Source organism: Brevibacillus panacihumi (assembly GCF_003710985.1).
Lineage (GTDB): Bacteria > Bacillota > Bacilli > Brevibacillales > Brevibacillaceae > Brevibacillus > Brevibacillus panacihumi.
In genome coordinates this window covers 1-57671 of sequence record NZ_RHHT01000051.1, presented here as the reverse complement: position 1 = coordinate 57671, position 57671 = coordinate 1, and the positions used below count along the sequence as shown (strand labels likewise).

The 57671-nt window shown below is 51.5% G+C and carries 55 protein-coding genes (1 of these 55 running past the window's edge); 15 read left to right on the top strand and 40 right to left on the bottom strand.

Annotated features, from left to right (window positions below):
* The 17 genes from EDM58_RS20135 to EDM58_RS20055 all read right to left on the bottom strand — a co-directional run.
* Nucleotides 1-135 carry the 5' portion of a hypothetical protein gene (locus tag EDM58_RS20135; RefSeq protein WP_122914907.1) on the bottom strand. Its footprint begins 123 nt before the window's first position, so 135 of the gene's 258 nt are visible here — the first part of the coding sequence; the start codon lies at nucleotides 133-135; its stop codon lies off the left edge, out of view.
* A gap of 264 nt (nucleotides 136-399) precedes the next feature.
* A complete protein-coding gene (locus EDM58_RS20130; RefSeq protein ID WP_122914906.1) occupies nucleotides 400-897 on the bottom strand; it encodes a YwhD family protein in 498 nt (165 codons plus the stop codon).
* Nucleotides 898-933: 36 nt separating this feature from the next.
* Nucleotides 934-1323, bottom strand: a complete 390-nt coding sequence (locus EDM58_RS20125; protein ID WP_122914905.1) for a hypothetical protein — start codon at nucleotides 1321-1323, stop codon at nucleotides 934-936.
* A gap of 16 nt (nucleotides 1324-1339) precedes the next feature.
* Nucleotides 1340-4129 (bottom strand): lipase/acyltransferase domain-containing protein, encoded by a 2790-nt coding sequence (locus EDM58_RS20120; RefSeq protein WP_122914904.1) that lies wholly within the window; start codon nucleotides 4127-4129, stop codon nucleotides 1340-1342.
* A 68-nt stretch (nucleotides 4130-4197) separates the two neighbouring features.
* Nucleotides 4198-7806 (bottom strand): ABC transporter permease, encoded by a 3609-nt coding sequence (locus EDM58_RS20115; RefSeq protein ID WP_246000903.1) that lies wholly within the window; start codon nucleotides 7804-7806, stop codon nucleotides 4198-4200.
* Nucleotides 7807-8223: 417 nt separating this feature from the next.
* A complete protein-coding gene (locus EDM58_RS20110; protein ID WP_148039347.1) occupies nucleotides 8224-9099 on the bottom strand; it encodes an S-layer homology domain-containing protein in 876 nt (291 codons plus the stop codon).
* Between the two features lie 17 nt (nucleotides 9100-9116).
* The gene (locus EDM58_RS20105; protein ID WP_122914901.1) at nucleotides 9117-9512 is read right to left on the bottom strand and encodes a thioredoxin family protein; all 396 of its coding nucleotides are present in this window, start codon (nucleotides 9510-9512) and stop codon (nucleotides 9117-9119) included.
* A gap of 172 nt (nucleotides 9513-9684) precedes the next feature.
* Nucleotides 9685-10215, bottom strand: a complete 531-nt coding sequence (locus EDM58_RS20100) for a YwgA family protein (protein ID WP_122914900.1) — start codon at nucleotides 10213-10215, stop codon at nucleotides 9685-9687.
* Complete coding sequence (locus EDM58_RS20095; protein WP_122914899.1) at nucleotides 10178-11503, bottom strand: HD domain-containing protein; 1326 nt, start codon at nucleotides 11501-11503, stop codon at nucleotides 10178-10180. The genes EDM58_RS20100 and EDM58_RS20095 overlap by 38 nt, the downstream gene beginning before the upstream one ends.
* Nucleotides 11504-11729: 226 nt before the next feature.
* Nucleotides 11730-14846 (bottom strand): efflux RND transporter permease subunit, encoded by a 3117-nt coding sequence (locus tag EDM58_RS20090; protein ID WP_122914898.1) that lies wholly within the window; start codon nucleotides 14844-14846, stop codon nucleotides 11730-11732.
* Nucleotides 14843-16078: an efflux RND transporter periplasmic adaptor subunit gene (locus EDM58_RS20085; RefSeq protein ID WP_122914897.1), complete on the bottom strand. Its 1236-nt coding sequence runs from the start codon at nucleotides 16076-16078 to the stop codon at nucleotides 14843-14845. Before EDM58_RS20085 ends, EDM58_RS20090 begins: the two co-directional genes overlap by 4 nt.
* A gap of 38 nt (nucleotides 16079-16116) precedes the next feature.
* On the bottom strand, nucleotides 16117-16737 hold the full coding sequence (locus EDM58_RS20080) for a TetR/AcrR family transcriptional regulator (protein WP_246000901.1): 621 nt from the start codon (nucleotides 16735-16737) through the stop codon (nucleotides 16117-16119).
* 108 nt (nucleotides 16738-16845) lie between these two features.
* The gene (locus EDM58_RS20075; protein ID WP_023559327.1) at nucleotides 16846-17352 is read right to left on the bottom strand and encodes a DUF4188 domain-containing protein; all 507 of its coding nucleotides are present in this window, start codon (nucleotides 17350-17352) and stop codon (nucleotides 16846-16848) included.
* Nucleotides 17353-17361: 9 nt separating this feature from the next.
* Nucleotides 17362-17994: a TetR/AcrR family transcriptional regulator gene (locus EDM58_RS20070; RefSeq protein ID WP_122914896.1), complete on the bottom strand. Its 633-nt coding sequence runs from the start codon at nucleotides 17992-17994 to the stop codon at nucleotides 17362-17364.
* Between the two features lie 282 nt (nucleotides 17995-18276).
* The gene (locus EDM58_RS20060) at nucleotides 18277-19212 is read right to left on the bottom strand and encodes an RluA family pseudouridine synthase (protein WP_122914894.1); all 936 of its coding nucleotides are present in this window, start codon (nucleotides 19210-19212) and stop codon (nucleotides 18277-18279) included.
* Nucleotides 19213-19325: 113 nt separating this feature from the next.
* Entirely contained in the window at nucleotides 19326-19496 is a 171-nt protein-coding gene (locus EDM58_RS25835) for a hypothetical protein (RefSeq protein WP_183187569.1), read from the bottom strand.
* Between the two features lie 154 nt (nucleotides 19497-19650).
* Nucleotides 19651-20763, bottom strand: a complete 1113-nt coding sequence (locus EDM58_RS20055) for an aminopeptidase (RefSeq protein WP_122914893.1) — start codon at nucleotides 20761-20763, stop codon at nucleotides 19651-19653.
* 533 nt (nucleotides 20764-21296) lie between these two features.
* Between EDM58_RS20055 and EDM58_RS20050 the strand changes: the two genes are divergently transcribed.
* From EDM58_RS20050 to EDM58_RS20040, 3 genes are all read left to right on the top strand, one after another.
* Complete coding sequence (locus tag EDM58_RS20050; RefSeq protein WP_122914892.1) at nucleotides 21297-22535, top strand: MDR family MFS transporter; 1239 nt, start codon at nucleotides 21297-21299, stop codon at nucleotides 22533-22535.
* A gap of 72 nt (nucleotides 22536-22607) precedes the next feature.
* Complete coding sequence (locus EDM58_RS20045; protein WP_122914891.1) at nucleotides 22608-22805, top strand: hypothetical protein; 198 nt, start codon at nucleotides 22608-22610, stop codon at nucleotides 22803-22805.
* A 97-nt stretch (nucleotides 22806-22902) separates the two neighbouring features.
* Entirely contained in the window at nucleotides 22903-23286 is a 384-nt protein-coding gene (locus EDM58_RS20040; RefSeq protein ID WP_342769045.1) for a hypothetical protein, read from the top strand.
* 56 nt (nucleotides 23287-23342) lie between these two features.
* On the opposite strand, the gene EDM58_RS20035 is transcribed toward EDM58_RS20040, so the two are convergent.
* Both EDM58_RS20035 and EDM58_RS20030 read right to left on the bottom strand, forming a co-directional pair.
* Complete coding sequence (locus EDM58_RS20035; RefSeq protein ID WP_246000899.1) at nucleotides 23343-25997, bottom strand: DUF4855 domain-containing protein; 2655 nt, start codon at nucleotides 25995-25997, stop codon at nucleotides 23343-23345.
* 33 nt (nucleotides 25998-26030) lie between these two features.
* The gene (locus tag EDM58_RS20030; RefSeq protein WP_122914890.1) at nucleotides 26031-27188 is read right to left on the bottom strand and encodes a THUMP domain-containing class I SAM-dependent RNA methyltransferase; all 1158 of its coding nucleotides are present in this window, start codon (nucleotides 27186-27188) and stop codon (nucleotides 26031-26033) included.
* Nucleotides 27189-27350: 162 nt separating this feature from the next.
* Between EDM58_RS20030 and mutM the strand changes: the two genes are divergently transcribed.
* Complete coding sequence (gene mutM / locus EDM58_RS20025) at nucleotides 27351-28160, top strand: bifunctional DNA-formamidopyrimidine glycosylase/DNA-(apurinic or apyrimidinic site) lyase (protein ID WP_122914889.1); 810 nt, start codon at nucleotides 27351-27353, stop codon at nucleotides 28158-28160.
* 9 nt (nucleotides 28161-28169) lie between these two features.
* Here mutM and EDM58_RS20020 read toward each other — a convergent pair whose 3' ends face one another.
* Nucleotides 28170-29072, bottom strand: coding sequence for a GNAT family N-acetyltransferase (locus tag EDM58_RS20020; RefSeq protein ID WP_122914888.1), 903 nt, complete (start codon nucleotides 29070-29072; stop codon nucleotides 28170-28172).
* Between the two features lie 161 nt (nucleotides 29073-29233).
* Here EDM58_RS20020 and EDM58_RS20015 point away from each other — a divergent pair, with 161 nt between their 5' ends.
* Complete coding sequence (locus EDM58_RS20015) at nucleotides 29234-29875, top strand: thiamine diphosphokinase (protein WP_122914887.1); 642 nt, start codon at nucleotides 29234-29236, stop codon at nucleotides 29873-29875.
* Between the two features lie 9 nt (nucleotides 29876-29884).
* Here the strand turns inward: EDM58_RS20015 and EDM58_RS20010 are convergent, their stop codons facing one another.
* A complete protein-coding gene (locus tag EDM58_RS20010) occupies nucleotides 29885-30568 on the bottom strand; it encodes a uracil-DNA glycosylase (RefSeq protein ID WP_122914886.1) in 684 nt (227 codons plus the stop codon).
* A gap of 195 nt (nucleotides 30569-30763) precedes the next feature.
* On the opposite strand from EDM58_RS20010, the gene EDM58_RS20005 reads away from it, so the two are divergent.
* Nucleotides 30764-30979 (top strand): hypothetical protein, encoded by a 216-nt coding sequence (locus EDM58_RS20005; protein ID WP_246000898.1) that lies wholly within the window; start codon nucleotides 30764-30766, stop codon nucleotides 30977-30979.
* Between the two features lie 23 nt (nucleotides 30980-31002).
* On the opposite strand, the gene EDM58_RS20000 is transcribed toward EDM58_RS20005, so the two are convergent.
* A complete protein-coding gene (locus EDM58_RS20000; RefSeq protein ID WP_122914885.1) occupies nucleotides 31003-31941 on the bottom strand; it encodes a LysR family transcriptional regulator in 939 nt (312 codons plus the stop codon).
* 114 nt (nucleotides 31942-32055) lie between these two features.
* On the opposite strand from EDM58_RS20000, the gene aroC reads away from it, so the two are divergent.
* The gene (aroC, locus tag EDM58_RS19995) at nucleotides 32056-33111 is read left to right on the top strand and encodes a chorismate synthase (RefSeq protein ID WP_122914884.1); all 1056 of its coding nucleotides are present in this window, start codon (nucleotides 32056-32058) and stop codon (nucleotides 33109-33111) included.
* Nucleotides 33112-33167: 56 nt separating this feature from the next.
* Here the strand turns inward: aroC and EDM58_RS19990 are convergent, their stop codons facing one another.
* Nucleotides 33168-34889 (bottom strand): GMC family oxidoreductase, encoded by a 1722-nt coding sequence (locus EDM58_RS19990; protein WP_122914883.1) that lies wholly within the window; start codon nucleotides 34887-34889, stop codon nucleotides 33168-33170.
* A 12-nt stretch (nucleotides 34890-34901) separates the two neighbouring features.
* Nucleotides 34902-35648 carry a gluconate 2-dehydrogenase subunit 3 family protein gene (locus EDM58_RS19985; protein ID WP_122914882.1) on the bottom strand — a complete coding sequence of 249 codons (747 nt, stop codon included), beginning with the start codon at nucleotides 35646-35648 and terminating at the stop codon, nucleotides 34902-34904.
* 153 nt (nucleotides 35649-35801) lie between these two features.
* On the opposite strand from EDM58_RS19985, the gene EDM58_RS19980 reads away from it, so the two are divergent.
* Nucleotides 35802-36506: a hypothetical protein gene (locus EDM58_RS19980; RefSeq protein WP_122914881.1), complete on the top strand. Its 705-nt coding sequence runs from the start codon at nucleotides 35802-35804 to the stop codon at nucleotides 36504-36506.
* A gap of 74 nt (nucleotides 36507-36580) precedes the next feature.
* Here the strand turns inward: EDM58_RS19980 and EDM58_RS19975 are convergent, their stop codons facing one another.
* Nucleotides 36581-37513, bottom strand: a complete 933-nt coding sequence (locus EDM58_RS19975; protein ID WP_122914880.1) for a LysR family transcriptional regulator — start codon at nucleotides 37511-37513, stop codon at nucleotides 36581-36583.
* Between the two features lie 191 nt (nucleotides 37514-37704).
* Between EDM58_RS19975 and EDM58_RS19970 the strand changes: the two genes are divergently transcribed.
* Nucleotides 37705-38169, top strand: a complete 465-nt coding sequence (locus EDM58_RS19970) for a DinB family protein (protein ID WP_122914879.1) — start codon at nucleotides 37705-37707, stop codon at nucleotides 38167-38169.
* A 63-nt stretch (nucleotides 38170-38232) separates the two neighbouring features.
* Nucleotides 38233-38610 carry a nuclear transport factor 2 family protein gene (locus EDM58_RS19965; RefSeq protein WP_183187570.1) on the top strand — a complete coding sequence of 126 codons (378 nt, stop codon included), beginning with the start codon at nucleotides 38233-38235 and terminating at the stop codon, nucleotides 38608-38610.
* Nucleotides 38611-38766: 156 nt separating this feature from the next.
* On the opposite strand, the gene EDM58_RS19960 is transcribed toward EDM58_RS19965, so the two are convergent.
* Together EDM58_RS19960 and EDM58_RS19955 are read right to left on the bottom strand one after the other, a co-directional pair.
* Complete coding sequence (locus EDM58_RS19960) at nucleotides 38767-40428, bottom strand: glutamine--tRNA ligase/YqeY domain fusion protein (RefSeq protein WP_122914877.1); 1662 nt, start codon at nucleotides 40426-40428, stop codon at nucleotides 38767-38769.
* 105 nt (nucleotides 40429-40533) lie between these two features.
* Nucleotides 40534-41133 (bottom strand): SET domain-containing protein, encoded by a 600-nt coding sequence (locus EDM58_RS19955; protein ID WP_122914876.1) that lies wholly within the window; start codon nucleotides 41131-41133, stop codon nucleotides 40534-40536.
* 219 nt (nucleotides 41134-41352) lie between these two features.
* Here EDM58_RS19955 and EDM58_RS19950 point away from each other — a divergent pair, with 219 nt between their 5' ends.
* Nucleotides 41353-42303: an MBL fold metallo-hydrolase gene (locus EDM58_RS19950; protein ID WP_183187568.1), complete on the top strand. Its 951-nt coding sequence runs from the start codon at nucleotides 41353-41355 to the stop codon at nucleotides 42301-42303.
* Between the two features lie 62 nt (nucleotides 42304-42365).
* On the opposite strand, the gene EDM58_RS19945 is transcribed toward EDM58_RS19950, so the two are convergent.
* From EDM58_RS19945 to EDM58_RS19915, 7 genes are all read right to left on the bottom strand, one after another.
* Entirely contained in the window at nucleotides 42366-43085 is a 720-nt protein-coding gene (locus EDM58_RS19945; protein WP_122914874.1) for a glycerophosphodiester phosphodiesterase, read from the bottom strand.
* Nucleotides 43086-43109: 24 nt separating this feature from the next.
* A complete protein-coding gene (locus EDM58_RS19940; protein WP_122914873.1) occupies nucleotides 43110-44450 on the bottom strand; it encodes an ABC transporter substrate-binding protein in 1341 nt (446 codons plus the stop codon).
* A 64-nt stretch (nucleotides 44451-44514) separates the two neighbouring features.
* The gene (locus tag EDM58_RS19935) at nucleotides 44515-45342 is read right to left on the bottom strand and encodes a carbohydrate ABC transporter permease (RefSeq protein WP_122914872.1); all 828 of its coding nucleotides are present in this window, start codon (nucleotides 45340-45342) and stop codon (nucleotides 44515-44517) included.
* Between the two features lie 24 nt (nucleotides 45343-45366).
* Nucleotides 45367-46278, bottom strand: coding sequence for a carbohydrate ABC transporter permease (locus tag EDM58_RS19930; RefSeq protein WP_246000904.1), 912 nt, complete (start codon nucleotides 46276-46278; stop codon nucleotides 45367-45369).
* Nucleotides 46279-46307: 29 nt separating this feature from the next.
* Entirely contained in the window at nucleotides 46308-47372 is a 1065-nt protein-coding gene (locus tag EDM58_RS19925; protein ID WP_122914870.1) for an ABC transporter ATP-binding protein, read from the bottom strand.
* 3 nt (nucleotides 47373-47375) lie between these two features.
* On the bottom strand, nucleotides 47376-48038 hold the full coding sequence (locus EDM58_RS19920) for an HAD family hydrolase (RefSeq protein WP_122914869.1): 663 nt from the start codon (nucleotides 48036-48038) through the stop codon (nucleotides 47376-47378).
* Complete coding sequence (locus tag EDM58_RS19915) at nucleotides 48035-48616, bottom strand: glycerol-3-phosphate responsive antiterminator (protein ID WP_122914868.1); 582 nt, start codon at nucleotides 48614-48616, stop codon at nucleotides 48035-48037. The genes EDM58_RS19920 and EDM58_RS19915 overlap by 4 nt, the downstream gene beginning before the upstream one ends.
* A 279-nt stretch (nucleotides 48617-48895) precedes the next feature.
* Here EDM58_RS19915 and EDM58_RS19910 point away from each other — a divergent pair, with 279 nt between their 5' ends.
* The 4 genes from EDM58_RS19910 to EDM58_RS19895 all read left to right on the top strand — a co-directional run bounded on the left by EDM58_RS19910 (nucleotide 48896) and on the right by EDM58_RS19895 (nucleotide 51484).
* Nucleotides 48896-49267 (top strand): YojF family protein, encoded by a 372-nt coding sequence (locus EDM58_RS19910; protein WP_122914867.1) that lies wholly within the window; start codon nucleotides 48896-48898, stop codon nucleotides 49265-49267.
* Nucleotides 49264-49926, top strand: coding sequence for a bacillithiol biosynthesis deacetylase BshB2 (bshB2, locus tag EDM58_RS19905; protein ID WP_122914866.1), 663 nt, complete (start codon nucleotides 49264-49266; stop codon nucleotides 49924-49926). Before EDM58_RS19910 ends, bshB2 begins: the two co-directional genes overlap by 4 nt.
* Complete coding sequence (locus EDM58_RS19900; RefSeq protein ID WP_122914865.1) at nucleotides 49923-50870, top strand: helix-turn-helix transcriptional regulator; 948 nt, start codon at nucleotides 49923-49925, stop codon at nucleotides 50868-50870. The genes bshB2 and EDM58_RS19900 overlap by 4 nt, the downstream gene beginning before the upstream one ends.
* 62 nt (nucleotides 50871-50932) lie before the next feature.
* The gene (locus EDM58_RS19895; RefSeq protein WP_246000897.1) at nucleotides 50933-51484 is read left to right on the top strand and encodes a DinB family protein; all 552 of its coding nucleotides are present in this window, start codon (nucleotides 50933-50935) and stop codon (nucleotides 51482-51484) included.
* Here EDM58_RS19895 and EDM58_RS19890 read toward each other — a convergent pair.
* The 6 genes from EDM58_RS19890 to EDM58_RS19865 all read right to left on the bottom strand — a co-directional run bounded on the left by EDM58_RS19890 (nucleotide 51469) and on the right by EDM58_RS19865 (nucleotide 57496).
* Nucleotides 51469-52194, bottom strand: a complete 726-nt coding sequence (locus tag EDM58_RS19890) for a nucleoside phosphorylase (RefSeq protein WP_122914864.1) — start codon at nucleotides 52192-52194, stop codon at nucleotides 51469-51471. The genes EDM58_RS19895 and EDM58_RS19890 overlap by 16 nt on opposite strands.
* A 1-nt stretch (nucleotide 52195) precedes the next feature.
* Nucleotides 52196-52858: a sulfite oxidase-like oxidoreductase gene (locus EDM58_RS19885; RefSeq protein ID WP_122914863.1), complete on the bottom strand. Its 663-nt coding sequence runs from the start codon at nucleotides 52856-52858 to the stop codon at nucleotides 52196-52198.
* 39 nt (nucleotides 52859-52897) lie between these two features.
* Nucleotides 52898-53800 (bottom strand): ABC transporter permease, encoded by a 903-nt coding sequence (locus tag EDM58_RS19880; protein ID WP_122914862.1) that lies wholly within the window; start codon nucleotides 53798-53800, stop codon nucleotides 52898-52900.
* Nucleotides 53787-54857: an ABC transporter permease gene (locus tag EDM58_RS19875; RefSeq protein WP_122914861.1), complete on the bottom strand. Its 1071-nt coding sequence runs from the start codon at nucleotides 54855-54857 to the stop codon at nucleotides 53787-53789. Before EDM58_RS19875 ends, EDM58_RS19880 begins: the two co-directional genes overlap by 14 nt.
* Nucleotides 54832-56361: an ABC transporter ATP-binding protein gene (locus EDM58_RS19870; RefSeq protein ID WP_122914860.1), complete on the bottom strand. Its 1530-nt coding sequence runs from the start codon at nucleotides 56359-56361 to the stop codon at nucleotides 54832-54834. The genes EDM58_RS19875 and EDM58_RS19870 overlap by 26 nt, the downstream gene beginning before the upstream one ends.
* Nucleotides 56362-56452: 91 nt before the next feature.
* Entirely contained in the window at nucleotides 56453-57496 is a 1044-nt protein-coding gene (locus tag EDM58_RS19865; protein WP_122914859.1) for a BMP family lipoprotein, read from the bottom strand.
* Nucleotides 57497-57671 lie beyond the last annotated feature (175 nt).

The window sequence follows — 57671 nt, the reverse complement described above, 5'->3', positions numbered from 1 at the left end:
GCTGTCCCGCTTGCCAGCAGGCAATCTGCCGATAAATCGATTGATCTGTTGAGGGGGAACATGGCTGCGAAAATGGACTCCTCCAAATCTGGCGAAGTGCTCGTTCGCATTTTGCTCGCGAGGATCCTGGTTCACTGGATAGCGCCCCTTCCGTCAGACAGTTTGGTTGTGCATCTCTATTTTCCCGCAATGGAGCCATTCCATGACCTGAAAAAAAAGCCTCTCCGTGACTGAGAGCGCTTACCTACGAAAAAGACAAACAGGGAAAGAGTGACGGCTCTTCCCCTGCTTGTTGACCTAGTGTACATGTACACAGATATGAACATAAGTTTACCTGACTTCAATACTGGTAACAATTGATTTCACGATTTGTTCACAGACCGTTCACGATTTCCAAGATCAGGACAATCCTTGCTTCAATTCTTCCGAAGAATTTTCCCACATGGCGGCATTATTATCGATTAAAAGCTTTTTCAGAGCTGCTTTTTCCTTCTCACCCAGCTCCGATACCATAATTCGCCGTTTCATCGAATAATCCATCCGGTTCACATGGTCTGCCAAAATCTTGTAGCCTCTGCGCGCTTCACGGTCAATTTCCATGTAGCACGCTGTAGCACCCGCATAATAAGGCCCTGATTCATTTCGGTCTACTGTAACCCATACAAGCCAATACGGCTTTCCGTTGGGGACTTCCTCCTTGTGGGTCGTCCATTTGATCCCTTTTTCAACGGAGCTTTTCGCGTGCAGAGCACCCATATCGATATAGGCTTCGTCTCCATCAATAATGACAGAGGAGACTGCGCCAAGATCCAATACGCCTTGACCAAAGCCGCCATGCACATCGGTTTTGCCACTCATGATGGTAAAACCGCCCTTCTTGCTGTCAAAAATGTCCATTGCATTACCCTCCCGAATATATCTGCTTACCTTATTCTACTCGGAAAAGAACGTGGAGGCAATTTGCCGTTGCGCCCGGTTGCGTCTTCGCCGTCGCAAACGCTGCCGGTATTTCTTCCTGTTGTGTTTTCGTACCGCTGTGTCTACGAGATAGAGCAGTACGGTAATGACTAAAGTCGAATAGAAAGAAAGCACCGCTTTTTGAAAGTAAATGACGATGGCCCAGTCATGATCCGGGACTTCGATTTCAGACACCAAAAAGCTGACAATCGGGGTAAACAGCAGCGAGACCCATGTACGATAACCAATGAACAGAAAGAGTGTACCCATGATGACGATTGTCATCCAAAATCCGGACAGTCCCCATAAGGACATGATGGGTACAACGACAGCATAGTAGAGATCACTGGCGATACTGGCGACCATCCCTGTTCCTCCTTTCTTACTGAATCATCCCATCCTCTTCCATGAATCCATCAGGTCCCAGTATGAACGGCCTTCCTTCCTCACGGTAGCGCTTGGGGTCTTCAGAGGAAAATCTGCGTATCTTGATGGTTGAAGGACGTTCCAGATTCGCCCCTTCCGGCAATTGAAAGGACAGGGGTTGTTTGTCCAATACATGCACAACGACAACCTTGCCGTGATATTCAATCGAAAGATCCTCCCGCCACTCTGTTGGCTCGGACCCGATGGTCATTTCCCTGCCGTTCTTCTGAATCGTCACAGAGGGAAAGGAACCGTCTTCACTTCTGATGATGTAATACAGATAGTCGAAATTCCCGGCTGCGGAGCTGCGGACCCCATCGCTTGCTTTGTCATTTCCGTTCAACAGGTTGATCACTTGATGAATCACTTGTGGAATACGCGGGAGTGCAGCATGCTCCCCGTTCACATAGTATTTTTTCTTGATGTCCTTGAGGGAGTAGTTGGCGCTATCGTAAGGCACTGTACCGTCTCCGGCTTGGTTGTCATAGTACGGGATAAAATCCTCGGTCTTTGGATCAACGAAATACCCGAGCAACGTTGAATGCCCCTGGCCGATAATGCTGTACTGCGGGACCTTAATCTGTCTGTTGTCCCATATTTCATGCAGTTTGCCGGCTTGATGGACCAATGGTTCATAAGTCAATTGCAAATGTTTAACCCTTGTGAGGTCCTGGTAGGTGTAGTGTTCTTTCTGGTTTTTCCACAGAAACGGCGTGTTGCTTACGTATTGTTTGGAGGGCAGCAATTCGTATACTGCAGGGGCGTACTCGGCGATGATTTTTCCTGTATGGGATAGGAAGGTCACGATGCCAAAATCATAGCCGAATTTGATTGCTTGGTACGCTCTTGGAGAGCCCAAAAACGGCGTTCCCATATAGATGACCCGATTTACTTTGGGTTGATAAGACGGGTTGGACAGGAGGGTCTCGCGCACCAGCAGACCTCCCATGCTGTGCGCCACCAGATGGACTTGCTGAGCCTTTGAATTTCGCAGGGCCACATCAATTTTTTCTTTTAGATACTTTGCATTATCGGCACTGCTATATCGCCAATCGTACGGCATGGCAAACAGGGTCCGATGCTGCACATACCCTTGCTTTTTCAATTCTTTTACCATGCTGGCATACTGTTCGGACTTCTCGTGTGCAGTAGGAACAGCATCGCTGTAGGTTAAGTATTCAATCGCGCTAAAACCTTCGTTGGCCCGCTCCGGGAATACGCGAATACCCTTTGTTCGCGGCTTTACCTCGACACTCTTCCCGTCCACTGGCATGAGTGAGAGAACTCTGCGATGCTGAGGATCGTTATAGGGTGGCAGAACAGTCCTACCGATAGCAAGCCATGCTTCAGAGATGATCCCATGCTCCTCCACCTCCAGACGAGAACCGCCGATTCCAGGGATCAGGATTACGGGAATGGTATGCGTCTCCAGGGAAAGCTTGTACGAGTTGGCGGTAAAACCGGAGCTTCTGGCAGCCATTACCTTGATTACATAGGTACCCGCGTCGATGTTGCTTGCGATCTCTTCATTGACGTTTTTTGATCTTTCCGATCTGCCGATTGTCTTTCCTTTTTCATCCAGCAAATACAGATCCATATCCATGCCGTTTGGTATTTCCCCCAAGCGGACGATTACAGTCGAAGTCCGTTTGAGCGAAAACCGATAGAAATCAACATCCTTCAAGCTGTGCAAATTGGCTGTCAGAGACTGCTCGTCTCCCAAGTCATAGGCATCTGCGATGGAATTATTCGGCTCGTATTCATCTGGCTTGATTTCACCTTGCGCGGACTGGAAATCAATTCGTAAACGGTAGTATAGATGCGGATTGTGGGAGCTTCCTTCCCCTCTTACCATCACGTAGTACCATTCTCTTCTCTCAACACCGACGCCCTCGATGGTTTCGTCGGCATCTCCGGCAAGCTCCGAGCGTCCCAGCTCCCGTCCGTCAGCATCGAACACGTACAATTGATAGTTCTGCTGGTACGGGATGTCCCGGAGCGATACATTCATAATCCCGTTCTCAGTCGCCCTGATCTTCCAGTAGTCTTCGTCTCCGCTTTTGCCAATCTTGCCAAACGCGTCTTGCTTGTCAAACAGCCAGTCGGCTTTTTTCATCGTGTCATTCGGCTCCATCTCAAAGACGACTCGACTGCTGCGCAGATCTGCTTCCGTAGGCTTTTCGCCATCGGCGTATTTTTCGTAAAATTCCTTTGCCAAGTCTTCCAATTGGGATGCATCTTCATTTGCTTCTTCCTCGGGTTCCCGGTCGGCAGGCTCTTCCTCTTCGGACGGAATGCCATCTTCCACAATGACCATCTCAAGCTGATTCTTCTTCCGCGAAGCCTTTTTGTCCCAATCAGCCTTGCGCACTTCTCCTTTTTCTACTGTCTCAACCTTTTTTGGCAGCTCGATTTCCCATCGACTTTGCTGCTCCCCTTTTTTCGAGGAAGTAGTCAGCACCACATCCATCGACTCGTTGGATACGGGGGTCACTGCCACAGAGAGACGGGATGTTTTACGAAATATTCGCGTTTTTTCCCATTCACCCTGGGTGATGGCAAGCACCGCTTCATCCGGTGAGAAGGAATATTCAATCTGTATGCGGACCTCGCCATCCTCTAGCCACGCCACGGCTTCCGTGACTGCCGCCTGATCCTCCCGCGCCCCTGCTGTCGGAACCAGACTGCTCATCACCAAGGTCAGCACCATCAGCCATTGAATTAGACGTGCGAAGGCTTTTCCCATAAAAAATACCCCCTTAACCGTTCTTCCCTGTCATCGTAGGAAAAGACAGAAGGGGGGTGCAAATAGATTTACTGTGTCGTGTGATTGCGGATGCCTTGCCTCTCCCAAGCATTGGCAATAATGCGGAACGGAATTCGGTAGTCCGCCTGGTCATGGCCGGAAAATTGTTGTTTGTTCGGGTACGGGTACCCTTTGTTCACGCCAAAACGGAATTGAATGTTGAAGTAGACTGCATACCTCGCATCCTTTTGGAAGCCGCGTTGCTTGTCGCCCATCAATGGCGTATCGACCCCCACCTCCCGCGAACCCAGTTTGGATGCTTGGTAGTTAGGCCCCCGCCATTTATTTGCTGTGATAGGAAGCAAGGAAAGCCGAGATTGCAGCAATGTCTGTCTCTTGCCCGTCTCATAGATCCAGCTTGCCGCCGACTCTACGACTGGATATTTCCCGCTGACGGGGTGTCGATGTCTGTCTTGCAGTTCTACCTGCGTCAAAATTCGTTCTCCCGCATAGAAATCATGTGGTTGGCTCTGCCGATACCGATCCCGCGCATGATACTCTATCCATTCCGCCGTATGATGAATCGATCCCGTCGCGTTTGGTTCAAACACCTCAAATGTTCGTGTTCCCCCCGTTACCGTGATCGTGTAACGCCCAGACATGCTTCGGGTAAAGCTGCTGGCTTCGCAAATTTCCTCTCCGTCTCCCTCGTCCTCGTTATTTTGCGTGCAGCGATCAAAGCTCAGATCAAACACAATCTCATAATCCATCACGATCTGGAACCCGTTGATCTCCGCCAGGTATTTCTGGTTTTGCAGCGTCTGCCGCCACGTCGTCTGCGTCGGCACGCTTGTCCCGGTGTAGATATATTCCCCTCCACGCGAGGAACTGCTTACCTGCCATTGCTGAGGAATCCCCGGTCCGCTTACTTTCAGATCCAGCAGCGCAGGAGTATAGACGGCCATGCTTTTCGCATCCGAAATCCAGCCCGGCTGAGCGGTCACGACGATGTTTTTTGCTCCTTCTTCGGAAGCAAACTGTTCGAGCTGCTCTTTGTATTCGGTGATTTTTGCGTTAATGGACTGCTGTGTTCGCTGGAAGCCTTCATTGATCTTCGTCTGGTCAATGACGACCTCAATTTTGGCTGGCTCCCGTTCCCACACGCCATCTACATGCAATCCGATCCTCTCCAGCTTTCGACCATCGCTGTCGTAGAGCTCCAGTCCAATCTCGCCCCCATCAAAATCTTCTCCACCCCCCGGCGGATCAGGCAGCTCGATTACCCGAAGCACCTTTACAGGCCATGTGGCACGATTGTCTGTCCAGATGCTTTCATTCTCCGGCTTGTTTCGGGATGGATTGATATGGGCGATAAAATCTTCAGACTCCTGGGGATATTGCGTAGGGACTGTTATTTTCCTCGTCTCCCCAGGCTTAAATTGGTTCACATCTAAAACCGTTTCTTTGTCAGAGCTTTCCCAACGGACAGCCAGTTTCGTATCGTGCATGGTTTTTCCAGCATTTCTGACCTGGAACGTAATAGTCGCTTCCGTACCAGGCAGCTGTGGATCTTTGGGCGTGATTGTAAAACTGTTTTTTACGATCAAAAGATTTTCTCCATTGCTTGCTCCAATTTGCAGGAAAATGCTCCCCTCACAATCCAGTACGGGGCCATTCGCATCGCTTCCGTTGTCTGTCCAAAAAAGGATTTTATACAATCCTTCAAGGACTTCACCTGAGTCCGGGTCGGTCGGAAACTGGAAGTAGTGGCTGTAATTGTAGGTGTTGCTCGTGGACAACCATTTACCGTTTCTCCTCGCCGTCCACTGTTGGGTATCCGGGTCCAACCAATGCATGGTAAACTCTGTTTTTTCTCCACGTGTAAGAAATTGCGGCCGGTATTTGGAGTCAAAATCCTCTTGGGTTAGATGGAGCGTTTCTCCCCGTGAGACTTCCTTCTTCCACAAGTAATCGTCGTAAGTGCCATATCGGATCATGGCCACTTCCAGATTGTAGCATTTTCGATCTGACATGATTTCAAACTTGAATTGAGTGATGCACCCAATATCCGATTCAAACTCCAGCGTAACCCAATCCCCTACATCAAAATCGTCTGGCAAGGTTAAGTCGAATTTTTCATTCGCCGTCAGGGCTTTTGATACTGGCACTCGTTTATTGTTTTTGATCAAGAACCATGTGCCAGGAGCATTTGCAGAGAAAGAAAGATTTGTTTCATAGCTTCCATCTGGATTCGATGTAAAGTGTTTCAGATAAATGGGTTCGTAAACAGTCCAATCAGCGTCTTCTCCACCTGGTGAAAACGGATGAGGAGGACTGCCATATATTTTCAACTTCAATTTATGCTGCTCTGTGATTGTACATGCTGTATCCTTCACGACCAGCGTAATTTCCCACGCACACTCGGGCCGATCCTTCCAGTTGGTTCCCTGGAAATTCAATTTGACTTTATACTGTTTGCCTCTTTCTAAAGTAACTTCACGTGCGCCACGGAATGGTAATTCCAATTTGTAATACGGGATTTCTACTATTTTTTTGCGACCGCCTACTTCCTCTTCATAGGCTGGCAGCGTTACCGTTTTTCCATCAGGTTTGGTTACATCCCATAAAACATAGGCGGTTTCCGTGTCACCATTGCTATTGCGAAAGTTTGCCTGGAAATAGACAGTCCGCTCCGGTAGCACTTCCAGGGTATCGCTATTGCGATAGGTGGTACCCGAGATCGTAATAATGGGGCAGGATTCTTCCTTTGAGTCCGCTTTGACCTGGAAGGTTTTTTCCCAACAATCCTTTCCATCGTCACTTTTGAACACGATTCGGTAAGTTCCCGAGCTGCCAAAATAGCCAATGCCTCGTTTTCGATTGTTGCCGGATCCGGTCTCCATTTCGATGCCGTTCATGGTAAACGTTCCATTTTTGGAAGCAAACAAGGTGATGTCAGCATTTTTTTCGACCATGATGGAGCTTCCGCCACTTGGAACAGCGCTATAGTCCTTCACATCGTCGCCGACAATTTGAAAATCCATTTTGGTTGAGCTTTGATTGATCGTACAAACTGCAGGGGGTTCAGGTTCTTCCGGAGGGTCGGGGGGTGGGGGAGGAACTTCATCGCCAACCATAAATTGCACGGTGTAGGGGGTAGATTCATTGATCGTAGGTGATCCTTGACGGGAACGCATGTGGCGGTCTGTCATGATAAAAGTGACCTCGTACAAGCCTTCTTCAGTAGGCGTATAAGTGTATTCGCCCGTCCACTCAAACGCCTTCGGATTGCTCGTCGCACTTGGCTTTTCCAGGTAGCCGCTGTTATCCCGGATCTCTTGATTGGAATCTAATGACTTGTATCCCCTACCCGTTGTTTTGTTTATGACGGACAAATGGGTGATGATGATGCCGCGATCGTAGTAGGAGTAATCCTTGCCATGAGGAATGATCTTCACCGTGTCGTTGATTTTGAATTTTGTTTGATTGTCTTTGATTTTTACGCCACCGGTGGGGCGTTGGGTGGTGCGGAAGTGTCCGACGGAGATGTAACCGCCATCTCGCGGGACAAGGTTGTCGCCGATTTCGTAGCCGCCACCGCCGGAAGCGGTGGCTAGTTCGGCAAGGTTGTAGGCGTTGTAGGGATTGACTCCAGAAGTTTCATTAGTTGAAGACACTATGCTACTATAAACATTTGCAGCGCCCCCACCTAATATATAATTTGGGTTCCCCCCGAAACGATTGACCCAATATTTTGCTTCATTGAGATCAACATAGTACCAACCACGATCTGTTTTTCCATAATAGTCGGAAAATCCTAGTACGTTTTCAGTGTCCTTAACACCATCTATTTCAATTTCGGAAAGGTGAGCACCTAACTCTCCCGGTATTCTCTCAATTTTTATTTTTGTATATCCATCTCTGGGAATTAACTCCTTGTACGATCCAACAGTTGCCAATTCAATTCCGTGAGTATTTAAAGCTTGTGTAACATTGGGAAAATATCCTTCAAACATACTCCAAAACAGAGTGATCAACACAAGTAAATGTAAAAACTTGCGTAATAATCTTAACTTCTTCATAGGGCTTACACCTTACTTTGAAAACAGCTGAGTATTTTTTTTACGTTCCAAAACAGATAAATCTATATAATCGTACACAGCTGCAATTGAATAATCTAAATCATTTGTTGCGAAAAATGCCATTGCTCGAAAATCATCAATCTTAACCCTAAATGCCTGTCCTTTAGAAAAAGGAACTATTTTACCTGAGTCCTTCTTAAAAAATTGCACACTAAGATGTAATACCTTATCCCCCTTCGGCACCATACCAGTTAAGTACCCATCCTTAACCTTCAAACTATTATGAAACTCTAACGCATACTTCTCCCCAAGCTCAATCTGATACTTATCCTGCCACATCTTCCGCAAAATTACTGCAGCCTGTGCTCTCGTCACGGGCAAATCTTCCCGGAATTTTGGATTTCCAGGGGGTGCAGGCTCCATCCATCCCCATGTAACCAAGGCTCCCGTATTGGTAAATCCTTTATCCTTCACCCCCCGATAAGGCTTCCACGCATTAAACACCAGCAAAGCCGTCTCTTCCTTGTTCAACAGCTTGTTCGGGTTGATCTCGACGCCTGCCAATATCCCGGCTTTCTGCGCCCGCTCATATGTCGCTTTCGCCCAATGCCCTTCCGGCAACTGAGGAACAGGCTCCCCTTCCTTTACTTCACGAATCGCCACGAGACTGGATACAAATTGTCCCTGGGAAATTTGATCCTCGCCATGAAATTGACCGTCAGGGTACTTCCACATAAAGCCCTTCAAAAGGGCAAACTCAATCGCTCCTTTTTCCGGAGTAGCGGAATAGTTCGCCGTCAATGGATCAGCCGCTGCGACAGGTGCAGGACCAGCGAGCGCCCCCATCACGAAAGCTGCAACCAACAGAGTCGATATAATTTTTTTCACAGCAAGCACCTTCCCTTTCACTCATTCCCATCATCTATGTTCCTGGAGAAAAATTTTCGCAACGACCTCTCCGGAACATCACCCTCCAATTTGTCCACGACCTCGCCATTGCGGACGAGAAACACCGTAGGGGTAACTTCCGCCCCCAGCTCCTGCGCTTTTGCCAGCTCGTCCTCTCTGAAAATATCCAACTTCTCCACTTGCCAACCATCATTCTGCTGAAGAAAGTCTGCCGTCACTTTTTCAAAAACAGGCTTGAAGCTGTTGCAGTACCCGCAGCTATCGCTGTACACGTAAACGATCCTGTCTTTTTTCTCCTGACTCGCTGCCCCGGCTACCAGCAGCAGGCCTGCCACGAGACAAACCAAGAAGATGGCAATTCCATACACCCATTTCCTTCTGAATCCGACCACACCCTCCACCTCCAAAAGATCCAAAAACGGTCGTGACCGTTTCCCCAGAAAAAAGCCCTTTTTCCCCTGGCTCCATTCTCTCTGATTGGCTTGGGACAAAAAAAGACGCCGCAAACCAATGGAGTTTGTGCGTCATGTGTGGTCAAATATTTGATTTTCCTGCCCCGCCTGGCTACATCAAAGGTGCGGTGTCGATTTCTCCTTGCATCAGAAGCTTCAGCTCTTCTACAAAGGCTTGTCCCTTTTGGATTTCATCTTCGGTGTACCGCTGCTTGCTTTTAAAGGTAAATATCTTCCTGACCATCTCTTCATAAGGAAGATGATTGAAGTAAAGAATCGTCGACACCAATTCGAGAAAACGGGAATTCTCCTCGTTCATTCGTCTGATCACTTGCTCTCCGCGGCCGAATTGGACATCCTGAAAACGCAAAAAATCACGCCCCGACGGATTCAGGGTATAGCGATACATGTGGATCGCGCCTTTGCTCTCCACCTGCTCGTCCAAAAAGCCCATATTGCACAGCTCATCCACACGCAGCGTCAGCTCTTCCGAATACGGGCCGTACATATGAAACTCGTAGCGTTCGTCAAAATCCATGTTGAGATGCTTTCCTATGTAGACCATCTTTTGCAACTTTTTTCGTCCACTCACTTCGCCCGCAATCTCAATCAGGCGAATGATCTTGGCGTGACGCCTCAACATTTTCCATCACTCCCAGGCGTTCTCGAATCTTTTGGGAGAGGTCCCCCGATAAAGCCATTACTTTATCCATCGGAAAGTATAATTTGTAGTCAAAGCGCCGCTTCCCACTGATCGCCTGTACGATCTCCGACTTCTGGGAAAGCTCAACAAACTCGCCAGACGGCATCTGGAGCATGATCGGGATGCGCTCCTCCTCTTCGCCGGCACGGTAAAAATCATAGGGCAGATCCGAAGTCGTGTCCACTTCCAAATAATAGGCAGGATCGATCCCGGCTTTCTCAAACAACTCTTTTAATTCCGGCAGCAGTTGAAAACCTTTAGAATGAAATTCGACGTATTTATACAGATTCCTGTCCAAAAAACGGGCGCACAAATCTTTTAAAATTTCATCCTTCTCCTTGCGCCACATCTGCATGTAGAACAGGATGACCGACTCATCGAGGGCCAAATAATCCGCCAACTCTACCTTGTCCCGCAAAAAAGGCAAGAGCATCAATGGCTCTTGACGAAACGAATAGCCCTGCCCGAACAATTCCTTGGCGCGCTGAAAAATCTTGCGCAGCACGACCTCGCCGCTGCGAGTCACGGGATGGAAATAGACCTGCCAATACATCTGGTAGCGAGACATGATGTAGTCTTCGACTGCGTGCATGCCGCTAAACTTGAACACGATCCCATCCTCTTGCGGGCGCATGACTCGCAAGATCCGTTCGATCTCAAAATTCCCGTAATTGACCCCGGTATAATAGGCGTCCCGCAGCAAATAGTCCATCCTGTCCGCATCAAGCTGGCTGGAGATCAGGCTGACAATCAGCTTGTTGTCGTAGGTTTTCGCAATGACCTCTGCCAGCTTTTGGGGAAATCCTTCATCGATGCGGCGCAAAATGGCGTTGATTTGGGTATCGCCGAGCAGAATCGCACGCGTCCAATCTTCGTGATGATAGCGAAATACTTTTTCAAAGGAATGAGAAAATGGGCCGTGTCCGACATCATGCAGCAAGCCAGCGCACAGGCACAGCAGCTTTTCTTCATACGTCAATTGAATGCGTCCTTCAAACGTCTCCAGAATTCGGCGCATGAGTTCATAGACGCCAAGCGAGTGGTTGAAGCGACTATGTTCGCCGCCGTGAAAGGTGAAAAAGCTGGTGCCCAGTTGCTTGATCCTGCGGAGCCTTTGAAACTCGGCGGAGTTGATCAAATCCCAGATAAACCGATCCCGTACATGCACATAGCGGTGAACAGGGTCTTTAAACACTTTTTCTTCTTCTAGAAGCTGGGGCTGTAGCATCTGGACACTCCTTTCCTGTCTCGCATTCTCTTTGTTCTAGCTTTATTGGTTTCTATCATAGCATACGGCGTCTGGCTTGTTTATTGCGATCAGCAATCCTTGCACATATCTGAATAATTTCCTTTCAGTATAAACCAAATGCCGACTCGGTAGGAAGATTCAGGGGAACATCCAGAAAAAACAAGCGACAGGCATGCTCTGACGCCTGTCGCTTTTCCTTCATTGGTTAATGCAGCTCTGCTTCCTGTTCATACAGCTCTGGTCGTTTCGCTACTTTCCTCGCCATCCTTTTGAGCTTGTGCTGGGTCAGTACCGTATAAAAGGATGGTACGACGATCAAGGTCAGCAGCGTCGAGAACAACAGACCCGAAATAATCGTGACAGCCAAAGGCTGGAACAATACGTCCCCGGAAATGGCAAGCGGTGTCAGACCAGCCACTGCGGTGAGCGACGTGAGCAAGATCGGGCGCAGACGGGCCTCTCCTGCCTGAATCACAGCCTGCTTCAGTTCGACTCCCGTATGACGTGCTTCCTCAATAAACTCGATAAACACGATACCGTTGCGCACCACGATTCCCGCGAGCGAAATTACTCCCATCATCGTCATGAACCCAAGCGGCGTCTGGGTGACAAACAACCCGATCAAGCTGCCGGATACCGCCAGATAGACGGTACTCATCACCAGCATCGGAATCGACAGAGAGTAAAATTGCATGGCGATCAAGATCAGAATCAGGAACACGACCAGCACGGACAATTTGCCCATATCAATAAAGATATCCGTCTGCTCGGAGGTTTCCCCGCCAATCTCATAACGGTATCCCTCAGGCAGCTCCAATGCCTTCAGCATCGGTGAAATCTCTGCCATCACCTCTGTTGCAGTCCGTCCTTTCAGTTCGCTTGTAATCGTCACGCTGCGCGACAGATTGCGGTGCGGGATCGTCTGGGTGCTAAAGGTTGGCTTTACTTCTGCCAGCTGGGAAAGCGGGATCAGTTCGCCGCGTGCATTGGCAACGCTCAGACGTTGGAACAACAGGGACGGATCTTCCTCGTCCTTTTGCAAAAAGAGCTTCATATCTATCAGTTCGGTGCCATCGTCAAACTGGCTGACGGTCAGGCCCTCACTCACCAGACGCAAGGTCTGGGACAGCGTGTTGTAGTTCACCAGCTTTTGCTCCATCACGTCTTGATTGACGACAAATTCCAGCGAGTACCGCTCGATGCCGAAGTCATCCTGTACATCATAAGTGCCGTTCAGCTTGGCTACCTGGTCCTTGATTTGTCCGGAAATCGAGCGAAGAGTCTCGATATCCTCGCCGTACACGCGGATCACAACCGGTTTGCCCACAGGCGGTCCAGCCTCCAATTGCTCCGGCAAAATGCTGGCTTCCGGATACATCGTTTTGAATGTTTCCGTCCAACTGTCCATGATCTCATCGATATTCGCCTGGCTTTTGTCATAGCGTACAACAAGCTGGCCGATTGTCACTCCACTTCCGGCATCGGTATCTCCACTAAACATTTTCGGCGCGCTTCCTCCTGCATAGGAAGCAACTGCTTCTGTGGCTGGCTGCTGCAATATCCAGTCTGAGACACCGCGCACAACACGATCCGTCTCTTCCACGCTGCTGCCGACCGGCACGCGAATGTTGACCAGAAACTGCGGTCGGTCATCCTTTGGAAACAGCTCAATTGGCGTAAATGGGATCAGGCCGTAAGCAGCCGTTCCAATCAATACCCCGACCATCCCCGAGAGCAAGGGACGCTTTAAAATTCTCGGCATCACCCGATCCGCATACCAACGGGTCAGCCAAACAATCTGCTTGCCGAGCAGTCCAGGCGGTTTGCTGTCGGTGTTGCTGCTCTGGTTTTGGCGGCGCAGCTCCCGCCAATGGCGAAAGATCGGAATGATCGTCAAAGACATGACCATCGAGGCCAGCATTGTCAGGGAGATGATCGCTGGAACAGGGCGAATGAATTGCCCGACATTGCCATTCAAAAACATCAAGGGAGCAAACGAGGCAATGGTAGCCAACGTAGCCGTCACGATGGAGATCGAAACCTCATTGGCACCTTTGACAGCTGCTGTCAGTGGTTTTTCCTTGAGCACAAAGAGTCGCCGTTCGATATTGTCATTCACTACGACCGCATCATCGACGAGAATCCCCAGCACGATGATCAGGGAAACAATCGAGATCATGTTGAGCGTAATGCCCATTCCCGGCAAAAACATCATGCCGACTGCCAGCGAAATCGGGATGGCAAGCGCTACGACAAAGGAAGTGACCAGATTCAGGCCCAGAGTGCAAACCACAAGCACCGCAGCGACCGCGATCATCATTTCCTTCGTCAAATCGCCAAACAGCTCGTCGACACGTTCTTTCTGGCTGTATATCGAATGTGTTTGTGCGTACTCTGGCAGCGATTTTTTCAAAGTAGCCATCATGTCATCGACGCGTTTTTGCAGGGAAGGGACGTCGCTGCCCGTCTCTGCATTCAAGCTGATCGTAAGCGAGGGCTTGCCGTTGTAATACGACATGGATTGGACTGTTTCGGTCGTCAATTCCACTCGTCCGATATCCTCGAGATAGATGGGAGAGCCATCGACCGGAGAACGGGCGATCAAGATGCGATTCAACTGCGAAATATCCGTAAACTCAGCCAATTTGAGCTGATAGGTGCGGTTTGCGCTCGTCAGGTCCCCGAGCGGCACACGTTCGTTCTCCGCCTTGATCGCCATCATGACCTGGCTCCAGTTGATCCCGTACTGGCTCAGCTTTTGCGTATCCACTTCGATCCGCACTTCCTGATCGGGAAGCCCAGTAACGGTCACATCTGCTACGTTGGGGATCGTGCGCAGTTGGCTTTTCCACGAATCCATCAACGGTCGCAGGCTGTACAACTGCTCGGTCGTCTCAGCCGTCACTGCCAGGCTTTGAACAAAGGTGCGGTTTAGATCGTCATTGATTATCGGCTGCTTGGCGTCAGCAGGCAGATCCGCTTCCGCATCCTTTACCTTTTTCCGCAATTCATCCCATTTTTGCTTGGGATCGACATCGCTTTTGGTCTCTACGAGAATGAACGAGACCCCTGACGAAGAAGACGAGGAAATATAGTTGAGGCCTTGGATCTCGTTGATTTTCTCTTCCAGCTTCTTCGTCACGGTCTGTTCTACCTTTTCCGGCGAAGCTCCTGGATAGATCGTCGTTACGGTTGCCAGATTGACGATGATGTCTGGCGATTCCTGCTTGGGAAGCTGAAAAAAGCTCAAGAAACCGACAAGCACCAGCATGACAAAAAACAGCAGGGTAATCTTGCGCTTGCGGACGATGTATGCGATCACGGGTTGGTACCTCCCATCACCTCGATGGCATCCCCATCGAACAAGCGGTCAACACCCTTGACGATCACTTGCTCTCCTGCTGTCAATCCGCTGCGAATCTCCAGTTTATTTTGAATCATGCGGCCAATTTCCACTTTGGTTTTCACCGCTTTGCCGTCCTTGTCGACGAAGACGTGGGCATCCCCTTTTCCTCTGCTGATAACCGCCTCGACGGGGACGAAAATACCTTCCTGGCCTTCGATGGATTTGGTCGCTTTGACCACTTGGCCTGCATACCAGTCGTGGTTCGGATTCTCAATCTGCACCTCCACGCCGATCGTTCCTGTGCTTTTGTTGGTCGTCGGGTAGATGTTGACTACTTTCCCGTCCCTTTTCTCGCCATACAGTTCGATGGCCACAGTCTCGCCGACCTTCCAGGCGGAAATCTCACGGTCCGGAACGGGCAGAACGACTTTCAACTGATCGATATTGCCGATATGGTAGACGGGTGTTCCGGCGCTGACCAGATTGCCCGCCGAGGAAAGCTTGGAGAGAATAGTCCCGTTGATGGGGGAGCGCAGTTGGGTCTTCGCCAATGTCGTAGATGCTGCTTCCTGAGAGATGACGGCTTGCTGATAGGTTGCCTGACTCAATGTTTTGTCCTCTACCCTCGCTCCCTGTGTGATCAACGAGTAGGCATGCTGCGCGTTCTCCAGATCCTTTTGCGCCAAGTTCAGGCGGTTTTGCATGCTTTCAAAATCGCTTTTGGAAATGGCGTTCTCCCGATACAGCTTTTCGATCCGTTGAAAATCCTCCTGCGCCTGCTGCTTGGCGATGGTGGCTTTGTCCACCAAAAGCTTCGCCTGTGCAATCTCCTGCTCGCGCGCTCCGTTCTGCACCTTGCTCAGTGTCGCGGCGCTCTGCTGAACCGCTGCATGGGTAGAGGCCACCTGCAGCTCGTAATCCGTATCATTGACCCGCGCCAACACATCTCCCGCCTTCACATTGTCCCCTTCGCTGCGGTCCAGCTCCACAATCCGTCCCGATACTTCAAAGGAAACCAGTGCTTCTTCCCAAGGCTGCAGCGTTGCTGAGAGTTCCGATACCTGCTGAAGCTGTTCCGTTTTCGCCGCTTCGACGACAACCTGCTTCGTCTCCTGTGCAATCGGAAGCGTCTCCTCGGAGTTGTTGCTGCAAGCTGTCGTGACTGCAAGCCCAATCATGGCAATCGGAACCAACCAACGTTTCGTCATGGCACTTTCCGCTCCTTTTTTCTAACCCATCTTCTGATTTATGTACCTTTGGTGATGCCGTTCAGCAGAATATCTGCGGTCTCCTCAAACAACTGCTCCTCCGTCATTCGCGCCCCGAGGTCGATATGCATGCGATGCACGGCCAAAAACGCATGGAAAAAGGTAGAGATAAACATTGCCGCAGCGGACCAGACATTCAGTTGCTGCGGCAGATGCCCTTGCTCCTGAAAGCTCTTCAGCTTGCTGCTAAGCAGCTCGATTGCTGACAACGGAAGATTGCTGAACAGCTTGCCTACCTCAGGGTGATTCTCTGACTCGATCACACAGATCAAAATCAGTTCTTTTCGATCGACCATCAGGTTGTAGTAGGTCCGGCCGTAGTCGATCAGCATCTCCCGGATTTGGGAAAAGTCGCCCTGGAGGCTGTTTTGCAGAGGCTGGCGAACATCCAGCATTTCTGACAAAAGCTCGACGACGATTCCTTTCTTATTGGTAAAATGGCGAAAAATCGTAACTTCATTAACTCCGGCAAGCTCAGATATCTTGCGTGTCGTCGCTCCCTTGAAGCCTTTCTTCGCCATCAGCTGCCTCGCTGCTGCCAGAATACATTGTCGAGTCCCCTTATCACCGGTAGACTCGTTTTTTTTCGAATCCTCCAATCATCCCACCCTCTCTATGCAAGTGCTTGCTTGCATATTGATTGCCAAATTTAGTATATCCGCTCCCTGCATGCATGTAAATACTTGCATGCAAAACTTTACCATTCTTTACATTTGCGGCGGGCTTGGCACTGCAGGTTCATTCTCTCCGCCCAGTCTGCGCCTTGCTGTTTCATTTCTGCCCAATGCCGGCACATGCTCTCCCGCTTGAGCGAGCCCCCAGACAGGCATATTGCCATAGAGACACTCGTATTTTCCCGGCTCCACCAGATAGGTCTCGTGGAAAATTCCGACGGTTCCGTCCGTCCCTACAGCTTTATTGAAATTTCTCCATGCGGTCAGATGTTTTTGCCCTTTTCGCGCGTAATTTTCCAAATGCTCGTAGGAACGCCAATATTGGATTTGTGTGATCTCCCGTGAGTTCATGTGAGAGGTCGTACCGAGGAAACCCAGCTCCGGATGCTGGTACAATTCCTTGAGCATTCCGCCCATTGCTTTGGCTACGGGCAGCCATTTGTGTACCGCCCATCGCTTGTTGATTCTCATTCCGATGATAAAAACGACGAATGGTCCATCCATTTTTGCCGTAAAACGGCCGGGAATTACTTTTGCCATTCAAAACACCTACCTCTGCAAAGGTTTGATATGCATGTCATAAAAAGCCATGTAATCGGGTGACTGACAGAGATGTGCTGACAAATAGGAACCGTAAAACGTGGTGAACACCAGAACGACCCCTTCCTCTACGGAAAGGCACTCTGCCAGCTCGCCATCCTCTTGGGCTTCTTTCATCGCTCGGCTGAAAAGATCGTGCAGCGAATATTGCACGATTTCCTCCGTGTCCTCCCTCTCTGGAAACAACAGCTGCATTTCAGCAGGCGACAGCTCGGGAATCCAGGGATGCATGCTCTGTTCTGCCAAAAAGCTGATCAGGCTGAGCATGATGCCAGGCTGCTTCTGGGATTGCTCCGCTACTTTGGAAAAAATGTGTCGTACGGCAGCCCATCCGCGCTTGGGGGAATCCGCCAGTTCAACGAAGCGCTCCGCTTGCCAGACGCTCATGAAGTAGACCAGCATATCTTCTTTTTGCGGGAAAAACTTGAAAAATGTCACCTTGGAGACTTCTGCTCGCTGGCAGATATCCTCTACCAAGACAGTACGAAAGGTACCTTCTCCGATCAGTTCCAGGCCAGCCTGCAGCAGCGTCAGCTTTGTCCTTGCCTTCTTTTTGTCCCGCAGGGTAATCGTTTGCGCCATGATTGCTCCTTTTCTTGAATCGTGTATTTGTGTTTATCTTAGTATATAAATTAACCTTAGTAAAGTTTTTTATTTGAGTAAATCGGAGATTTATTGGTTGGGTTGTCCTCCAGCTTTACTGCCGGGGGAGGAAAAAGGGAGAACGCTCCAGGCTGTTGGGATCTTTGCTGGGGGTGCCTTCGCTTATCTCCCTTTTTCCTCGACCAGCTTGTTGTGGTATCCCTACAATTTGACGGTGACTCAAGAGGGGATTAAAAATCAAAAAGCCGGGATTAAATGAAATTAATCCTGGCTTTTCTCCAATGTCATATCTGTTTTTTCTATCAAGCGTTTCATGTCACTCGGCAATGGGGCTGACACCTGCACCTCTTCGCCCGTCAAAGGATGGGAGAAGCTCAGCCTGGAGGCATGCAAGGCTTGTCGTCTCATTCCGGCACGGCTTCCCTCGTACATGGTATCGCCGACCAACGGGTGCCCCAGATGGTGGAAATGGACGCGGATCTGATGGGTTCGTCCCGTCTCCAGCCAAACGCGAACCTGCGTATGCTCCTTTGACCGCTGCTCTACTTCGTAATGGGTAATGGCATCATCACCATTGCGGGTCACGCGCCGTTTGGTGGGGTGGTGCGGGTCCCTGCCGATCGGTGCCTGGATCGTTCCCTTGTCGGATGCGAGATGGCCTTCGACGACAGCCAGATACTCGCGGTGAATGCCGCCTTCCCGCAGCAATCGGTCTGCCAGTTGATGCCCATAGCTGCTTTTGGCGATCAGAATCGCCCCTGACGTATCCTTGTCCAAGCGATGCACAGGGTGGACTCCCGCATGCCCTCCTCTTTGCTGAAACAAAGCTGTCAGGGCATGAACGAGCGTATCCTTTTGTCCGGGTTTCAGCGGATGCACCATCATGCCAGCCGGTTTGTTGGCGATCAGCAGATGGTCGTCTTCGTATAAAATATCGACAGGCAGGCTGACACTGACTTCCGCTGGCGCTACAGATGCTTCCGGCTTATTTTCCGCGACGCGAACCGCGACCTTGTCGCCGGCTTTGACCTCCCGCTTTAGAAAAGGCGTCTTGCGGTTCAGCAGAATTCCCTTGCTCCTCGTTAGCCGTTGCAGCATGCGGCCAGACACATTCAGTTTTTGGCGGACAATCTGCTCTACACTCATGCCCGCTTCATCATCTGTCACGACGTATTCCAACCAGTCTTTGCGGCTCACATCTCATCCCTCAGCTTCCATGCTATGTACGATGCGACCGCTCGACTTGCTGACCACGGTCATGCTTCGGACTCCATTGTAGCAAAAGGATCAAGTCACATGCCAGACCGGTCTCATCGATACAAAAAGACGTCTTGAATCGCGTGATCAAAATCCGGCACGATTTCGCTCTTGCCCATCTCCAGCCATTGGGTAACATGGCCTTCCTCTGCCAAAAATTCGCTTCCCAACAAGCGGCCAGCCGCATATGCATACAATTTATTTTTCCATCCCAAGCGGATCATATGATAACCTCCCGAAACCATTTTGTAAACTTTTTTGTATATTAAGTATATAATCATGAGCGGGAGTTTGTAAACATTTTTGTTTAGAAAATAAAATAACCCCCGATCCACGCCGGGGGTTTCTCGAAATCCTGTTTATTTCAGGGAGAACTCACTATTTTTTCAGGTTTTCAGGATTCAGTCCTTGCAGCTCCGGCAGCACGAACAGACCGTCCTTGCGAATCAGGACGTCGTCGAACCAGATTTCTCCGCCGCCGTACTCGGGACGCTGAATATTGACCATGTCCCAATGAATCTGGCTGCGGTTGCCGTTGTCGGCGTTGTCATAGGCGCGGCCAGGCGTGAAGTGGAAGCTGCCCGCAATCTTCTCGTCGAAGAGAATATCATTCATCGGATGCAGGATGTACGGATGGACGCCAATCGCAAATTCGCCGATATAGCGCGCCCCTTCGTCGCTGTCCAGGATCTCGTTCAGCTTCTGCGTGTTATTGGCTGTCGCTTCGATGATCTTGCCATCGGCAAAGGTGAGCCGGACATTTTCAAATTTCGTTCCGAGGTAGCTGGTAGCCGTGTTGAATGTAATCGTGCCGTTGACGGAATCACGCACAGGCGCCGTAAAAATTTCGCCGTCCGGGATATTGCGAAGCCCGGAGCAGATGACATTCGGAATATCTTTGATCGAAAAGCTCAGATCGGTACCCTGTCCGACCAATCGCACTTTGTCTGTTCGATCCATCAGATCTTTCAGCGGCAAAAAGGCTTCATGCATGTTCTTGTAGTCTACCGAGCATACGTCAAAATAAAAATCCTCAAACGCTTCCGAAGACATGTTGGCGCTCTGAGCCATGGCCGGAGTCGGGTAGTTGAGCAGAGTCCAGCGACAGTTGTTGATCAGGTAGTCATTCAGCTCCTGCATCACTTTCTGATGTTCGCGGCGTCTTTCAACAGGAACATCCGCCATCTCGCTGTCATTGACGGGACCGTTAATGACGATATACGTATCCAGATCCTTGAACATCGGCTCTTCCCATTTCACCAGATGTTCTGCGCGCTCCTTGCCCGTGCCCATCATCAGTTCCCTTTGGATGCTCGGGTCCAGGATCCGGACGAACGGGTAAGCACCCTTGGCGTAAGCCTGTTTTACCAGCTCTTTTGCCAAGGCATGTCCCTCTCCTCGCACCTCGATCAACAAGCTTTCCTTTTCCTGCAGACGTACCGAATGGCTCAGCAAATTCTCCGCAAGCTTGACAATACGCGGGTCCAACATACGATCACCCTCCACGTTCCTGATTTGTGATTATTAAAAAATATTTTACTGAATAGCCGCACATTTTTCAATCTAAATGCTTTTTACTGCAAAATCAGAGTATCCAGTAATAAAAAATTTTTCTTGCATATTTTCCTATTTGTGGAGTATTCTAATCAACAAGAGTTGACTGTATAAAAATTTTTAAAGACAGGAGCGTTGTTCTTATGGTGATCACTGCAGTATACACGGCTTAGGTAGGGCCTCGATCGAGGGGCTCTCCCTCTCATCGAAAACCCGAATACCTATAGCTGGACACTGCAGGATGCCTGAACCGCTTCTGTCTTTTTTCCGATCAGTTGTGGCGCCGCCCAGGGGGAAGTAGCTTTATTTTGCCTTCTCCATCTGGTTTTCTTTAAGGCCCACTTTTACCTGAAATCGTTAAAAAAGCGCAAGCGAAGAGAGTATCGTCCTCTCCCGTTTTGCGCTTTTTTTGGTGGGTTCAGGTTCGGGCTTTCTGCAGATTTTGAAAACAGGATGGAGGAAATGGTGTCATGAGTTGGCGTTCTTGGGATTTGAATCTGAAGGTTCGGCTATTTGGCGAACTGATTACCCATACATTTTTTTGGATGTATTTTCCGTTTATGGCTCTCTTATTTAGCGACTCTTTCGGGAAGGACATGGCAGGTCTGCTGCTCATGGTTCCTCCGCTATTGGGGATGTTCTCCAATCTCTTCGGGGGCTATCTGTCTGACCGGATCGGGCGCAGGCCGACCATGCTCACCTCGCTGATCCTCTCGTCAAGCATGTTTGCCCTGTTTGCCTTTTCCTGGTCCCCGTGGGTGGATTATCTCGCGTTCATCGGGATCGGAATTGCTGGCTCCCTGTACTGGCCTGCCAGCTCGGCGATGGTAGCCGACTTGACGACAGAAGAGGACCGGCGTATCGTGTTTGCTACCTTTTACACAGCGATGAATATCGGGGTTGTTGCCGGACCTGTGCTTGGCTCCTTCTTTTTCATTCATTACCGCTTCGAGCTGCTGCTCGTTTGTATGATCATCGAGATCCTGTTTGCGATCACTGTCTTTTTCCTGATCAAGGAAAGCCTGCCGGCCCATGTGCGGGAGAAAAAGGCAAAAGAACGCTTTTCGATCAAAGAGCAGTTTAAAAGCTATACCGTCATCTTCCGCGATAAGGTATTTGCACTCTATATTCTGGCTGGCGTGTTCATCGCCATCGCCTTCATGCAGCTGGATCTGTTTATGGCCTTGTACGTCAATGAGCATGTTCAGTCCCAGCCTCTCGTATCCTGGGGGGACTGGTCCTTTAACGTCGGGGGTACGAGTGCATTTGGCTGGCTGATGGGGCTAAATGGTCTCTTAGTCGTGCTGTTTACCCTCCCGGTGACCAATTGGTTTCAGCACTGGAGCGACCGCAACAGTCTCGTCATTTCATCCGTCTTGTACGGCGTTGGGATGTTTATGATGGCCTTTTCCACGAACATCTGGTTTCTGTTCGGCTGTATGTTCGTCCTGACCCTTGGCGAGTTGATCCGCACCCCTGTCGCACAAAGCTTTATCAGCAAGTACTCCCCGGAGGACGCGCGCGGGCAGTATATGGGCGCCTCCTCGCTGCAATTTTCCATCGGGCGGTTTATTGCTCCCCTGACCATCGGGATCTCCGCCTGGCTGCCGCCTGTCGGGGTTTTTGGGCTGATACTGGGTGTTTCCCTCTTGAGCGCGTATTTGTATATTGTTTTGTTCCGCAAGATTCCAGCGAATCAGGAGGGTTGATTCAGCCCTGACTGGAACTTCACTGCCAGTGATACGTATAAAAGAGCAACAAAAGGAAGGAGTGGTTTCCTGATGCGCTACCAAATGGGAGGCGTTCAACTTACTTGTCCCTGTTGCCAAAATGATACGTTCCATAAAGACTATCGCCAATTGAATTCGCGAGGGGCAACCTTCTTCGGGCTGGATTGGGCGAATAAAGAGGCCGCGATTCTGATCTGCAAGCGCTGCTCGTATATTTCGTGGTTTATGGAAGATCCCTCGGAAGTATAAAAAAACGAGTGCTGGCAGAATTTCGGATCTGCGTTGACGCAAGGGAATAACTGGGATACGATGCACTTGAACGTACCTTATCCTGGAGGTGTGTGCTGTGCTGCGTATCCATTTGCCTCGTATTCTGCTGGCTTTGATTTTTATCTTGGCCGGATTTAATGGTTGGGTCGTCATTCTCGGGTATGATCCCGTTTTTCCGACCAGCCCCAAGGCCATGGAATTGTTAACCGGGTATTTGCTTGTTTTGGAAAAATCTACGGAGCTTTTAGGCGGACTTTTATTGCTCATCAATATCTTTACCCCGGCGATTTTAGCGATCTTTGCCCCCATTGTGGTCAACATCTTTCTTTTTCACATTTTTGAGGATCCAGCCTTGCTCCCCTTGGCTATTGTGGTATCAGGGCTGGAAGGATATCTGCTTTGGATATACAGAGATCACTATAAGGGACTGCTGGAGCGCAAAGGCAAATTGCCGATGTAGGTCCAAACAAAAAACGGACGCCTCGAAAATACAGGCGTCCGTTTTCATTTTGTGTGCTACGGCATGACATCCGTTTCCAAAAACTCTTCCCGATCAAAGCGTCCGCGCATCCACTTGTAGGTGTCGTCGTAGATGGCCCGGATCGCTTCATCCTTGCTGCGGGCAGCTGGCAGGAAAGCCTTGGAGCCGAAATAATAAGCGTGAACATTGTTTTTGTCCATTCCCAGCTTATGGGTGGCAGCCAATTGATTGTAGTAAAGCTGGTAAAATTTCGGATCGTTGTACATCTTGTGATCGCCCTCGATCTCGATGTCCATTCCGTACTTCTGTACGGCGTCCAGCACCCCTTGGATCCGTTCGATCGTTACGGGCTTGTCGCTGTAGTAATTGGGCTGGAGAAACGCTCGGTCGAAATACAGGCTCTTCCACTCCTCTACGCCAGGGGAGCCGTAGTACGGAATCCAGTAGAAGCGGAGCGCCTCATCATGGACCATGCTGGCAGTGCTGCGGATCAGTTCCCGCTCTTTCGGGGCGCTGTCCTCGATCAGCTCGTGGAACCAGTAAATGCCATCCAGATTCAAGTAGCTGTAGCCTTCCTTGTTCCAACGCTTGAGCAGCTCCTGGAAGTACCACTCGACCGCTTTTTTGCGGTTCTGATAGGCCATCTCTTCCCCGATGCCCGCAGCGTTGAAGGACAGCGACGTCTCTTCGCCCGGCAGTTTGCCGAAATCCTTCTGAGCAGCATTCGGATACGGGATGGCCAGCACTACATTCTCCTTCGTCGGAGTGGTGTACAGGGTGCCTCGCAAGCGATTGTACTCGCGCATGGCACTGTTGAGCGCATCCAACTGCCTGTCCATGCGGAACAAATCGTTCAGATACGCATTCCAGCTGTCACGGGTAGCAGGCATGGTCTGGTAAGGCAACAAAAGTATCGTGTCAAACATCTGGTCCCGCATATATCCATCTTGCGTCAAATACCCCACCATCGGCAGGAAATCTTCCTTGGTCCAGGTCCCGAGTTCGTCATGCATTCCCGTGTAGACGAGCAGCATATTTTCAACCGGCCGTCTGGTCTGTCCATTATCGATCGGCTGGAACTTTTTGGGCGGCGGAAGCAATGCGATATCGCCAGAACCTGCTTCTGCATCCTTGGCCCATACCTCCAGTTGGCGGGCGAAGACGAAAACCTTCACCGGAAAAGTGACGCGAACATAACGCGCTTCCAGCTGCGGCAAGGACACGGCCAAGGTGCGGGTCAGCATTTTTTCTTCGGAAGCCGGGACGTCGTGTACGGCTTTCCCCGCATACGACCATGCCTTGCCATCCTGAGACACCTCTACCTCCAATGAGCTCGGCAGGGTAATCCCTGACGTTTTGCGCTGCTGGAAAGTGAGATTGACACGCTCTACCGCCTTGCCTTCTGGCAGCGCTACGGTCACCTTGCGTCCGTACTGGCGATTGTAGCCTGTCCACTCTTCAGATACAGCGGTCAACCCACCGACCGGGCCCGGATAAGCCTTCTCGACCTCGCGGAAATAGTTATCCGCCGGTCCTACTGTCTTCACTGATGTAAAGCTGTCAGGAGCGATGTTTTGCAGCTGCTCTTCCTGAACCGGAGAAGTCTCTTCTACTGGCGTGGATTCGGCAGATTCCTGCGGCTCCGACGCCGACGGCTCAGGCTCCTTGGACAACTTCGACTCTTCTTCTTCCGGCTTTGGCGCGACGACAGCGGCTGTAATCTGTACCGGAATCGTATGGGTGCGGTGTCCGACCGTCACGGTGACATTCCCTGTTCCCGTAGCGGGTCCAGCCACAAAAGTGCCATCCGGCTGGATTGAACCCAGCTCCGGCCGATCAAATCCATAAATCGGCGTGAACGGAAGCTTTTTGCCGTCCGGGCTTTTTACGGTCACGCGCTCGCTGCTGCCAGCCATGACGTTCAACCGCTCTACATTCACTTCGAACTTCACTTGTTCCGCCTGCGCATAGCGGGCATCCAGGACGCGCTCGGCGATGATTGCCGCTTCCGCGCGAGTGACGATGCCTAATGGACGAAACGAACCGTTTGCCCCCGTCATCCAGCGCTGATTGGTCACGGCCACGATCGCATCGCGGGCATAGTCCGCCGCTTCCTCAATATCCTCATAGTCAGCGGAACCGGTTGCCGATGCCGGCTGGATTTGGCCTGCTTTCATCAGGCGCGTCAACAGGACAGCCAATTCCTGACGAGTCAAGGGATCGGCTGCACCGAGCTGATTGTCCGGTCTGCCTTTCAGCACCTCAAGCTCCGCCAACGTATACACGTAAGGGGCATACGGGCTGTCCAGCCCAACGTCTTCGTACTTCGCTTCCGCTGTACCGACTGGCTGCAGACCGATCACCTTGCTGAGCAGGACCGCTACATCCTGACGTGTTATCGGTTTTTGCGGATAAAATTGATCTTCTTCGACACCGCTGATCAGATGAAGCGATGCCAGCCGGGTGATCGCGTCTTTGGCAAAGCTGTTCTCCACATCCTTGAAGACGATTGGCTCTTCACCCGATGCTGCCGCTGTCTCTGCCGTTTCATTCTGCGCCTCCTGCGTCCCGGCAGGTGCAGGTGCTGTCGTCTCTTGCGCCGAGATTGGCGCTGCTGCGGTCAGCAGCATCAGTGCGGCCAAGCAAGCAGCCACGATCCGGCTGCGGGTTGCACGATACAAGTTGCTCACTTTCCTTTCTCCTCCCCTTCCCCCTTCTCTCGCTTATTCGGTTGGGGCAACCACTGAAGGACGAGGGGGTTTTGGTCCAAAAAACTGATAGTAATCCACTTTGATATTGCCGTTGTACAGCTTTCTTTTTTTACTTGCCTGGCGTCCAAAATGCTCCTCGAACTGCTCGTCCGAGGTGATGACGTAAAAAGACCATGTATCCATCGCCGCAAAGGTTTTGCCCATCTCGCCGTACAGTCTGCTAACCTGCTTCCATTCTCCAAGACGCTCCCCATAGGGCGGATTGCAGATCAAATAGCCGTATTTGCGCTTGGTGCGGATGTCGCGGACATCCATGCGCTGGAAGTGGATCTGATCATCCACCCCTGCCTCTTCCGCATTGCGGCGAGCGATCTTCAAAATCTCATCATCCACGTCCGTTCCGATGATCTCCAGCTTCTGGTCATACCGCGCCAGGTCATGGGTTTCTGCGCGCGCTTCCCGCCAAACCGTTTTGGGAATCGCCGGCCAGCTCTCACAGACGAATTCGCGGTTCATCCCCGGTGCGATATTTTGACCGATGAGGGCCGCTTCGATCGGCAAGGTTCCCGAGCCGCAGAACGGGTCCATAAATACCCGATCCGGTTTCCAGCGAGACAAGATGATCATCGCCGCAGCCATCGTCTCCTTCAACGGTGCCGTACCGATCAAGCCGCGATACCCGCGTTTGTGCAGGCCGGGCCCGGAGGTATCGATGGTCAGCGTCGCAATATCCTTATGCAGAGCGACCTCGATCTTGTACAACGGTCCCTTCTCTTCAAACCAGTCCGTCTTGTACGTCTTTTTCAGGCTTTCGACCACTGCCTTTTTTACAATCGCCTGACAGTCCGGCACGCTGTACAGCGTCGACTTCACAGACTTGCCCTCGACCGGAAATGTCGCATCCTCGGTAATCCAATCCGACCAAGGCAGCGCTTTGGTCTTCTCGAACAGCTCGTCAAAAGTGGTCGCTTTGAACTCCCCTATCTTTAGACGCACTCGATCCGCAGTTCGTAACCACAAATTGGCGCGTGCGATGGCAGAAATATCTGCGGTGAAGTTTACTCTTCCGTTTTCTACCTGAACCTGATTGTATCCGAGCGCTTTTACCTCTTCAGCGACTACGGATTCTAAGCCAAACGTCGCCGTAGCGATCAATTCTACTTTTTGCATGCCATGTCTCCTGTCCGTACGAATTCCTATGGGTCATACCCTTATACTATATTACCCGATTTGCCTATGGGGTTGGTAATCCTATCAAAAAAGACGCAAAAATGGCATGAGCTCTGCCGTCCGTGGGGAGCCTACAGACAAACATGCGCAGGAGGAAAACGTATGCCGGAACTGCCTGAAATGGAGACGTACCGCAAACTGCTGGAGGAGAGAGTCGGGGGGATGGTCATCACTGAAGCACGGGTAGAGCGCGAAAAAACGATCAACATCCCGCCGGAAATGTTCATCCAAACGGTTGCGGGGAATCGCCTGAAGCATGTCGGCAGACGGGGAAAGCATCTGCTGTTCGAGCTGGAGTCCGGTCATGCACTCTTGCTTCATCTCATGCTTGGCGGTTTTTTGTACTGGGGAAGCCAGACCGACAAGCTGGAGCGCAGCGCGCAGGTGACGCTCAGCCTCGGACCGAATATCCTCTATTTCCACGGCTTGCGGCTGGGCTACCTGCATCTTTTGACGCGTGACCAGGCAGCCGAGCGTTTGGCTGACCTCGGGCCCGAGCCGCTGTCGCCGGTCTTTACCCTGGCACAGTTTGCTCAACTACTTAGCAAAAAGAAAAGCCTGCTCAAAACGGCCCTTGTCGATCAGCATTGGCTGGCCGGGATCGGCAATTGCTATGCTGACGAAATCTGTTTTCATGCAGGGATTTTGCCCACCAGACAGATTCCCTCACTGACCCCGGAGGAGACTACTCGGCTGTATCATGCCATCCAGGCGATTTTGCGGGAGGCGATGCAAGCAGGGGGCTACATGGAGGTCCCGTTCTATCACGGCGACCGGCTTACTGGCGGGTATAACGAGCGCTGTCGTGTGTACGACAGAGAAGGAGAGCCTTGCCCGCGATGTGGACACAGAATCGCGAAAAGCATGCTCTCCTCCCGAAAAGTATTTGCCTGTACGAATTGCCAGACCTAGCCAGCCGTACTACATGTGAGCTTCTTTTGTGTTCAGCTTTTTCACCATATAGACTTGCTCCGTCTCAGAGGGACCGAAGCCTGCGCTCTCCAGCACAGACAACAAGAGCTTATCCGAGGCGGGCAGGTTGAACGTGGTGCGCTTGCAATCTTTCTCGGGCTGATACAAATGCTGCAGCGCTACGCGCAAGATGTTTTCCGCATCCGGACGGTCCGGCATGGCGGCGCATTGTCGCAGGGTAACGGCTGCCAGCTTGCCCTCTTCGTTCAACACCCGTTTGTACATGGCGTAGCCGACCGTCTCTCCTCGCTGGTCGTCGATGAGAATCACTTCCGCATCGCGCAGGCTGAGCCATTGATTCTGCCAGGGGACGTCAGCCTTGTAGAATGGAAGACGCGCCGCCTCTTGGGAAATGCCCGTTCGGACGCGGTATTGATCTGCATGCTGCGCCCCAAAGGCATCTGCGGGCAGGGCGCCCGATTGCTGCCAAAAGAGCAGACGATCCACCACTTCGTACCCAAGCTGCTCGTACAAGCGTATCGCCTTCTCATTTTTACTGATCGCTTCCAGAGTGGCCACCTCCGCGCCTGCTTCCTCGTAGAGCTGCAGAGTGGCTTCCATCAGTTGGCGTCCGACTCCCTGGCGTCGATACTCCGTTGCGACTCCTGTGCCGCCGTTCCAAGCTGCCTTTTTCCCTGCGATGCTGCGCAGGCCGCTCGCGACCAGGCCAATCGGCTCGTCACCGTCAAAGGCGACGACAGAGAGGGAAATGTGATAGCCTTCCGCTCCGAGCCGTTGGATGATGCTTTCCTCCGTCATTTCGACCGGAATAAAGTATCCCTCGAAGCCCCTGTTCCATGCTTTGGTGATTTGTGCGATCGTACAATCACTCATCCGTTTGATGGTAATCAAGGTACCACCTTCCCATCTATTTGATAAAAGTATTTTAATCGATAAAATCTAAAAATTCAATCATTGGACCATGTGCTTGTCGCGCTGTCCCGCAAACCATTTGCATGATAAGATGAGAAAAATTCGTTCTTACAGCGATCAAAGTGAAGGATGGCTTCGGTATGAAATCAAGACGTATTCTACTATTCGCAGGCGGTAATCTGGGGGATTGGGCGCTCCGGCTCATCCAGGAGCACGATGTGCTGGTCGGTGTGGACCGGGGAGCGTGGTTCCTTATCGATAACGGACACTCCCCCCATCTGTCCATTGGAGATTTTGACTCCGTCACGGAAGAAGAAAAAAAACAGATTGCAAGCAAAAGTCTGCAGGTGACGGACTGCGACCCTGTCTTCAAGGATCTGACGGATACCGAAATGGCCTTGCAGTGGGCGATCCGGCAGCAGCCAGCGGAAATCTTGCTGATCGGCGTGCTTGGGACGCGATTTGACCACACACTCGCCAATGTCCACCTGCTGGAAAAAGGGCTGCAAGCTCATATTCCCTGCCGCATCATCGACGCACACAACGAAATTCGCCTGATCACGGATGGCGTCACGATCGAGTCCGGCCCGTATGATCACCTCTCGCTGCTTCCTTTCAGCCAGGAAGTGACGGGGATTACCCTGCAAGGCTTTCAATACCCGCTCGAGAAAGCCACCCTGCGCATCGGCGATACCCTGGGCATCAGCAATGTCCTGATTGAACCCACGGGTCATATCTCGCTGGCGACAGGGAAGCTTCTCGTGATTCGGAGCAAAGATTAACTTGTCGCCCTAGCTGTTGGGGTCTTCCGGAAGCTGCCAGTCGATCGGCGCCAAACCTTGTGCAAGTAGGAATTGATTGGCTCTCGAAAAAGGTCTGCTGCCCAAAAAGCCGCGATGCGCAGAAAACGGGCTGGGATGCGGTGAGGCAATAATATGGTGTCTGCTTCTGTCCAGCAGAGCCGCTTTCTCTTGGGCGTGTTTTCCCCAGAGGATAAAGACCAATGGCGTCTCACGTGCATTGAGCTGATGAATCACCTGATCCGTAAAGGTTTCCCAGCCCAGCCCTTTATGCGAATTGGGGCTGCTCTCCCGCACGGTCAGGACGGTGTTGAGCAGCAGCACGCCTTGTTTGGCCCAGTGAACGAGGTAACCGTGCTGAGGAATGCTGCAATTCAGATCAGTTTGCAGCTCCTTGTAGATGTTCTGCAGGGAAGGCGGCGGCTTGATCCCCGGCTTGACGGAAAAGCTCAGGCCATGCGCCTGCCCTGGCCCGTGATAGGGATCCTGTCCCAGAATAACCACCCTTGCCTGCTCGTAACTCGTCAGGTGAAGGGCATTGAAAATATCGTACATATCCGGGTATACCGTGTAGCGCTGATACTCTTCTTTCAATGTTTGCCGCAGCTTGAGATAGTACGGCTTGTCGAACTCTTCGGCCAATATGTGGGCCCAGTCATTTTTTAAAATCGACATCGTTTGCTCTCCTAGTCTCGTATTCTCCCTATTCTCCATCATACTCATAGTCCGCGCAGGAAAAAAGTATCTTTGCGCCCCGCGTTTTCTAGGACTTTTCCCACAGCGATTGGCGATTTCCTATTTTTTCTAGTCATTGCGCGTTCGCGATCCATCTACATCGGCAAGCTCCCGACTAGCAAGATGTACTCCAAGATGGAAGCAATCGAGCTGGTGAAGGCCAAGTTCGCGGGGAATCTCTCTCCCTCTCACGTCGTTGAGTATTCTCATGACGATGAGAAAGGGCACTACGTCATCCATGTCTATCAAACCTATGTGAACAACTTCCAGTCCGGCGACAGCTACACCAGCACCTACGGCTGGTTCGTAGTGAATCCGAATACGGGAGATATTCGATCCTTGTTGCAGTAAACGCAGAAAACAGCAATCCTTTTTTAAAAGGGTTGCTGTTTTTTTGTTAACCCAGGTCCTGGTTGTTCAGAATGATCTATGGACGATACCAGCAATTCTTTAAACCGGGCAGCAGCCAGCGATAAAGATATGTCTCTTCTTGTTGCGACCCCAATATGCCGGGACGGTATCGGGGCGATCAGCTTCAACTCAAATAGGCGCTCCTCCTCCAGCTCCTGTTGAATAAAGGAGCGATTTACAAATGCGGCGCCATAACCACGCTGGGCAAACTCTATGAGCATGTCTGAGCTGTTCAGTTCAATATCAACCTCAGCCTTGACTCCCTGAGCTTCGAACCATTGCTCGACGAATTGCCTGGTATTGCTCCCCGAAGAGAGGAGAAGCAACGGAATTTGCGTTAACGCTTGGGTGGAGATCGGGTTCTCTGACAGCTCTCGATATGCAGGACCGACTACAAAGCAGTCATGATTGGTGATGACATGGGTGACATCGAGTTCCTGATCGGATAGCGGAAGATGAACGAGGCCAATATCAATTTTGCCTTCCTTCAGACGTTTTGCGATTTCATACGTTCTGCCTTGCACAAGACGGATGCGCACCCCCGGATACGCGCTATGGAAACGGTCCAATGGATGGAGCAGGAGATGTTTGATCACAGGTCCGCTCGCTCCAATCCGCAGCTCCCCGGAAGCCAATTGCACAAATGACTGAATTCTCTTTTCTCCAGCTTCCAGAAGCGAAAAGGCTTGCTTGACATATTCCAATAACGCCGATCCTTCTGAAGTCAGACTAACTCCCTTTGAATGACGGTGAAATAATTTGACACCCATCATCTCCTCCAATTGCTTGATTGCGTAGCTGACGGAAGGTTGGGTGATATGAAGCTCTTGTGCCGCTTTGGTCAAATTGCCCAGCTCGGCTGTACGCAAAAAAATTCGATACCATTCCATATGGATGTTCATTTTGATATAGACCCTCTCTATGACACGCTTCGGTATTTGTGATTTCATTTATTATAGCTTACTTCTTATAATCAAACATAACAATTGACTACGCAGAAATGGGAGAGTTTGCAAATGGCGGGAAATTCATTCGGAGAAGTATTTAGAATCACCACGTTCGGAGAATCGCACGGAGAGGCTGTAGGCGTCATCGTAGACGGAGTGACACCCGGAATCGAGATCGACCGGGAATACATTCAAAAGCAAATGGATCGAAGAAAGCCAGGTCAATCATCCATTACGACAAGCAGAAAAGAGTACGACATCGTAAATATCCTATCCGGCACATTTGAAGGCAAAACAACCGGGACCCCTGTCTTTATGATTTTGTATAACACGGATATGCGGCCGGAAGCCTATGACGATATTAAACATTCCTTTAGACCCGGCCACGCCGATTTCACCTATTTGCAAAAGTATGGAATCAGGGATTACAGAGGAAGTGGAAGGGCGTCAGGAAGAGAGACCGCCGGAAGGGTTGCTGCCGGGGCGCTGGCACGCAAACTGCTTGAGAATAGAGGGGTAAGCGTTTTAGCGTACACGACAGAAGTGGGCGGAATCAAAAGCAATCAGTTTGTGGAAAGTGCGATTGAGGAAAATCCGGTAAGGACTTGTGATCCCGATGCAGCGCCCGCCATGGTAGAAAAGATTGAAGAGCTTGCAAGGCTTGGAGATAGCTGTGGGGGAATCGTAGAATGCAGGGTTAGAGGGGCCATTCCCGGTCTCGGGGAGCCTGTTTTTGATAAATTGGACGCAGATCTGGCAAAAGCCATGCTGTCGATTGGGGCCGTAAAGGGGATTGAGTTCGGGACTGGTTTCGATGGTACAAGGATTTTAGGAAGCGAGCATAATGACGGGATGGATAAAAAGGGTTTCCTGAGCAACCATTCAGGAGGGATCATTGGCGGAATCAGCACCGGACAAGAGATCGTGTTCCGAATTGCCGTCAAGCCTACCTCGTCCATATCGGTTGCCCAAAAAACCATCGATATTCATGGAAACGAGAAAGAAATCGTCACCACAGGCCGGCACGACCCTTGTATTTGTCCACGAATCGTTCCTGTAGTCGAAGCGATGACTTGTCTGGTTCTGGAGGATCACTTCAAACGCCATTTGGCCATGCACGGATAATCTAGCAATTCCTCCATACTGAAAAGCAAAAAAAGCCCCCTCGAAAGGGGCTTTTTCTACACCAACAACCCGCCGCCGCTCTTGCTGTACTTCAAAATGCCTTCCGCCGCCCGATACGACAGCGCTCCCATCGTTCCGGTAGGGTTGTAGCCGCTATTATGTGGAAAAGCAGATGCTCCTACCACGAAGACATTCTCGGCATCCCACATTTGCAGATAATTATTGACCGCCGAAGTATCAGGCGAGGAGCCCATAATGACGCCTCCAGTGTTGTGCGTAGACTGGTACGGCGTGATATCGTAAGGTCCGAGCTTCCTGTTCACCTCGATCTTGTCCGCTGCACCCATCTCCTTGATGATCTCCCCGCAGCGATCTGCACAATAAGCCGCCAACTGCCTGTCCTGTTCCTCGAAATCGAAGGTAATCCGCATCAGCGGGTCCCCGAACACGTCCTTGTATGTAGGGTCGAGATCGAGGAAATGATGTCGAAACGGCATGCAGGCCCCTTGAGCCCCTACGGACAACGTGCGGGTGTAGTACTTGATCGACGCCGCCTTGAATTCTTTCCCCCAACCTGGCACCCCGGCCGGAACCTTGTTGTTGCCGATCGGCCGCTGACCCGTCTGCGAGATGGAGATATTGGCTCCGTGAATAAAATTCAAATCGGAGTGGTCAAAATTGTCGCCGTTGTAGTCGTCGATCGTCATCCCCAACGCCCCTGCTCCGGCAAACACATTGAACTCCCTGTCTTCATAAAAGCCGATTGCTCCGCCCCGGATGACCTGATAGGCGTAATTTTTCCCGATGACCCCTTTACCGGTATTCGGGTCGTAAGGACGCCCCAAATTGGACATCAGCAAAAGCCGGGTATTATTAAACACATAGCTGGTCAGCACAACGATATCGGCAGGCTGCTCAATATCCTCGCCGGTGGTCACATCGGTGTACATGACTCCTGTCGCCTTCTTCCCATCATGCAAAATGCGGCGCACATGCGAATGGGTGCGGATCTCGAACTTGCCTGTCTTTTTCGCGACGGGAATGACCGTTACGACGGGATCAGCCTTGGCCCCGTACTCGCATCCAAAACGCTCGCAAAATCCGCAGTACTGACAAGCAGCGCGCGAAACGCCATCCGGGTTGGTATACGCCTCGGAGAGATTGGCGGATGGCATCATGTACGGATGCAGATTCATTTTCTTCGTCGCTTCAGCAAACATTTTCAGCGCTGGCGGCATTTTCATCGGCGGAGTGGGATACGGCTTCGACCGCTTTCCGCCCAGGGGATTCTCCTCCCCGGATATCCCGGCCATCTGCTCAAACCTGTCAAAATACGGCTCCAGCTCATCGTAGGTAATGCCCCAATCCTGAATCGTCATGCCATCCGGGATCTTTTTCTCGCCGTACCTCTCAATCGTTTTGCTGCGAATCTCGAAATCATACGGCAGGAAGCGAAACGTCTGACCGTTCCAGTGTACTCCCGAGCCTCCCAGACCTGTACCCAGCAAAAAAGACCCGTACGAGCGCATCGGCAGGGCACGGACACTAGGCTTGCTGCGGAACGTAATGGTTTCCTTGGATAAATCCTGCATCAATTCATAACGCAAAGCGTAGCGCAGCTCATCATGGACCATGAAGTAATCTTCGGTTTTCCGCTCTTTGCCGCGCTCCAGCCCTACGACTGTCAATCCTTGCTTGGTCAACTCCGAGGCGATGATCCCTCCGCCCCAGCCCACTCCTACGACCACCGCGTCTACCTTGGGCAATTTTTTTGCCATACATGCTCCCCCTTATCCATGTTGATGATCACGCAGGCTTAAGGGTTCCATTTTGGCCAGACCCTCCTGCTCAATGATTTGGGTATACGCCATCTGGTTACCCGGAAAACTTTTCATTCTCCAGCCATCCATATTCTTGTTGCCTCCGTAGAGCGGATCTGAATACACGCCTTCCAGTGTAGTAGCGCGCAACATCGCAAAAAATGCACTGGCCGAGATCGTGGTGAGCTTTACCTCGTCCGTTTCAAAAGCCTTGAGCACCGTATCCTGCTGCTCCGGCGTAAGCTCGTAAAACTTCTTGCCTTCCAAGCTGTTGCTGTAGTTATTCATTTCTTGAATGCCAATATCGAAAATCTCTCGCCGCTTCAATCGCCCCTGATATCCCTGGGTGGCTTCTCCTGGATAGAATGGGCCCTGCATGTAATCGCGGGCATTGAAGCCCCAATCACCAGCCAATTGGTGATCGATGAAATAGGCGGCACCTAATGCTTTGGCACCAGGTCCAAGCTCATCCTCTGGAAAGATACGTTCGCAAGCTGCCTCGATGACCCTGAATTGCTCTCCAGTGAAGTACATGAGTGCCTGGTTGAAATCGGCGGCCGGAGCAGGAGTTGCACCGGGCTGTTGTGGTGCCTGTTGGGTTCGCAGCAGGCTACCTGCTACTCCCCCTACCACCAGACCTCCCAGAACCAATCCAGAGTTCTTCAGGAAATTTCTGCGTGATACAGGCTGATCTTGTTTTTCATGCTGTTCCAACACTACCACCTCCAGTTGTCTCTATCTTCTTTCTGTGCATATTTTCCTCAGGATAAACAGATACTGAGAAAAAATTTCCAACGACCTTGAAACAGCAGCATAGATTCTGTCTTAGGCGTTGGGATGACATCAGGTGAAAGCACTGGAGGGATTTTCATGAAGCACTTGTCCAAAAGCATGGCAATCGGCAGTATCGGATTACTTCTGCTGATGACTGCGTGCAACAACAACAATCAAGCGACACCGCAACAGCAGACTCATACGCAATCCATGAATCATCCTGGGCATTTGGGACAAAACGGGGAGACCGTGATTCCGAGCGTGGACCGCGACAAAAAGCTGACGACCAACAATTACGGGACCACGTTTAGCGGTATGGGAACCTCGGTGTACAGCAATATCGGCAGCTCCAATCTGCATGGCGGGGGGCCTTCCACCAATCTGGACTCTCGGCTGAACGCGGCAGGCATCCATGGCGTGCAGACCTTGATCGTCAATGATGTGATCCTTGTCGCACCTACAACGGCCAATACGACGTCCGTCAATCACATGGACGCCACGCAGTCCCACCTTCTTTCCAATTACGCTGGAAGCTCTTCACGCGGCGGTGACTACAACGGCGATTATGAAAACAATACGGCAGGCACGATGGGGACAACCAACCCGCATCATAACCTTACGCAAGCCCGCAAACAGATCGAAAGAATGTACGGCTCTGACGTACAGGTCTTGACTGTTACTTCCAGCAATGGTCTCAAGGCCTTTGAACACGTCAAAAAACAAATGCGGGAAAACAAGCGGGATGACCACACCATCAGTCAGATCAGCAATCTTCTGCGAGAAGCAAATCGCCAGCCTTAATAAAAAACAGGGATAGGCCATAAGCGCCTGTCCCTGTTACTTTTGTATAAAGGTCACGATTTGCTCCGCCGTTCTCAAAGAGATGCGTCACCATTTGCACGAAACGAGCGGCCGGAATGATTCATAACGCTCTGAAGAAAAGACTGCAGTTCTTTAATAAATATCTTCGCCGCCTGCCCCATAAATTTATCCTTACGATATATGATACAGATGTCTTGACTAGGTGTGGGATTAAGTAGTTTTACAGCAACGATATTATCGTGATTTATATAATCCAATAGCATTCGAGGAAGAATAGAAGCTCCTATTCCTTGATCGACCAAGGAAAGAAGCGTTGATAAGGTTGAAGTTACAATCGGAGTATCAAGTGCAATTCCTTTTTCCTGACAGTACGCTTCAATGACCTTTGTAATTTGATGTCCAGAACCGAACATGACCATCTTTAGCTGCTGAAGCTGATCGAACGGAACCGCCTTTGCCTTCGCAAGAGGGTGATCCGGTCGGATGGCCAAAGCAAACTCCTCATGAAACAAGGGAATAATCGAAATGCGGTCATCAGGATTAACAGGCACCGTAGTAACACCGAGATCTCTCATGCCGTTAAGGACCTGTTCGTAGACATCCATGGTCTCCGTAACGCTTATCGAAAGCTTGGGATAGGTCTTATGAAAATCGATAAGTAAAGCGTCAAACAGCAAATCCCCGTCTCCCGGCAAAATGCCGATATCCAGCTTACCTCCTTCCATCCTTTTCAGATCCGATATTGCCCTTTTTGCATAGTCAACGTGTTCAAAAATAATTTGGCTTTGCTCGAGCAGGATTTTTCCTGCTTCTGTTAACATAATCCGCTTGCCGATACGATCGAATAGAGGGAGCCCAAGTTCGTTCTCCAAAAACTTGATCTGCTGACTCAGATTCGACTGTGTTGTACAGAGATTTTCGGCTGCCCTGGAAAAATGCATCTCCTTACAAATTGCAGTAAAGTATTCAAGCTGTCGAAGTTCCAACGCTCGATGCCCCTTTCGATTATCGATCTCCTTCAATCATTATGACATCTGCCTCTGATTCCAACAATTTCTATTTTAATCATTACTTAAACCGATCAATTGTATCGGAATCTCGTGATTGTTGCGTTGGGGCGCTTAAAGGTAAGCTTTCGGTATACAAAGACCAACCTAATGAGAAGGAGGATTCAAAAATGTCACAATCGATTATCCATACAGGGAAAGTGCTACGTCAGATCATGATCGGCCAGCTTCAGGACGTGTCGGAGTCTCAGATGGACATCCAGCCGGAGGGCTTCCATAATACGGTTCGCTGGAATATCGGTCATATGGTGTATTGGCTGGATAAATACTCCTCGCTGAGCTTCGGCTCCCCATCTGCCATACCGGCTCATTACGAGACGTTGTTCAATTCCGGAACGAAACCTTCGGATTGGACGGTAACGCCTCCGTCAAAAGATGAACTGATGGCGATGTTAAGTGAGCAGCTTTCCAGTCTTTCTGATCTGGCCCCCGAAATGCTCGAACAGAGGCTGCAAGCGCCGTTTGAAATGGGTCCGTTCCAATTCGTTACAGCCGGCGAATTATTTAATTTTGCATTGATTCATGAAGCGCTTCACCTTGGAGTTATATCAAGCCAGCTTAAGCTCATCAAATGAAGACTCTGCCTCAAGGACATACAGCGAGATCATTCACACACTAAAATTAGGAGGATTGTTGTGATAACAAACCATGAAGCGTTTGATGCTTTTAAGCGTGCTTTAGAAACAGGGCATACAGTCGATTTCCTTAATAAAGTTACGGATGATTTTCACTTCTTCGTTCCGCTCCCGCTGGAAGGGTGGAATCAGAAGCAGCAAGGCAGAGAGCGGTTCGAGGAATTAATCAGGTTTGAGCGTTCCGTATTTCAGATGCGCCTCACCCCGCTGATCGAGTTGGAGAATGAGAGCTACGGGATGGTAGTATTCAGCGCCGAAGGATTGTTGAACGGCAGACCCTTCCGCAACGAGCTTACAGTCGTCTTCGAGTTCGAGAAGGATCGAATTCGCTCCTTCCGAGAATATGTTGGAATGCCGTTAAAAAACTACGAGAACCCATAAAGAGCTTCCATCGACAGTAAAAAAAGCCTGTTTTCTCTGCTCTCGAGAAACGGCTTTTTTCTGATGCGCCACCCCACGATACGGTGCTCATCGATATGAAAAAAAGCGCCGCTGTGCAGAAGGCTTCCTGCATCAGCAGCGCAATTTTTATGGCCATTAAGCTTTCGGAAGTTCAAAAGAGCTTTTCAGCGACACAATCCGGTTGAAAACCAATTTTTCCTTCGTCGTATGCTTCGGATCTACGTTGAAGTATCCGTGACGGAAAAACTGGAACTTGTCCTGCGGCTGCGCATCCTTCATGTTGGGCTCGACAAATCCATGCAGGACTTCCAATGAATTCGGATTGATGTTGTCCAGGAACGTCCCCTCTTGATCTTCTTCCTCGTCGAGAATCAATGGCTCGTACAGACGGAATTCTGCCGGGACAGCTTGCGTGGCTTCTACCCAGTGGATGGTCCCCTTTACCTTGCGACCAGTAAACCCGCTTCCGCTCTTGGTCTCTGGGTCATAGGTGCAGTGAATCTCCACGACGTTGCCAGCTTCGTCCTTGATCACTTCCTGGCAGGTAATGAAGTAAGCATGCTTCAGACGAACCTCATTGCCCGGGAAGAGACGGAAGTATTTTTTCGGCGGATCTTCCATGAAATCGTCCTGTTCGATATAGATTTCGCGGGAAAACGGAATTTGGCGCATGCCCATTTCTTCGTTTTCCGGATTGATCTCGGCATCGAGCATTTCGACTTGACCTTCCGGATAGTTGGTGATGACTACTTTCAACGGATTCAAGACAGCCATGGTTCGCGGAGCTTTCAGCTTGAGATCCTCGCGAATGAAGTGCTCCAGCATTTTCGAATCCACGACGCTGTTGCTGCGGGCTACCCCGACTTCGCGGGCAAATGTGCGAATGGCTTCCGGTGTATATCCGCGTCTGCGCAGTCCAGCGATGGTAGGCATGCGCGGATCATCCCAGCCATCCACCACTTTTTCTTCGACCAAAAGCTTCAGCTTCCGCTTGCTCATCACGGTGTTGTTCAGGTTCAATCTGGCGAATTCATACTGTCTGGGCTGACTCTCCATCTCGCATTCCCGGATGACCCAGTCATAGAGCGGACGATGATCCTCAAATTCGAGAGAACAGAGGGAGTGTGTGACGCCTTCGATCGCGTCTTCCAGCGGGTGGGCATAATCGTACATCGGATAGATGCACCATTTGTCACCGGTATTGTGGTGGTGCGTATGGGAAATCCGGTAGAGAACTGGATCACGCATGTTGAAGTTGGGGGAAGTCATGTCGATCTTGGCGCGAAGCACCTTTTCCCCGTCCTTGAACTCGCCTTTGCGCATCCGCTCGAACAGATCCAGATTCTCTTCCACAGAACGGTTGCGATACGGGCTGTCCACGCCCGGCTCCATTGGCGTGCCGCGCAGCTTGCGCATCTCTTCTGCGGACAGATCATCTACATAAGCTTTTCCTTTCTTGATCAGGAGAACCGCTCGATTGTACATCTCCTCGAAGTAGTTGGAAGCAAAAAACAGCCCGTCCCATTCAAAACCGAGCCACTTCACATCTTCTTTGATCGCCTCTACGAATTCGATATCTTCCTTCGCCGGATTGGTATCGTCAAAACGCAGATTGGTTTTCCCCGAGAACTCGTCCGCCAATTCAAAGTTCACACAGATCGCTTTGGCATGCCCAATATGAAGGTATCCATTCGGCTCTGGCGGGAACCGGGTAATAATTTCCTTGACCTTCCCATTTTTCAGGTCGTCGATCACAATATTTCGGATAAAAGAGGATGCTGCTGCCTTGTTTTCCAAATGAACTCAACCTTTCCCTTCACCTTTACACTCCATAATACTGATTCTGTCCCATAAGTTCAACAGAATCGGACCCTGATCGGGCCCGACTCCTTTATGATTTTCCTACTTTTGCCACTCTTTCTCGCAATAGAGATGGCGAATAGAGTCCAACTCTGCCCGCTGCTCGACAATGGCCCGGATTTTTCCCCGATGCTCGGGACGAATCAGATGCTTCAGCGGCTGCTCGACTCGATCAAAGTGCCGAAATGCCTCCTTCGCGCTGTCGTCCCACTGCTGATGATAATGAAGCAAATCATCCGGCATGACCCATGACCGGGTCGTTCCCTCCTCCGGCATGCACGCAAACGGCTCATCCAGATTCAGTGTCCCATAATCATCAGTCAATTCTTCGCCCGGATGGATGTCACGTGCCGCCAGCTCCAGATCGTACATCGTCCCCACACAGGTTGCATGAAAACTGTGATTCACATATCTGGCTTTGTCCCAGCAGAGAATGTATTGCCCATGCTGATTTTTAAAGGAGTACTTGAGAACATCCTGCTTGCGCAATGGGTCCAGTCTTTCCACGAAGGAAGGATCCAATACCTGGTCCAGATCATCAAGCGCCCACACAACGGTTCCTTTGGGAATGAACCTGGTCGCAAACACACCGTAGCCGATCACATCATTGATGTACCGCAGCTCTGTATCGGGATGCATCATGATCTTTTGTCACTCCCTGGCACTTTGCCCTGTGCTTTTTATCATGATAAGCAGAATGCCATCAAGTGGTGTGTAAAAAGTTGAGTATGTCGGGGTAAATACTATGATTTAATAGCGGATGATTGTCAAAATGCTGTCATGGTGTGATATTGTTTGGCTGAAAATTCCAAAATATACTAAAGACAGGACTTCAGCCCTGCAAGAATGGGAGGTAAACCAATGACAGCTGTATCAGGCTTTGAAACTTCTTATTTCACATTGGAATTCATCTCGGATGGCATCTATGCGGCGATCGCAAAGGGCGGCACAGGCTCGATGGCCAACGCAGGCATCGTTGATCTGGGCGAACAAATCCTCCTCTTCGACACCATGTACACCCCCCAAGCCGCTCAATCGTTGCATGAAGCAGCACTTCCTCTCTTTCGACGACCGATCTCCCTGGTCATCAATTCCCACTTTCATCTGGACCATGTCGGTGGAAACCAGGTTTTCGCCGATCTTCCCATCCTCTCGACGGTAACGACTCGCAACCTGATGCTTGAGCGCACGCACCAGTTCCTTTCCTTTGCCAAGGCAAATCCGGGCTACCCAGCCATTTTGCAAAAGGCCATCGAAGAGGAGAGCGATCAAAGCAAGCGAGAAGAGCTCCGCCTTCAATTGGGTGACATCCTCGCCATGGATGCTGCGCTTGCCGAGTTAGTGCCTGTGCCAGCCTCCATGACGTTTGGCGGCGTATTCACGTTCCACGGCAGCAAACGAACGGCAGCCTTGATCCCGATGGGGAATGGCCATAGCGCATGCGATACTGTTCTCTATCTCCCCGACGATCAGGTTTTGTTTGCAGCAGATCTACTTTTTACCAAAAATCACCCCAGCATCAAGGACGGGAACGTTCCGGAGTGGCTTCGCATCCTCGGCAAAATGGATTCTTACCCTGCACAAGTGATCATCCCCGGTCATGGTCCCGTCTCGGATCAGCAGGCTATTCTCGATTTGCGCGATTACTTCACCCATCTTTTACTTACAGCAAAGCAAGCAGAAACAGCGGAAAGGGAAGCGGCCGACAGCCTTGAGTCACTCCCGATGCCGAAGCAGTTCGAAACCTGGTCGCTGCCCGATCAGTACACCGCCAACCTGCAGCATCTGGTTCGTCTGCAGCAACCATCCTGACCGAACCCCAATAAAAGAGCCGTCGGACCAAAACTCGGTTCGACGGCTTTCCCTTGTATTTCCTAGACAAACTCCAGCATGCGATCAGGATGGTTCGTACAAATCTGCACATCGGGATGCCACGACATGACCGTGCGAATATGGCTCGGTTCGTCAAGGGTCCAGGCGATCACCTTGTAGCCTTTTTCCAAGGCTTCGCAAGCCAGCTCCCGCGTCAGGTACGGATAACCCATCGAGAGAATATTGGCACCTGCTGCTTCCAACTGCTCCAGCATGAGTACGGGACGTCCCAGCACAATCAATCCCGTCTCCACAGTCGCGTCCAGCTCACGTACCTGGCGAATCAAGTCATGGTCAAACGACGTGATGCACACCTCTTGCTTCATCTCATGCCGCTCCAAAAGCTCCAGTACTTTCTCGGCAATGCCCGGGTACATGTCACTGGTCGCTTTCAGCTCGATATTCAGCGTGCAGCGTCCCTTGACAGCTTGCAGGACCTCCTCCAACGTCGGAATTCGCTCGCCGGCGAATCTCTCGTTGAACCAACTGCCTGCATCCAGCTCGCGCAGTTCTTCCAGCGTATGATCCATGACGAGACCTCGCCCCGTCGTCGTCCGCTCCAGCGTAAAGTCGTGGATCAGGACGGGAACGCCATCACGGGAGAGCTGGACATCGATTTCAATCCCGCGAATGGCGGGCTCCGCCAAGGCCAGGCGAATCGCCGTCATTGTATTTTCTGGCGCTTTTCCTGACCAGCCGCGATGTGCCATGCAAATATTCATCTCGATCGCTCCTTCGTGACCTGATTATTTTTTCAACAGCTTTTGTCCTTTTTCATCCGCTTTTTGCAGGGCTTCATCCACCGTAGCCTGACCCAGAACAGCACGTTGAATTTCCGTCATGATTACTTCCTGCAGCTCCTTGTAGCCGGGAACCATCGGGCGTGGAGAAGCGTACTCCAATTGTTTGACGGCCACCTGGAAGTTTGGTTCTTTTTCATACGCAGCTTTCATCTCGGCGGACTCGACAGCCTCCGTCGTCACAGGCATGTAGCCGGATTCCAGGGAGAAAGGAACGGTTTGCGCTGTGTCTGTCATCCAGTTGATAAATTCCCAAGCGGCTTTTTTCTCTTCATCCGAAGATTTCGCCAAAATGACCAGGTTGGCTCCGCCAGTCGGCGCTCCATAGCTCTTGTTCGCAGGCATGAACGCAGCCCCAACATCAAATTTCGCATTTTCCTTCAGTCCGCGCAAGTCACCTGTAGAGGTGAAAATCATGCCTACCTGTCCGTTCAGGAAGTCCTGCTTGGCCACATCCCACGCGTTGTACTTTTCACCAGGAGGCGCCTTCATGATGCCTTCCTTCAGCATGCTGGTCCAGAATTCGATTGGGGCTTTGCCCGCTTCACTGTTGATCGCCAAAGCCTTGTTGTCTTCTGTCAAAATGCTTCCGCCGCTTTGGAATACGAGAGCTTCGTAGAACCAGATATCGATCGCGGTGGAAAAGCCGTATGTCGCTGTTTTGTCGCCTTCCTTCTTGGTCAAAGTCTTGGCGTATTGGCGAAGCTCTTCCCACGTCTTCGGACCTTCCGGATCCAGGCCAGCAGCCTTCAACATATCTCTATTCAAATAAAGCAGAGGCGTAGAACGGTTGAAGGGAATGGCGTACAGCTTATCCTTCCAGTACGAGTTGCCAAGCAAGCCCGGAATGTACTTTTTCTCAGCCCCGTTGGTGTACGGCTCGAGCTCCTCCAGTACCTTCGCGTCGGCAAATGCGCCGATAGACCCTACTTCCACCATCGTCACGTCAGGCTGATTGCCTGCGGATACCGCTGCGAGCACTTTGGAGTGGTTCTCGTAATAGCTTCCCTGATAAGAAGCCTTCACGACGATGTCCTTTTGGGAATCGTTGAATTTCTTTACCATTTCCTGGATAATCTCGCCGTTGCGGCCACCGAGCGCATACCAGAAGTCAATTTCTACGGGCTTGCTGCTTGCCGGGGCACTTGCACTCGTCGATGCTGGCGCCGACGCATTTGCGGGGCTCTGATTAGTTCCGCCTGACTGCTGGCTGCCGCCGCCGCATCCTGCCAGAACGGCAGTCAATCCGAATGCACATGCTACTAGGGAGGCCTTTACCTTTTTCAACGTCAATCTCTCCTTTTTTTCACCATCTCTATGTTATCGCGAGCCAACGAAACGGCTCGCGGTCTTACTTGGACTGATAGACAAACGCATTGATGATATGGCGCTGCGCGAAGAAAAACACGATCAGGATCGGGAAGACGAGGATCATATTGCCCGCCATGATCACATTCCACTGCTTGCCTCCCTCTGCTGCTTTCAGCATCGATATCCCGATGGGGAGTGTGCGCACAGTGTCGCTGTTGGTCATGATCAAGGGCCAGAAGTAGTCATTCCAGTGATAGATGAAGCTGAACAGGCCAAAGGTAACCAGCACGGGTTTGGCTAGCGGCACCATGATCGTCCACATGATCTTCCACTCCGAAGCATTGTCCAGACGGGCCGCCTCGATGACCTCATCGGGTACCTGCATGAACGCCTGGCGCAGCAAAAAGATTCCGAATGCACTGGCACCGAAGGGAAGGATCAGCGCCCACAGCGTATCGACGAGACCCCAGTGGCTCATCTGTACATAGACTGGCAAAAAGATGACTTGCGAGGGAATCATCAAGGCGATCAGACTAAGGCCAAACAGCATGTTTCTTCCTTTAAACCGATAGCGGGCAAAGGAGTAGGCTGCCGGCACACCGATCAGAAACTGCAGGACGAGTGTCCCCAGGGCCACGATCAGGCTGTTCCAGACATAAGTAAGGAATGGACCCGAGCTCCAGGCAATCCGGAAGTTTTCAAACTGCCAGCTGTTCGGCCACCAGCTGGGGGGAAACTGATAGACTTCCGGCATGGTTTTAAAAGCTGTGATGAACATCCACAAGAACGGAAAGACGAATACCAGCCCGACTCCGATCAGCAGGATCCATTCGATGGTTTTCCATGCCCTTCTTCCGACTGTTCCCATCCATTTCTCTCTCCTTTCCTTCGTTTATTGATAATGAACCCGTTTTCCCATGAGCCGGAAATGAAGAAGCGTCAAGATGCCGACTACGACCAGCAGGATGACAGACGCTGCGGAAGCGGCGCCGCCGTTGTAGAAATCCATGCCCTGTTCGTAGATGTAAAAGACCAGCATGTTGGTGCTGTTGACCGGACCTCCCTGGGTCATCACGTAAATCGTGTCGAATACCTGAAAGGAAGAGACCGTATTGATCACCAGCAGGAAAAACAGCGTCGGGGAAAGCATCGGAATCGTGAGCCGCGTCAAGGTTCTCCACCAGGGAGAATGGTCCAGCTCCGCTGCCTCGTAGATGTCTTTTGGAATGCTCTGCAAGCCCGCGATGAACACGATCGTGTTGTAGCCCACACCTTTCCAGATGCTGACCAGGACCAGGGACATCAAGGAGCTTTTGGGATCAGCCAGCCACGTATAGCCCGGCAGTCCCACCATTTCCAGCAAGGCATTGAGCAGTCCGTATTGAGGGTCCATCAGCCACATCCACAGCATCGCGATCGAGACGAGCGAGATGATATGCGGACTGAAGACGGCAGCCTGGATGATGCCGTATACCCTCGCACTCCGATTCAGCCAGAGCGCCAGGAAAAAGGAGATCAGAATACCCAGAAACACAGTAGAAACGGTATAGACGAAGGAGTTGCCCAATACTTGATGAAAATCAGATTCCGCCAGCAGCTCTGTAAAATTGTCGAGTCCTACCCAATCCATCTCCTCCAGATTCAACAAGCTCCAGTCAAAAAAGGAGAGATAAATCACATATCCGATGGGAAAAAGAAAAAACAGGAAGAAAAATGTCAAGGCAGGCGCAATGTACAGATAGGGACGCATGCGTTCGAGCCACACCTGGAGATGGCCTCGTCTCGCTTGCTTCTGCAGCAGCATCCCGTCCGAAGCAGCCATCGCTTTTTGCATCAAACCATCCCTCCCGCAAGTGATGAAAAAGCATATCCTTCCTTGCGCAGCAGACGCTTGCCGGTATCACGGTCGAATACGTAGAGATGGGCCACGGGAACACCGACTCGTAAATCGGCGGGGATGTCTACGGCTTGGTCGGTGTCTACCTTTACCACGACACGCCCTTTTTCTGTATCCACATAGTAGAGGGAGTCTGCCCCGAGTATCTCCCGGGAGATGATCTTGCCGCGCAAGGTAATCATGTTTTCCAACGGAACATCTGCGCCTGTACCCGGCAGCAGCATCGCTTTCTCCGGACGGAAGCCCCACAGGGTCTGAATATCTCCTTCCGCAGGGATGATGTTCATCGCAGGAGAGCCGATGAACTGGGCGACGAAGAGGTTTTCCGGCTCCTGGTACAAATCCATCGGCGCGGCCACCTGCATGATGTTTCCTTCGCTCATCACCACGATCTGATCACCCATTGTCATCGCTTCAACCTGGTCATGGGTGACGTAGATAAACGTACTCCCCAACTGCTTGTGCAGACTGGTCAACTCCACCCGCATCTGGTTGCGCAGCTTGGCATCCAGGTTGGAGAGAGGTTCGTCCATCAGGAACACCTTGGGCTTTTTCACCATCGCTCTTGCCAATGCCACCCGTTGCCGCTGGCCGCCCGAGAGCTGTGCGGGCTTGCGTGCCAGATACGGAGTCAATCCGACGACTTCGGCGATTTCCTCTACCAGCACCTTGCACTCTTTTTTGGAGACACCCCGGTTGCGCAATCCGTAAGCAATATTGTCATAGACATTCATCGTGGGATACAGGGCGTAGTTTTGGAATACCATCGCCACATCACGCTTTCCGGGCGGCACATCATTGACGATCTGGTCGCCAATCTGGATTTCCCCGTCGGTCGCTTGCTCCAGACCGGCGATCATGCGCAGGGTAGTCGATTTGCCGCAGCCCGACGGCCCTACCAGAACCGTAAAGGAACCGTCAGGAACCACCAGATCGATGCCTTTTACCACCGTTTGATTTTGGAACGTTTTGGTGATTCCGTTTAATACCACTCGCGCCATCGCTTATCTCCCTCCTTTTATTTGTGCTGCCAGCACTTCGGCAACAAAGGCTTGAAAATCAGGATAACGATACGTGGGCTTCACATACGGCCACTCTTCCCGGCCGTACCATTCCAGCACCACAGATGGGACGCCTGCTTCCCATGCCGCTACGACATCATAACGGCTGTCGCCAATCATCAGGGCCTCTTCCGGCTGTTTTCCCATGATGCTCAACGCTCGCAATACTGGTTCGGCAGAAGGCTTTCCTCGCGAGACATCATCGACTGCAACCACTGCATCAAAGAAAGAATCAATACCCGCCAGCTCCAGTCCAGCCACGGCAAATTCGCGTTGCTTGTTGGTGACGACTGCCAGCTGGCAACCGGCGTTCTTCAATAGCTCCAGTCCTTCCTGCACACCCGGAAAGAGTTTGGAATGGAGGTGAATATGCTTGTGCACGAAGGCAAAATATTGTTGTGATACCTCATCTTTGTCTATCTCACCGGCAGCCTCTGCAATAGCGAAGAGAAAGTCATCCAGCGATTCGCCGAAACGATGGAGCAGTTCATTTCTGCTGAACAGGCCCGGCGCTAACTGATCCGCCGTTTGAGCCACCGCCTCGATCACTGCCTCTCGACTGTCCAGAAGGGTACCATCCAGGTCAAATAACAGGGTTTGTTTCATGGGTGCACATGCTCCTTCCATAATGATGGTGCTCCTGCTGAGACCGCCATCGCCCCGCTGCGAAGCGCTGCAAGCATCTGTTCACGGGTTCGGAGCAAGCCGCCCGCTATAATCGGGGTATCCAGCACCCGCTGATATTCCTCAATATAATCGGGCAAAAGGGCAGGCATAATCTCTACGGCGTCCGGTTGATTCTCCTGGACGGATTGCAAGCCGGATTTGAGTGCGTCGCTATCTACGAGAAAGAGGCGTTGAATGGTCAGCAAGCCTTGCTTTTTCGCAAGTTTGATCAGTGAGTTGCGTGTCGTTACAATCCCGTCCGGCTTGACGTAATGAGCCAAGAAGGCAATTCCTTCCCGGTCATGACTGATCCCGCCCATTCGCTCCAGATGGAGAAACACGGGGATTCCCTGACTTTTCATAAAGTCCACATAGCCTTTGATGACGCCGATGTTGCCGATGGACAGAACAACTGCGCTCAGTTTCGCAGAAGCAGCCTTTTCCAGATTCTTCGCCTCTTTCACCGATGCGATCAATCTGTACTGCTTCAGTCTTTGAATGAACGCTGCTTGCGTCATTCGGCTCGCCTCCTTTAGGGCAAAACAAAAACCCATGACATGTCGCCGCCAAAATTCTTCCATTGAAGTCTTGGACAAAATGTCAAGGGTTTCTCCATGTCTCCACCCGTTTGGATCATTCACTTGTTGTCTCTAATGCTAAGCTTTCTTCATTAAGGGGGCGTGAAGGAGTTGTAAACAAAACTCATAGGTTTTGTAAAGTGCGAGGGCAACTTTCTTTTCCGGAGTGAAAAGATACAATAAGAGTATTGAAGCCATCCATCCGAGGAGGAAAAAACCATGCAGCCCATATCACCAGAAAAGGTACAGCTGCTGCTTGAGCAATTTTTCAACCGCGACGTCTATCTCCATCTGGAAACTACCAATGGCTCCTACGCCGTCCTGCGGGGAGAAAAAACCATCTCTGTCGGTTCATTCGTGCGTAATGTAGTGGTACGTTTCGAGCGCGGGATGATTACCGGCAATGGCCCCTATCGCGTCGGCCTGAAGATGGAGCATGGCTGGATCTATGCCGAGGGCTTGACGGATTGGGAGCCTGACAGCACACAGAACGGTCTGCTCTTGGCAGGACATGACGAGGAAGGACGGCTCATGATTGCCTTTCAACTGAGCGTTACTCCATTTGGGACAGAAAGCGGGGAACAGGAATGAAACCGCATGTGCTGTTAGTGTTTCCTCATCCTGACGATGAAACGTTTGGCTTGGGCGGAAGCATCATTTTGCATGCGCAAGCTGGGACACCGATTACGTATCTATGCGGCACTCTCGGAGAGATGGGACGCCAGATGGGCAGCCCGATCACCGCGAACAGGGAGACCCTGCCGCATATCCGCAAGCAGGAGCTGCAGGAGGCGTGCAAGCATTTGGGCATCAGCGACCTGCGCTTGATGGGCTATCATGACAAAACCGTCGAATTTGAAGACAGGCAAGCGATGGTGGATCGGATCTTCCAAGTAGTCCAGGAAATTCAGCCGACCATCGTTTACACCTATTACCCGGGCCACTCGGTTCACCCCGATCATGAAGCCATGGCAGAGGCGACCATCGAAGCGCTTGAGCGAATCCCGATCGAAAATCGTCCGGTGCTTTACTGTCTTGCCTTTTCCAGCAATCATCTGGAGGTGCTGGGCCAGCCCGATGTCGTGGTCGATATCAGCAGTGTGGCAGAGAGGAAAATGAACGCGATCAAAGCCCACTACACGCAATCAGCCAAAATGCTGGAGAGATACGAAGACGATCGGCAGCATGCGGAACTGCGCCACTTTTTGGAGGCAGAGCGGTATTACACGTATCGTTGGACAAAAGCATGAATAAAACCGATCGGATGCTCGCGATCGTCCTTGAATTGCAGCGCAAGGGCCTCATGCGCGCCGAGGATCTGGCAGCCATCTACGAAACGAGTGTGCGCACCATCTACCGGGATATTCAGGCATTAAGCGAATCCGGAGTGCCCGTAGTAGGGGCCCCTGGTGTCGGCTATTCGCTCGTAGACGGTTATTTTTTGCCTCCCGTCAACTTCACGGAAGAGGAAGCGGTCGCGATGCTGATTGGTGCGGATTTCATCGAGCAAAAATTCGATGCCGCCTATGGAGCCAAAGCAAAATCAGCGCAAAAAAAGATTGAAGCGATCCTGCCCCAGCCTGTCCGGGCAGATGTGGCACGCATCCGCTCCACGATGAAACTGATCGCGGCCAACGGGTGGGATACGGCGAATGAAGAGGCCGCCTTTTTGGAGACATTGCGCCGCGCTTTGCTGGAAAGAAAAAAGGTTCGTTTTCACTACCAGAAAAAAATGCAGGAGGCAGATGGAAACAGGAGGAGCACTCGTGTGGTGGCCCCTTATGGCCTGGTTCTGGTCCACGGTTCGTGGGCACTGGTCGCACACTGTGATCTGCGACATGACATTCGCCATTTCCGTTTGTCGCGCATGAAGGGACTCACCCTGCTGGAGGAGAGCTATACCCTCCCAGACAATTTCCAGCTGCAACACTACAGACCGCCAGACAACCGAAATACAGTCGTGCGAATTCTTGCTGATGCCAGCATTCGCGACAAGATCGAGGATTCGAAGAACTTTTTCATGGAGGCAATCGAGGAGCATCCAGAAGGTTTGCTCCTCCGCTTTCGTGTCAATCACCCTGATGAATTGCTGTCCTGGGTGCTCGGCTGGGGTTCGGCTGTCACCGTCCTGGAGCCTGACTCCCTGCGCATCCGCGTACGCGAGGAAGTCCATAAAATGCTAAAACGCTACTGACATACAGGTGTCAGTAGCGTTTTTTTATACTTGGGCTAGTTAAACAAAAGGAGCTGGTAGCAATGATGACCCCAAACGAAATGATCAAGCAAGTGACAGAGCATACGGACCGTTACCTTGCAGTGCTTGATACCTTGGACATGCGCCAATTGACGTGGAAGGCAAGCGATGATGACTGGTCCCTTGGACAAATGTACCTGCATCTGATCCATGCTGCGCTTTACATGCAATTGGCCAATGTGGAGGCATGCTTATCGGCAAGCGAGGAGACGGCTTCCGTCCAAAATGGCAAAACAGAGGTGGGCGAAAAGGTCTTCACCCAAGGCTCGATTCCCCCGATTCGCATCCATGTTCCTGCATCGCCGCAGTATACGCCCCCGCAGCCCGAGAGCAGGGAACAAATCATCGGCGGCTTCCAAGCGGTGCTGCAGCGCTTGAAGGAGACGGCACCGCGACTGGAAGCCAGCACGTTCCGACATCACGTGCAGCATCCCGGTTTCGGCGCATTGAATGCCAGGGAGTGGTTTGCTCTGGTGGAGATGCACTATCGCCATCATTTCATGCAGCTGGATCGCTTGAAAAATGCGTTGGCGGATTACTACACAACTACCTGAATCACGGCATCGAGCGCAATCTGCGCTTCCGCCTCAATCGCCTTTGCCATTTCCTCCGTATGAGGGTTGTAGTTTTCCAGGAGATCGGCGTCTGCGTAACCGTCGATCGCCAAAATAGAGCCTGCTTTTACCCCTCTGAGTGCGGAAATCACGAACAGCGCTGAGTTTTCCATCTCTACTGCGAGCACCCCCGCCTTTTGATACAGCTTGTGCGGGAACTCCAGTACGCCATTGTAAAAGACGTCCAGTGTCAGGGTGATGCCTTCCGCTACGTTCAGATTCGCTTCATGGTTTTGGGCAGCCTGCACCAATGCCTCTACTACGTGGCGGTCGGCTACTGCCGGGAATCCAGCGGGAACCAATTGGCTCGTCAAACCGTCCTGGCGCGCGACGGATGAGCTGATCACGAGACTTCCCGGTGTAATGTGCTGCTGGTACGAGCCCGCAGTCCCGACGCGAATGATCACTTGCGCGCCGCCTTTTGCCAACTCCTCGAAGCACACAGCCGCTCCCGGCGAACCGACGCCATGGCTGACGACGGCGACTTCGACTCCCTTCCAGGTTCCGGCGTAGCTATGATATTCCCGGTTTTCCCCGATGCTGCGATGATCGGTCAGCTTGGAAGCAATCAAAGCTGCTCGCTTGGGATCGCCGCACACGATGATTCGCTTGGGCAGTTGAGCTGGATCTACTTTCAGATTGGTCAACAATTTAATCAAACTCCTTTCTCTCCCACTCGTCTTCTGGTATCGGCAGGGCTTCCCCGGAGAAACGCTCTTCCCGGAAAGGATCGCCGTTGATATGAAATCCGTTCTGTTCCCAAAAGCCTGGTTTGTTTTCCGAGATAAATTCGATTCCGCGCAGCCACTTCACGCTTTTCCAGAAGTAGAGATGCGGGACGACCAGACGGAGCGGCCAGCCGTGCTTGTTCGTCAGCCGCTCTCCCTCGAAGGAATGGGCGAGCAGCACATCGTCGCGGTCCAAGTCGCTCAAAGCCAAATTGGCCGTATAATCATGATCCCCGTGCAGCATCACATAAGAACCGTGCGGCACCACTCCGATGGCCTTCATGAAGTCGCGAAAGCCCACACCGGTAAAAGCGTTGTCGAAGCGCGACCAGCGAGTCACGCAATGAATGTCCCGAGTGACGGTCTTCTGCGGCATCGCCAGGATGTCCTCGTAGCTGAGGGTTACTTCCCGGTCGACCTCACCGAACACCCGCAGCGTCCATGTCTTCATGTCATATTCCGGGACTTCCCCTTCATGCAGGATCGGAAAGCGCTCCGTCAGCACCTGTCCGGGCGGAAGCCGTTTTGCCAACGCTGGATCGACTGCCGGCACCTTCATTTGTTTGATGCGATCAGCCTTGTTCATGCTGTTCTTCCTCCTTTTTCTCTCACCTACACACGACTTCTATTGATTATTGCTGGCTCCTCTGTTCTTCTCCTTCAGGAAAAACATCGCAGCGATCGTCAGCACGTACGGCAGCATGGATGTAAACTGCGTAGGAAGGGAAAAGCCCTGCAGCCGAATGCTCAGCGCATCCATAAAGCCGAACAGCAGGCTCGACGCCAAAATCCCGAGCGGATGGGACTGCCCCATCATCATCGCCACAAGCGCGATAAAGCCGCGTCCAGCCGTCATGCCTTCAGTAAACATGGTGACCTGCCCCAGAGAAAGCTGAGCTCCCGCCACACCGCACAGCACACCACACAAAAGAATCGCCATGACCTGCAGGCGCGTCGCTTTCAGCCCCAGACTGCGGGCCGCCACCGGATTCATCCCCACTGCCAGCACGCGAAAGCCCGTCACGGTCCGATACAGGAAGATATAAAGCAGAATAGCGGCCAGAAATGCCAGATACACCAACGGAGAATGGCCGGAGATGATCTCGCCTACTACAGGAATGTCGTGGAGGAGCGGAATCTCCAGACGGGGCAAGCCCGCCATGTCTTTGTCGTAGAATGCGCCCTTCACATCAAAGATGGCGCGCAGGGCAAACGTCGTAAGCCCCAAGGCCAAAAAGTTGATCGCCACCCCGACGACAATTTCATTGGCCTTCAATCCGATCGTCATGTAGGAAAACAGCAGGGAGAACAATACACTGGCTGCCGCGGCAATCAACACTGCGAGGATCAGGCTTCCGGTAAAATGGTTCCCGACAATCGCAGAAAAGGCACCCACCAGAACCAGCCCTTCCAGCCCTACGTTGAAAATGCCGACGCGCGAGCAAAGCGCTCCCCCCAATGCAGCCAAAAGAATCGGGGTTACCATGCGAATCGTCGAACTGATGAGAGACCAATCAAGCCACTCCATGCGTATCTCCCCCTTTCTTCTTCCGCTGTTTCCACCAGGTGTAACTGAATTTGGCAGAGATAAACAAAATGAGAACTGCCTGAATCACGCTTGCGAGCTCCAGAGGGACTTCGGTATTCCGTTCCACGCCCATGGCTCCAGTCTGAAATGCAGCCAGCAGAATGGAAGTGAAGATGACCCCAATCGGGTTGGAGTTGGCCAAGAGAGTTGCCATCAGGCCTGTCCAGGCGAAATTGGGAACTGTCAGTGCGCCGTCGACAAAACGGTAATGGGAACCCAGCACCTCTACTGTCCCGGCCAACCCGGCAAAAGCGCCGCTGGCGAACATCCCTGTCAGCATGACTTTAATCCGCTGTATCCCCCCGTACTGCGCAAAAAACGGGTTTTGCCCCAGCATTTTTACTTCATAGCCAAACGGCGTGAAGCGCAAGACCCAGAACAGCAGGAGAGCCGCTGCCAAGGCGATGAGAAAGCCGGCATGCACGCTCATTCCCGCGAACAGCTTCGGGAGCCATATGCTTTTATCCAGCATGACCGTCTGCGCCAATGCTGCTGATCCGCCTTTGTCCTGGAAGGGTTCCGTTACCAGATAGCTGGCGAACAGAACCGCGATATAGTTGAGCAGCAGCGTGGAGATCAGCAAAGGAATGCGGAATTTCGCTTCCATATACCCGGCCATCAAAGACCACAGGCCACCCATTGCAATCCCCGTCACGAGAGCGGCGAGCATTTTCACGATTCCCGGTGCCGGCAAATAGATGGCTACCAGCGTCGCGCTGATCGCCCCAAGCACCATTTGTCCTTCTGCCCCCAGGTTAAAGACGCCTGCGCGAAAAGCCAATGCAAGCCCCAGGGCAATCAGCATGATCGGCGTAGCGCGCGCCAGGGTGGAAGAGAAAAAATAAAAGCTGCCGAATGCTCCCTTCCACAACTCTTGATACGTGCCGATAATCGACTCTCCTACGGCGGCGATCACCACCGCACCAGTCAACAAGCCGATGAAGACAGCCAACAGCGGCTGAACCAGTGACTTACATAGCTCTTTGACTGCTACCATGAATGCTTCCTCCTGCCATCAGCACGCTGATTTTTTCTTCCGAAGCCTCCGCACGGGACAATTCCCCTGCGATTTTTCCCTTGTACATAACCAGGATTCTGTCCGATAATGCCAAGATTTCGGATAACTCCGAAGAGACGAGCAAAATACCGTCTCCGCTGTTGCGCTTTTCGATCAATGCCTGGTGGATGTATTCCATCGCACCGATGTCTACGCCCCTCGTCGGTTCGGCCGCCATCAAAAAAGCCGTTTCGTGACCGAGCTCACGCGCGACGATGAGCTTCTGCAAATTCCCGCCGGACAGATTGCCTGCCTGCTCCTGAAGCTGCCGGGAACCCGTCTTGATTGCAAAACGCTTGACCCACTCCTGCACGACACGGCGGAAGGCATCCCGGGCAATCACTCCGCGCCGATTGTAGGCGGATTTTCGCTGGTACCCCATGAGCGCATTTTCTTCCACGCTCTCCGTCTTCGCAGCTCCCCACAGGTAACGATCCTCCGGTATATGGGAAAGCCCTGTCTCACGGATCTTGGCGACCGACTGGTTCGTGACATCTACACCGCCCAGTCGAACAGTCCCTTCCTGTACTGTCCGAAGCCCGCTTATGGCTTGCAGCAGCTCCGACTGGCCATTGCCCGATACGCCGGCGATTCCGACGATTTCCCCGTGCTGAACAGTAAAGCTGACTTGATCGAGCAACAATTGTTTGTCGCGGATTGTCAGGTTTTCGACTTGCAAGAGAGGTTTGCCATCCAAAGGAAGCCTTTCGCTTAGCTGCTGCAGCTCCCTGCCTACCATCAGCCGGGCCAGATCGTCGACGTCCGTCTCCTCTTTCGCTACACTCCCGGTGACTTTTCCGCCGCGCAAGACCGTGATCCGGTCCGCTACCTCCATCACTTCCTGCAGCTTGTGCGTGATCAGGATGACGCTCTTTCCGCTGTCTGCCAGATGACGGATCGTTTTGAGCAGATCCTTTACCTCAAGCGGCGTCAAGACAGCCGTCGGTTCATCCAGCACGATAATGTCTGCCCCCTGGTACAAAACCTTGAGGATTTCCACCCGTTGCTGCTCTCCGATCGAACAACTGGCGACTCGTGCCAGCGGATCGACAGGGATGCGATACTGCTCGCTCAATTCCCTTACCTTCGCCACGGCCTCTTTTCGCTGGAAAAAGCCGCTCTTGCTGGGCTCGTAGCCAATCACAATATTTTCAGCGACACTAAACTCGCCAAACAGCATGAAATGCTGGTGAACCATTCCGATCCCGTTTCGGATCGCATCATCGGGACCACGAAAGACAACCGGTTTTCCATTCAGCACCATTTCTCCGGACGTGGGCTGCTCCATGCCGTACAGCATCCGCATCAGCGTCGTTTTTCCCGCTCCGTTTTCCCCGACGATGGCATGCACTTCCCCTGCGTCCAGGGTGATGGATACCTTGTCGTTCGCGGTAAATTCGCCGTACTTCTTGGTCATTTCCCTCATTTCTAATCGGTGCACCATCGCGATCCCCTCCTTTTTTCCTTTCCGCTCCCCAGACAAACAGCGGACCGACTACCATCGTAGCCGGTCACGTCTATTCCCAACTGTTCGTTTAGAACGATTCAGGCACTTTGCGTGTACCTGCCACGATTTCTTCGCTGATTGCTTTTACCTTGTCGATCACTTCTTGTCCGACAAATGGATTCAGCGGTGTCGCGCTCTCATGGGTGACATAGGTTACGCCCACGCCTTTTTCCTTCAATCCGTATGTGATGACGCCTGGTTGGAAGGTTCCTTCTACGAACGCTTTTACTGTTTCATAGGCAGCCGCATCTGTCCCTTTCAACTGGGAGAGTACGATATGCTCAGGGTCGATCACCGTACGATCCACGTCTTGTCCTGCTGTATAGAAGCCCTTCTCCTTGGCTGCTTCAAAAACTCCCAGGTCGCCGACAGCAGCGGCCCCATTGATGAAGTCAGCTCCTTGGGAAGCTTGCAGCAAGGCCATTTCCTTCGCTTTGGCCGGGTCGTTGAAGCTGCCTACATAGTTGACGAGGAACTCCGCATTCGGATTGGTCGCTTTCAACCCTTCCGAAAATCCGCCTGTCCATTTTTTCAACAGCGGAATGTCCATCGCTACAACCATTCCGACCTTGTTTGTTTTTGTCGCCAGACCAGCCGCGGCACCCATCAGATAAGCCGCTTCCTGCTCACGGAAGGTGACGCTGCGCACGTTCGGCAGGTCAATCACCGTATCGATAATGGCAAATTGGCGATCCGGATTTTCGCCAGCTACCTTTTTCAAGGCATCCTCGGATTCAAAAGACGATGTGATGATCAGATCATATTGCTCTGCTACCGCGACACGCAGATTTTCTTCGATGGCGCCGTAGTCAGTGGATTCAATCGTTTTTAAATCAACGCCAAATTCTTCAGCGGCTTTTTTCGCGCCTTCATCCATTTGCTGGAAGAACGGGTTGACCCCGATTTTCTCAGGCAGCACCAAGGCGATGCGTTTTTTCGCCCCTGTCTCTTCTTTTTGTTCTGCCGGAGCTTGTCCAGCCGCTTGACCATTGTCTGCCGGAGCAGTTCCAGCGCTGCCGCAGCCTGTCGCCAAAACAGCGAATGTGGTTAAAGCCAACCATAACTTTTTCATGATGTCTCCCTCTCCTACATAAATTCTTTCGCTTTTTTGATCTCTAGTAGTAAATGTACGTGTTTTCAGGCAAAAATACAACTATATATACGTACATTTTGTTAAAATTATTTTGTAATGTTCGTGTATTTGCTTATTCTCCTCTCTCTTTCATAATCGAGTAGGAGGGGGTGAC

Excerpts from the sequence above, each read along its gene's own strand:
- EDM58_RS20130 (WP_122914906.1), bottom strand. The coding sequence starts at position 897 with ATGGACATTTTTGACAGCAAGAAGGGCGGTTTTACCATCATGAGTGGC.
- EDM58_RS20125 (WP_122914905.1), bottom strand. The coding sequence starts at position 1,323 with ATGGTCGCCAGTATCGCCAGTGATCTCTACTATGCTGTCGTTGTACCC.
- EDM58_RS20120 (WP_122914904.1), bottom strand. The coding sequence starts at position 4,129 with ATGGGAAAAGCCTTCGCACGTCTAATTCAATGGCTGATGGTGCTGACC.
- EDM58_RS20100 (WP_122914900.1), bottom strand. The coding sequence starts at position 10,215 with ATGTTGAGGCGTCACGCCAAGATCATTCGCCTGATTGAGATTGCGGGC.
- EDM58_RS20095 (WP_122914899.1), bottom strand. The coding sequence starts at position 11,503 with ATGCTACAGCCCCAGCTTCTAGAAGAAGAAAAAGTGTTTAAAGACCCT.
- EDM58_RS20085 (WP_122914897.1), bottom strand. The coding sequence starts at position 16,078 with ATGACGAAACGTTGGTTGGTTCCGATTGCCATGATTGGGCTTGCAGTC.
- EDM58_RS20075 (WP_023559327.1), bottom strand. The coding sequence starts at position 17,352 with ATGGCAAAAGTAATTCCCGGCCGTTTTACGGCAAAAATGGATGGACCA.
- EDM58_RS20070 (WP_122914896.1), bottom strand. The coding sequence starts at position 17,994 with ATGGCGCAAACGATTACCCTGCGGGACAAAAAGAAGGCAAGGACAAAG.
- EDM58_RS25835 (WP_183187569.1), bottom strand. The coding sequence starts at position 19,496 with ATGATCCGCTTGGGATGGAAAAATAAATTGTATGCATATGCGGCTGGC.
- EDM58_RS20055 (WP_122914893.1), bottom strand. The coding sequence starts at position 20,763 with ATGTTGGACCCGCGTATTGTCAAGCTTGCGGAGAATTTGCTGAGCCAT.
- EDM58_RS20050 (WP_122914892.1), top strand. The coding sequence starts at position 21,297 with ATGAGTTGGCGTTCTTGGGATTTGAATCTGAAGGTTCGGCTATTTGGC.
- EDM58_RS20045 (WP_122914891.1), top strand. The coding sequence starts at position 22,608 with ATGCGCTACCAAATGGGAGGCGTTCAACTTACTTGTCCCTGTTGCCAA.
- EDM58_RS20030 (WP_122914890.1), bottom strand. The coding sequence starts at position 27,188 with ATGCAAAAAGTAGAATTGATCGCTACGGCGACGTTTGGCTTAGAATCC.
- mutM (WP_122914889.1), top strand. The coding sequence starts at position 27,351 with ATGCCGGAACTGCCTGAAATGGAGACGTACCGCAAACTGCTGGAGGAG.
- EDM58_RS20015 (WP_122914887.1), top strand. The coding sequence starts at position 29,234 with ATGAAATCAAGACGTATTCTACTATTCGCAGGCGGTAATCTGGGGGAT.
- EDM58_RS20010 (WP_122914886.1), bottom strand. The coding sequence starts at position 30,568 with ATGTCGATTTTAAAAAATGACTGGGCCCACATATTGGCCGAAGAGTTC.
- EDM58_RS20005 (WP_246000898.1), top strand. The coding sequence starts at position 30,764 with ATGGAAGCAATCGAGCTGGTGAAGGCCAAGTTCGCGGGGAATCTCTCT.
- EDM58_RS20000 (WP_122914885.1), bottom strand. The coding sequence starts at position 31,941 with ATGAACATCCATATGGAATGGTATCGAATTTTTTTGCGTACAGCCGAG.
- aroC (WP_122914884.1), top strand. The coding sequence starts at position 32,056 with ATGGCGGGAAATTCATTCGGAGAAGTATTTAGAATCACCACGTTCGGA.
- EDM58_RS19990 (WP_122914883.1), bottom strand. The coding sequence starts at position 34,889 with ATGGCAAAAAAATTGCCCAAGGTAGACGCGGTGGTCGTAGGAGTGGGC.
- EDM58_RS19980 (WP_122914881.1), top strand. The coding sequence starts at position 35,802 with ATGAAGCACTTGTCCAAAAGCATGGCAATCGGCAGTATCGGATTACTT.
- EDM58_RS19970 (WP_122914879.1), top strand. The coding sequence starts at position 37,705 with ATGTCACAATCGATTATCCATACAGGGAAAGTGCTACGTCAGATCATG.
- EDM58_RS19955 (WP_122914876.1), bottom strand. The coding sequence starts at position 41,133 with ATGATGCATCCCGATACAGAGCTGCGGTACATCAATGATGTGATCGGC.
- EDM58_RS19950 (WP_183187568.1), top strand. The coding sequence starts at position 41,353 with ATGACAGCTGTATCAGGCTTTGAAACTTCTTATTTCACATTGGAATTC.
- EDM58_RS19945 (WP_122914874.1), bottom strand. The coding sequence starts at position 43,085 with ATGAATATTTGCATGGCACATCGCGGCTGGTCAGGAAAAGCGCCAGAA.
- EDM58_RS19935 (WP_122914872.1), bottom strand. The coding sequence starts at position 45,342 with ATGGGAACAGTCGGAAGAAGGGCATGGAAAACCATCGAATGGATCCTG.
- EDM58_RS19930 (WP_246000904.1), bottom strand. The coding sequence starts at position 46,278 with ATGCTGCTGCAGAAGCAAGCGAGACGAGGCCATCTCCAGGTGTGGCTC.
- EDM58_RS19925 (WP_122914870.1), bottom strand. The coding sequence starts at position 47,372 with ATGGCGCGAGTGGTATTAAACGGAATCACCAAAACGTTCCAAAATCAA.
- EDM58_RS19920 (WP_122914869.1), bottom strand. The coding sequence starts at position 48,038 with ATGAAACAAACCCTGTTATTTGACCTGGATGGTACCCTTCTGGACAGT.
- EDM58_RS19915 (WP_122914868.1), bottom strand. The coding sequence starts at position 48,616 with ATGACGCAAGCAGCGTTCATTCAAAGACTGAAGCAGTACAGATTGATC.
- EDM58_RS19910 (WP_122914867.1), top strand. The coding sequence starts at position 48,896 with ATGCAGCCCATATCACCAGAAAAGGTACAGCTGCTGCTTGAGCAATTT.
- bshB2 (WP_122914866.1), top strand. The coding sequence starts at position 49,264 with ATGAAACCGCATGTGCTGTTAGTGTTTCCTCATCCTGACGATGAAACG.
- EDM58_RS19900 (WP_122914865.1), top strand. The coding sequence starts at position 49,923 with ATGAATAAAACCGATCGGATGCTCGCGATCGTCCTTGAATTGCAGCGC.
- EDM58_RS19895 (WP_246000897.1), top strand. The coding sequence starts at position 50,933 with ATGATGACCCCAAACGAAATGATCAAGCAAGTGACAGAGCATACGGAC.
- EDM58_RS19885 (WP_122914863.1), bottom strand. The coding sequence starts at position 52,858 with ATGAACAAGGCTGATCGCATCAAACAAATGAAGGTGCCGGCAGTCGAT.
- EDM58_RS19880 (WP_122914862.1), bottom strand. The coding sequence starts at position 53,800 with ATGGAGTGGCTTGATTGGTCTCTCATCAGTTCGACGATTCGCATGGTA.
- EDM58_RS19875 (WP_122914861.1), bottom strand. The coding sequence starts at position 54,857 with ATGGTAGCAGTCAAAGAGCTATGTAAGTCACTGGTTCAGCCGCTGTTG.
- EDM58_RS19870 (WP_122914860.1), bottom strand. The coding sequence starts at position 56,361 with ATGGTGCACCGATTAGAAATGAGGGAAATGACCAAGAAGTACGGCGAA.
- EDM58_RS19865 (WP_122914859.1), bottom strand. The coding sequence starts at position 57,496 with ATGAAAAAGTTATGGTTGGCTTTAACCACATTCGCTGTTTTGGCGACA.